Here is a 57,671-nt window from a genome sequence, read left to right on the forward strand (position 1 = left end):
TGCATAGGTCACGGAACTTTCCTTCAGCAGTTGTGACAATTACGACTGCTCTTCCGGCACTTTTTCCAGTAATTGTTACCGTATCACCTTTTGGATACATTGTGATAACATCAGCATTCATATTTGTCCAAATAAGTTCTGTATTCGTTGCTTGCACTGGCAAAACAGAAGCTGATAACTCAGTGCTTTGTCCAGTTCTTACTTTCAACTTATTTTTTTCCATATGAACACCAATGACTGAAATAACAGAAGGAGCAATTGTAATTTTGGGTGGATTAGGTTGTATGTTTAAACAAGACGCAGAAGTATTTGTGATAGGTGAAAATTTTCGTGTTTGTTGTTGCTGGAAAGCTGCTAACATGTTGGAGTCCCCTTTCTGTATAAGTGCTGATAGTACTACTATAAAGGAGTAGTGTTATGTTTAATTTAACGAAACATAAAGAAATTGTTAAATTCGAGCAGAAGATTGTCGAACTTTGATATAAAGAAAGCTCTGCTGTTACGATAGCAGAGCTGTTCCTTTATAGATTATGACTATGTTGTTTTTCGAAATCCTCAAATTGCTCTTCAACTTCTTTTGAAGGTTGTGTTAGTAAACTAACAATTACGATTACTAGTAAACTAATAGTGAAACCAGGAATCATTTCATATAAGAATTCTTTTAAGAATTCGAATTGAGTCCAAATAATTACTGTAGCGGCACCAGAAATCATACCAGCAAGTGCGCCCCACTTCGTCATACGTTTCCAATATAAGCTTAATAAAATAGCAGGTCCGAATGAAGAACCAAATCCAGCCCAAGCGTATCCAACAAGAGCTAAAATCGTATCATTTTGTTTAAACGCTAAAGCGCACCCAACTAATGCAATAACAAGTACAGCCATACGACCGACGAATACAAGTTCTTTATCAGAAGCAGAACGTTTAAAGAATGTACGATATAAATCTTCTGTTATAGCACTAGAAGTAACAAGTAATTGAGATGAAATTGTACTCATAATAGCTGCTAAAATAGCTGCTAATAAAAATCCAGTAATAAGTGGATGGAATAAAATCTTTCCAAGCTCAAGGAAAATTGTTTCTGGGTTAGATAATGTTAACTCTTGTTGTGAGTAGTAAGCAATACCGATCAGGCCAGTAAACATAGCTCCGACAACAGAGAAAATCATCCAGCTCATACCAATTCTTCGTGCGCTTTTAATCTCTTTTACAGAAGAAATCGCCATAAAGCGTACGATAATATGAGGTTGTCCAACATAACCAAGGCCCCATGCAAATAAAGAAATAATCCCTAAGGTAGAGGCACCTTTAAAAATATCTAAACGTGTTGGATCTACAGCTTGAATTGTATCAAATGCAGGTCCAAGTCCGTTCGAATTCATAATTGTTACGATAGGAACAAGAATAAGAGCAACTACCATAATGATTCCTTGCACGAAGTCTGTCCAACTTACTGCTAAGAAACCACCAAATAATGTGTAAGCGACAACAACGCCTGCAACAATGAATAATCCAACGTGGTAGTTCATACCAAATGAATTTTCAAATAATACAGCGCCTGAAACTAATCCTGAAGCTACATAAAAAGTAAAGAAAATCATAATAACAAGTCCGGATACTAAGCGTAGCATGTGAGATTTGTCTTGGAAGCGGTGTTCCAAAAATTCTGGGATAGTAATAGAGTTGTTTGCAATTTCAGAGTAGGTACGTAAGCGAGGAGCGACATAAAGCCAGTTTGCGTATGCGCCTAGTGTTAGGCCGATCGCAATCCAACTACTACTTAATCCAACGCTAAACATTGCACCGGGTAATCCCATTAAAAGCCAACCACTCATATCGGATGCTCCAGCACTTAATGCTGTTACTGCGGGGCCTAGTGTACGCCCGCCAAGCATATAATCTGTTAAGTTGGACGTTCGTTTATAGGCGAAATAGCCAATTACTAACATCCCGAGCATGTAAATAGAGATAGAAGTTAAAGTTAACATCTGCGTACTCATGAAGTTCCCCTTCCTTTTGTCATGTCTATTGATGCGTTATGCATATTTATAATCTATCATGATTATTCTGAAAAATCCATACAGAAATACGAATTTTCAGAAATGTAAGCGTTTTTTTGACATCATTTTACTTTTTTAATATATAATATTCATGCAAAAAACCTTATTTTTAATAGAGTATTTATTATATTTACATAAAAAGAGGTTGTTTTGTCAATATAATATTGAAAGAAGAGAAAAATAAAATTCTTTTAAAAGTATTGACTTATGAAAAAAGTTAGGTCTATAATGAGTGCAACTTAAAAAAATGCAAGCGTTGATGAAGAAGAGTACACATGATGAACATGTCAGAGAGCTGATGGTTGGTGCGAATCAGTATGGGATTGATGTGGAATGGGCTTCGGAGCTTCCAAACCGAAACGAAAGAAGTAGGCTTTGGCGACATGATCTCATCGATACAAGAGACACGTATTGTTTTTGATACGGTAAAGTGCGTTACATTTGTAACGAATTAAGGTGGCACCACGGGAGTACCCGTCCTTTCTATAGGATGAGTACTCCCTTTTTGTGTACAAAAAATTAAATAAATGAAATCGTTGAAGTAAGAAGAGTACGTATATTGGAGACGTTACAGAGAGCCGGGGATAGGTGGGAGCCCGGTGCGGTGCCATATACGGAATGGGCTTACGAGAGGTAGGCTGAACAATTATTTTCAGTAGGCAACCCGGGTTCCGCCGTTACAAGGATAAGGTATATATTTTGTACCTGAACAAAGCGGGATGCTTTTGTGTCCAACATGAGGTGGTACCACGGTAAATTTATCGTCCTCTACATATTTTCGATATGTAGAGGACTTTTTTATTTTTCAGGGTGAGGTGAAGGACATGATGACGAAAGAAGAATTTATGAAACGAAAAAGAGAAGAAAAAACATTTTTAGTAATTACCGAAGAAGAAGGAGATAGCATTACGCCAATTTCTTTATATAGACGTATGAAGGGAAAGAAAAAGTTTTTATTAGAAAGCTCCCAGCTTCATCAAGATAAAGGACGCTATTCTTACTTAGGTTGTAATCCATATGGCGAAGTGAAAAGTGTTGGTACGGAAGTAGAACGAACGATTTACGGCCGGGCAGAAAAGCTGCAAGGTAACGTACTACAAGTTTTAGAAAAAGAAACCCGGTCAGCTCAAGTAGACAGTCCATTCCCGTTTTGCGGAGGAGCAGTTGGTTATATTGGCTATGACGTCATTCGGCAGTATGAAAACATTGGCGCAGATTTACACGATCCATTAAATATTCCAGAGGTACACCTTTTACTGTACCGTGAGTTTATCGTGTATGATCACTTACGCCAAAAATTATCCTTTGTATATGTATGCAGGGAAGACGATTCTCCTTCTTATGAAGAAGTATATGAAAGATTGCAAGTATACAAAGAGGAAGTGCTGAGGGGAGAAGAAGCGGAAGTAACTGAAATAAGATCAACATTATCATTCACTTCTTCTATAACAGAAAAAGAATTTTGCGCGATGGTAGAAACGGCGAAAGAATACATTCGAGCCGGAGACATATTCCAAGTCGTATTATCTCAGCGTTTGCAAAGTGAATGTATTGGTGATCCTTTCGCCTTATACCGAAAACTTCGAATTGCAAATCCGTCACCATATATGTTCTATATCGATTTTCAAGATTATGTTGTACTCGGTTCTTCGCCGGAAAGTTTGTTATCGGTAAGAGAGGATAAAGTGATGACGAACCCAATTGCGGGTACGAGGCCGAGAGGGAAAACGAAGCAGGAAGATGCGGAAATTGAAAAAGAACTGTTAGAAAATGAGAAAGAACGAGCGGAGCATATGATGCTTGTGGATCTTGGAAGAAATGATATAGGAAGAGTGAGTGAAATTGGCTCAGTTACGATAGATAAATATATGAAAGTAGAGAAATACTCCCACGTCATGCACATTGTATCTGAAGTTTACGGAACATTGCGAAAACCGATGAGTGGATTTGATGCATTAGCGTATTGTCTACCAGCAGGAACAGTGTCAGGCGCTCCGAAAATTAGAGCGATGGAAATTATAAATGGGCTAGAGAATGAAAAAAGAAATGTGTACGCGGGTGCAGTTGGATACGTTAGTTTTTCAGGGAATCTTGATATGGCGCTTGCGATTCGAACGATGGTCGTCAAGGATGAGAAAGCATACGTTCAGGCAGGAGCGGGAATTGTTTATGATTCAGACCCAGTAGCTGAATATGAAGAAACGTTAAATAAAGCGAGAGCACTATTGGAGGTAATGAAATGATTGTACTAATTGATAATTATGATTCATTCACATATAACTTGTATCAACTGTTAGGTGAATATGAAGAAGATATTGTTGTCGTAAGGAATGATCAAATAACGATAGAACAGTTAGAAGGGATGAATCCAACAGGAATTGTGCTTTCACCAGGACCAGGAAAACCAGAGGATGCTGGTATTTGTATCGAAGTGATTCGTCATTTTTATAAGAACGTTCCCATATTAGGTATTTGCCTTGGCCATCAGGCGATTATATCAGCATTTGGAGGAGAAATTGTTCGAGCGGATCGCATTAAACACGGAAAAACCTCTCGTGTGAAACATAACGGAACGTCAATTTTTTCATACGTTACCCAGCCGTTAACAGCGATGCGCTACCATTCCCTTGTTGCAGCGCAAACGAATTTGCCACAGTGTTTTGACATACTAGCGACAGCGATGGATGACGGAGAAATTATGGCAGTTCGTCACAATTATTATCCGCTATTTGGATTACAGTTTCATCCGGAATCAATCGCAACAGAAGAAGGCGGAAAGTTAATACGTGCCTTTTTAGGCGAAGTGAAAGAGGAGGAAAGAGTATGAATAACTATCTTCGTAAATTAGTGGAGGGACAACATTTAACAGAAGAGGAAATGTATAGAGCAGGGCTTCTTTTATTAAATGAAAACATATTGGAAAGTGAAATTGCAGCGTTCTTAGTCTTACTGAAAGCGAAAGGCGAAACGGCAGGAGAAATATACGGCCTCGTTCGAGCTCTTCGTGAAAAGGCATTACCGTTTTCGAACCATATACAAGGAGCGATGGACAATTGCGGGACAGGTGGTGACGGTGCCCAAACATTTAATATTAGTACAACATCGGCATTTGTACTAGCAGGAGCTGGCGTAAAAGTTGCAAAACACGGTAACCGAGCTGTTTCTAGTAAAACAGGAAGTGCAGATTTATTAGAAGAACTCGGTGTAAATATTAGCAGTACGCCAAACGAAATTGATTATTTATTAGAGCATGTCGGGATCGCATTTTTATTCGCACCAGCGATGCATCCAGCATTAAGGCGCATTATGAAAATAAGAAAAGAATTAAATGTGCCGACGATTTTTAACTTAATTGGTCCTTTAACAAATCCGGTGAATTTAGAAACACAATTTGTCGGCATTTATAAACGAGATATGTTACTACCAGTTGCGCAAGTATTACAGAAACTAGGAAGAAAACAAGCACTTGTCGTAAATGGAAGTGGATTTTTAGATGAAGCATCATTGCAAGGAGAAAATCATGTTGTCATTTTAAAAGATAATGAAATAGTAGAAACGAGTATTGAACCTGAGAAATATGGTTTCTCAATAGTGAAAAACGAAGAGATTAGAGGCGGAGATTCGAAAGAAAATGCAAAGATTACGCTCGGGGTGTTAAGCGGAGAAAAGAGTGTTTACCGCGATACTGTTTTATTCAATACAGGTCTAGCTCTTTTCGCAAATGGAAAAGCAGAAACGATTGAAGAAGGAATTACACTAGCGGCACATAGTATTGACTCAGGAAAAGCATTAGCCAAACTAAACTTATTAATTGCAGCAAGTCATGAAAAATTAGAAAGGGTGAATTAAAGTGGGGACGATTTTAGACAAAATTGTAGACCAAAAGAAAAAGGAAGTTGCGACATTATATGAAACATATACACCATTAAAAGAAAGTAGAAAGACACATTCACTTGTAGAAGCATTACAGCAGTTTACTGTCATTGCAGAAGTAAAGCGAGCATCACCATCAAAAGGAGATATCAATTTACACGTTGATGTACGAAAACAAGTAAAAACATATGATGACTGCGGCGCAGGAGCAGTTTCTGTTTTAACAGAGGGTCAATTTTTTAAAGGGTCGTTTCATGATTTACAAACGGCAAGAGCAGAAAGTAACATTCCGCTTTTATGCAAAGATTTCATAATCGATACGATTCAAATTGATAGAGCGTATGAAGCTGGTGCAGATATTATTTTACTAATCGTAGCGGCGTTAACGAAAGAGAAGTTAAAAGAGTTGTACAGCTACGTACTAGAAAAAGGATTAGAAGCAATTGTTGAAGTTCATGATGAACAGGAATTAGAAATTGCGATCCAATTAAACCCGCACGTTATCGGTATTAACAACCGTAATTTAAAAACATTCGAAGTCGATTTAAGCCAAACAGAAAAGCTTGGAAAACGATTAAACGAGGAGAAATTACTTTGGATTAGTGAAAGCGGGATTCATTCAAAAGAAGATATTATTCGCGTCAAACGAGCTGGAGCGAAAGGTGTATTAGTTGGAGAAGCACTTATGACATCATCTTCTATTCGTACCTTTTTTGAAGATTGTAAGGTGAATATATGAAAGTGAAAATTTGCGGCATCACTGATGTTGAAACAGCAAAACGTGCTTGTGAATACGGAGCTGATGCACTCGGATTTGTTTTTGCAGAAAGTAAGCGGAAAATTACCCCGGGGCTAGCGAAAGAAATCATTCAGGAGATTCCGGCGGACATATTAAAAATCGGTGTTTTCGTAAATGAATCAGTAGAAGAGATCCAGAAAATTGCAGATGAATGCGGGTTAACGCATGTGCAACTACATGGGGATGAAGAGAATCATCAAATTAGAAGATTGAATATTCCGTCTATAAAGTCGCTCGGAGTAACTTCAGAAGACGATATGAAAAACGCTCAAGCATATGAAACGGATTATATATTGTTTGATAGCCCGAAAGAAAAGTTTCACGGAGGAAATGGAAAGAAATTTTCATGGGCACTACTTGCGCATATGCCAAAAGAGTTGCGGGAGAAAACGATATTAGCTGGTGGATTAAACGCTCTTAATATAGAAGAAGCGATTCGAACTATTCAGCCGTACATGGTCGATGTAAGTAGCGGAGTAGAGACAGAAGGAAAGAAAGATCTAAAGAAAATAAAACAATTTATCATAAAAGCGAAGGAGTGTTCCAAATGAACTACGCATATCCAGATGAAAAAGGTCACTACGGTATATACGGAGGACGATACGTTCCAGAAACGTTAATGCAATCTGTATTAGAACTAGAAGAAGCATATAAAGAAGCGGTGCAAGATGAAGCGTTTCAAAAGGAATTAAATCATTATTTAACAACGTACGTCGGAAGAGAAACACCGCTTTATTTCGCTGAAAATATGACGAAGTATTGCGGCGGTGCAAAGATTTATTTAAAACGTGAAGATTTGAACCATACAGGAGCTCATAAAATTAACAATACAATCGGTCAGGCACTACTTGCAGTACGAATGGGCAAGAAAAAAGTTGTCGCTGAAACAGGGGCTGGACAACACGGAGTGGCGACCGCTACTGTATGTGCCCTACTCGGATTAGAATGCATCATCTTTATGGGAGAAGAAGATGTGAGACGTCAAAAATTAAATGTGTTCCGAATGGAATTACTCGGAGCGAAAGTAGAAAGTGTAGCAGCAGGTAGCGGCACATTAAAAGATGCGGTGAACGAGGCGCTTCGTTACTGGGTTTCACATGTGCATGATACGCACTATATTATGGGATCTGTTCTCGGGCCACATCCATTCCCGCAAATTGTCCGTGATTTCCAAAGCGTAATTGGAAATGAAACGAAAAAACAATATGAAGCGTTAGAAGGGAAATTGCCAGAAGCAGTCGTTGCCTGTATTGGCGGTGGTAGTAATGCGATGGGCATGTTTTATCCGTTCGTACACGATGAAGAAGTCGCTCTTTACGGCGTAGAAGCAGCTGGAAAAGGCGTTCATACAGAAAAGCACGCAGCAACTTTAACGAAAGGAAGCGTTGGTGTTTTACACGGATCGATGATGTACCTTCTGCAAAATGAAGAAGGACAAATTCAAGAAGCGCATTCTATTTCAGCAGGACTTGATTACCCGGGTGTTGGCCCAGAACATAGCTTGCTAAAAGATATTGGCCGTGTTTCTTATCACTCCATTACTGATGATGAAGCGTTAGAAGCATTTCAATTGTTAACGAAAAAAGAAGGGATTATTCCGGCTTTAGAAAGCTCGCACGCTGTCGCATATGCATTAAAATTAGCGCCACAAATGAAGAAAGAAGAAGGACTTGTCATTTGTTTATCTGGCCGCGGTGATAAAGATGTAGAGAGTATAAAACGTTATATGGAAGAGGTGTAAAAAATGGGAGTAGAAAAAATTACAGCAGCGTTTGAAAATGGTAAGAAAGCATTTATTCCGTACGTAATGGGCGGAGATGGTGGCCTTGAAAAATTAAAAGAAAGAATTTGTTTTTTAGACGAAGCAGGAGCAAGCATCGTTGAAATCGGTATTCCGTTTTCAGATCCAGTCGCAGACGGTCCAACGATTCAAAGAGCAGGGAAACGAGCGCTAGATAGCGGTGTAACAGTAAAAGGCATTTTTCAAGCATTAATAGAGGTAAGGAAAGAAGTACAAATTCCATTCGTACTCATGACATATTTAAATCCAGTACTCGCATTCGGAAAAGAACGATTCATCGAAAACTGTATAGAAGCAGGGGTAGACGGTATGATTGTTCCGGATTTACCGTATGAAGAACAAAATATTATTGCCCCGTTACTTAGAGAGGCAAACATTGCGCTAATTCCACTCGTTACAGTAACGAGCCCAATTGAGCGAATCGAAAAAATTACGAGTGAATCAGAAGGATTCGTCTACGCCGTTACAGTAGCGGGCGTAACAGGAGTACGTCAAAACTTTAAAGGTGAGATTCATAGTTACTTAGAAAAAGTAAAATCCCATACACATTTACCGGTCGTGGCAGGGTTCGGTATTTCAACAAAGGAACATGTAGAAGAAATGATTACAATATGTGATGGAGTTGTCGTTGGAAGTAAAGTCATTGAGCTGTTAGAAAATGAAAAGCGAGAAGAAATATGTGAATTAATACAGGCAACAAAACAAAAAGAAGAGGCATAAGTCTCTTCTTTTTGTTTTGCGTAAAAAATGTTAAAATATACAGAAAATACATATAATTTAGAGGGTGAGAAAGCATGCTAAGACGAAAACTACTATATCTTCTTTTAACTGTACCACTATACGCTTGGCTCATTAGCATGACAAAAATAGAGTTGATGGCTCTATTTTTAGGATATGTATTCATCTTTTCCAGCTTAAATCGCATTCAAGAGCAATCTATTTTAGAAATATGTATATTTTCGATTAGTATAGAACTATTTAGTATCGTTTCGATTGTATTATTAAATGAATTATTTCTCTGGATCCATTCATTTGAATTAATGAAATTTGGAAATGTTGTATTGCAAGTAATATGTGTTTATATTGTGTTTGTTGTGTTAGACAAAATAGTCGGACAGCAGAGCGTTTTTCAGGATAAAAGAAAATGGGAGTGAAAGGAGTCATTTGGCTCCTTTTTTAAATCTGTTGTAAAAACAATTGAAAATTATGACATCTGTTATATAATAGTTAAAAATTGTATTTTTAATGAAAAGAGATGATAACATGGCCATATTGTTGGCACTTATCCCAATTATGATGATTTTCATTTGTTTATTTTTATTTAAACAAACGTCATTACGGTCCTCTTTAATTGCTTACGTTGTGTCTGTTGGAATCGTTTTACTCTCGCCAACGTTTCAACTAGGGATAAGTGAAACTGTGCACGCAACGATTAAAGGTTGGTTAATTTGTTTTATTGTCGGGTACGTGTTGTTTTTCGGTATTTTTTTATTTCACCTCATGAACAAAATGGGGTACATCGATCAAGTAGCGCGTTTTTTAGAAGAAGTGACGCGCGATCGTTTATTACAAATGCTTCTTATGTGTTTTGGTATTTGTCCGCTAATCGAATCAGTAAGTGGATTCGGAATTGGTTTCATGGTTGCAGCACCTATCTTTCTATCATTAGGCTATAAACCGTTTCAAGCTGTACTACTTTCATTTATTGGTTTACTAGCTAGTTCATGGGGCGCGATGGCGACTGGTACGATTATCGGTTCGCAGCTTATAAATATGCCGCTTACAACACTTGGCACAAATACGGCACTAATAAGCATCCCGATGTTTGCTTATTTCGTCATTCTTTCTTTACATGTTGTTGGTGGCTGGCAGGCCGTTATGGAAAAGTGGAAAGAAGGATTCGGTTTCTTTCTATTATTCTCTCTCGGAATCTATCTTTCTAACGCATACGTAAGTGTTGAACTAGCAGGTATATTAAGTTCTATCGTTACAATTACATTTGGCTTTCTTATCATTAAATTAAAAGGAAAAAGTGAGCAAAATGTAATGACAGAACATGCTGCGGCAACGGAAAGAGAAGTATCTATCATAAAAATTATTAGCCCTTATCTATTCCTAACAGTTTGTATTTTACTTTCTCGCCTCGTTCCTGCTTTACATGACTTGTTCAGATCATATGCCGTTCTTGATTTGAAATCATACTCTTACAAGCTAGAGCTACTATATTCACCAGGATTTTGGCTCGGTATGACTTGCTTATTTACTATTATTTTCTTCCGCATTCCATCTCATATTATTAAACAATCACTCTCGCAAACGATAAAGCAATGGATTCCATTTGCAATTACGACGACGATGTTTATCGCTATTTCAGAACTAATGGGTGCATCTGGCATGCATTCATTACTGGCAAAAACAGCTGGTGAAACATTCGGTACATTTTTCGTTTTCGTTGCTCCGTTTATCGGTGGAATCGGTGGCTTTTTAACAGGTAGTAACGCAGGATCAAATGCGATGTTTATAAAACTACAAATGCAAACGGCGCAAAACGTAGCACTTCCGTGGCAATACGTCACAACATTGCAAAACACCGCATCATCGGTAGCGACAATCGCTTGCCCGTCAAGGATTACACTTGGCGCTTACTTATGTAACATCCCGTATCGTGAAAATGAACTATTAAAGAAGACGACGTTAATGATCTTTGGTGCGGTGTTGCTTGTAGTGGTGGAGGTTATTGTTTGGTATATGTTGAGAAAATAAGAAATCCTCCTGAGAAAGGAGGATTTTCTTTTTATATGGATAATGCCTTAAGTATGTAAAGCTTCTACTAAATAAATAGGAGATGAAATGTATGCCCTTAAAAAATTACGGCGTGTTAAAAGGCACCGTTATACAATCTAAGATCGGAAAAGGGAAAACTCCTCATTATCAAGTTCATTTACAAGGCGAAGCAGAAGCAAATTACCGTATTGCAATTAACGTAAAGTCGCAAAGTTATCCGTCAGAAGTTTTATATTTTGCGAGTAATGATATTCGGTCAGAGGCGATTCATATTTTACCGACATTACCATTTGGTTTTACAGAAATAAAAAACAATGAACCGAAAGTAGCTTTAGACTACGTAAGAGGTAATGTATTTGATTCCAAGCAAATGATTCCTTTACCTGCTGAAAAAGCAGGTGTTGATAATGACTTAAATGAAAAAATAGAACGGTATATAAAACGAGCGATAGAAGAAAAAGCAATTATATACGCATTCGGTGAAAGATGGGGACCAGAAGAAAATACACCTGATTCTTACTTTCATTTCGAACCAGGAAACGGTATACACGATATTCATATGAATCAAGGAAATGTAGAGAAATGGAAAGGTGATAATGGTATATGGCAAGACGGAGGAATACTCATCCACTTCGAAAAGGAAGAAGAATGGATCGGTATCTTTCTTGCCTTCCAGTCGCAATCATGGTGTACGGATGAAGAGGGACATGCTCGTGTTCCGGTTGAGCATTGTGATTATAAGAGAAATAATTGAGGGGAAGAGCTAGTTCGTAATGAACTAGCTCTTCTGATTAGAATACAATTTGCTGTTAATTTGCATTATTAAATAATAAGGGGAGATAATTTGAATTTTTAATTATTATATTTTAATATAATGTTATATTTATTTAAAAATAAAATGCTAGGAGGAGATTTTTCGTTGGATAAAACTAGGTATTTAGAGATGTTGCAAATGACAAAAGAATTTTTAAAAAAGAATGTTCCTTTTATAACGGTAGGATTTCTTGGTAAGCGTATCATATCTATAATAATCGTTTTAATAACATCAACAGTTGCGTACATTACTGGATATCTGTTCTTATGGGGATATTATTTTGGTGGTGAAAAAGATCAATCGTTATTATCAGTAGCAGTAAATTTTGTCCCAATTGATAATAAGGTAGCTTTCTCGGTAGGGTTTTTTTATATTGTTTTAATTGGAATTATAGTTTTATTCTTAATTTCACTACTTATTGAAAAGCCAACTTTAAATTCGTGGGTTTTAATTATAATAGCAGTGGGATTAGTAAATTTAGCTCTTGTAGGCTTTTTGGCAGATAGTGTAACCTTAGCAAACTATTCTAAAGTGTTATTATTTTGGATACTCCCATTTTTTATGCTGTTTACAATCATATACTATTATGTTTGGGTTAAAGAAGTTAAACTGGCTATTCTAGCTGTTATATATTGTATTTCTTTATATTTTAATTTATTTTTTATTGCACAAAAATACAATTTAATGTGGTTAGAGAAAGTGTTGATTCCTGGTTTTGTTATTTTTATATTTATTATAGGGGTACCACTAGCTATCGTTGTAAAATCCATTGGGAATAAAAAGAAATTACTTTGGTTGAAGATATTTTTATGGTGTATTGCGGGTTTTCCACTAGTGCTAATATTAGCTTGTAAAATGATAGAGAATCTTATTACTACAATAATGATATTAATAGGTTTACTAGTTATATATATATTATTTTTAAAATTTCGAGCTAAATTTAAACAACAGAAGAGTAAAAGAAGTGAAGGGGTTTTATTGATTGAAAAGCCAATTACAGCTTTTTTATATATATTAGCAGTATTTCTTATTTTAGGTGTATTTCTTCCTTATTATTTAATAAAAGGAGGGGATTATATGCATTCCATTATGAAAACAAATGGTTATCAAAAAATAGAATATACATGGGGACAAGAAACAAAACGTATAGAGGGGACTATCATTTCTAACCGAAATGATACATATTACATATCAACAACCGATAGAAAATTAATGATTATAAAAACAAAGGATATCATTATAGGTTCGAATTAATAAGAAGAGGGCGTTCAAAACGAACGCCCTCCTCTTATTTTATAAAACCCAAAACTAACAAGTGTAGAAAGGCAAGAGAACAGCAGTGCAACACTAGAAAACGCAATGAGGTACATATTATACTTCATCACTTTGCCAATGAGCTGGTTACTGTCGAACTGAAACAGTCCTGCGATTATGTTGAATAAAAATAACACGATAAACATGACGATAACGCCGTCTATTGATCCTTTAATATCTGGTTTGCTTAAAGCGATATGTGCAGAAATACAAATGGCGATAAATAAAAATAGCCAAAAGGAAGGATTCAATAAGTTATTCAGTGTAAATAAGCTTTTCAATAATACGAACGTCGACAAGAGCATGTTTTGAATCATTTCTATATTAATAGAAGTAGAAGCAATTGTTTTTTCGAGAGTTGTATTAAATAAGAAATATGAATTTGGTACGAAATAGCGCATTAGAAGGATTAATGCAGTGATACCGGAAATAATAGGACCGATTCCAATGAAGAAGTTCCCAATTCGTTGATATACACTTTTTTGATTGTATTGATGTTGTACGTAGCCTAAAGCACCTTGACTTGTATCTGTTGGGAAAAACTGCGTTGCTACAATTTTATGACGAAATAGTACACACATAATGGCATGTCCAAGTTCGTGAATCGGAACACCAATCCACGCAGTTAAAAGGAATCCTTTTCTTCCGAAAGCTCTCGACCAATACATGCGTGTGAGAGATTCCAAATAGCCTAATAGAAATCCAATTACAATGATAACGCCAATTAAAGAAAATAATTGGATTACGCTTGTAAGGAGTATTTGAAAAATTGAGTTTACCAATTCCATTTCCAGTCATCCAATCTGTTAAGAATGTTATTTGTTCTGTTTCATAATAGCATTATTTTTCAAGATTGCTAGCATATATATTTTCTTTTGAAAGAAGGATTTCATAATCTTTTTCTTGTAGTCATGTTTTATGTCCAAAGTCATATATTGAATTTGTAACACCCTATATGGTATATGCTCAAGGAGGGATGAGAGAATGAAATGTCCGGCGTGTCAGACGGAAAATGCAGCAGAGGCAAAGTTTTGCGGGAATTGTGGACATTCGTTGACGGAGGAAGTAGTAGCGAGTGGTGCACAGGAAGAAGATGAGCAACAAGCACGCGTAGCACAAGTAAAGGAAACTCGACCAAATGAAACGGTAGAGCAAGCGAAGCGGTTTGCGAGTGGCTATTTTCAGTTCTTTAAACATGCTTTCAAAGCACCGACAGCGATTATGAAAAGCGGCAAGGTTGAAGTACGAAATGGAATTGTAAGTCTTGTTCTTATTTGTCTTTTAGGTGCATGTATTTTTTATAGAATGATGAGTGCTGCAGCAACCGTTACGAAAACATTTGCACCAGATATACCTACTCCTACATTCTTTTTGGACTCTGTAACGGTCTTTTTATTTTTATTAATTTTAACTTTATTTGTCGGATTTATTATTTTTGTAAGTGGTAAGATGATGAAATCTTCTTTTTCATTTCTTGAAGTATTCGGCGTATGGGGAACGATAGCAACGCCGGCTATCGCTATATTAGTTCTTACATTTCTTTTTAGTTTTCTATTAATCTTTTTCTTACCGATATTACTATCTGTAGCTACAACTTATATAGGGATTAGTATAACGGTTGCTATATTAAAATTAGACAATGGCGGATTAGATCTTGTGTACACACTTATTATCGCAAATGTTTTAATTGGAATCGCAACATTCATTGTACTTTGGTCTTACATTAGCACGATAATTCAAACCATTACTCAGGGATTAACTGGCCTCTAAAGAAAAGGTGGTTGAATGGATGAATGTATGTACAAAGTGTGGGACTCAGTTTGAAGACGGTGTGCAATTTTGTCAAAACTGTGGTAGGAAGAGGGAGAACCCTGTAATAGAGAAGAAAATGAGCAGCGGTACAAAAGTCGGCATTACGCTTTTAGTACTACTTGTTATAGTGATTGTCGGTTTGTATGTATATGGATCGTCGTATTATACGCAGGTTGCGCAAGTAGACCGGATGATTACTATTGTACAAGAGCGGGACGGGAAGAAGTTAGCTGAAATCGTCACGGCAGATGATCCATCAGTTATTGTAACGAGAGAGAGAGTTTAATGCCACTATTTTCGTATATAAAAGAAAACCCATCTTACGTGAATGAATTGAAAGACTATTTGAGGCAAGGTGAAAAACGAGGGGACGGAACCGAAAGAGCAGATTTTTCGTTAACGAAAGACGGGAAGTATTTCTTTTTATTTGATCGGTATAAATTGAAAGCGAAGACGTACTATAAGACTTTACTTTCAAGTAAAAAAGGTACATCTTTAAAAATGAACGGAAAAGAAATTGATAAAACAGATGATAAAAAGTCTGAGAAGCAATATGGACCGTTTCTTCCAGGGACTCAAGTATTTCAATCAGAATATAAAAATGATTATGTAAAACTATCACGTGAAGAAAAGGTTGTACTTATGAAACAAGGTCAAAATAACGTAACGATAGATTTAACGTTGCAAGGGCAATATATTACAGTGCAAACGAATGCACCTGGTGCAACTTTGTACGTGAATCAAAAACCAGTCACAGCGCTGACCGGAGAAGAAATTACGTGGGGACCGGTAGCAACTGATGGAAGTGCGACGATTTATTTAGAACGAAATGGAGAAAATGGAAGGGAAACGACGAAGGTAGAAACGGTAACGGCACGTCCTTCTTATAATCTTCCATTCCAAAAGAAAAGTACAGAAAAAACAGTTGTTTATAATGTTACTCCTCCGCCCACGACTCGGTATGTATATAATGGTTTCATCTTCCCGGATAGTGATATTCGAAAACTAACGAGTGCAGACTTAACATATTTATCGAAAGAACAGTTGAAAATTGCTAGAAACGAAATATACGCAAGGCATGGACATATGTTTCAAACGAAAGATATACAAGCGTACTTTTCAAAACAGTCTTGGTATAGAGAAAATCCATATTTTACAGGAAAGCTAACAGATATTGAAACTTATAACGTTGAACTCATCAAATCAAGAGAATAAACACGTGAAAAAGGTACAGTGCATAGCTGTACCTTTTTATGGTTATTTATCTGAACCAGGATCCCTTGAGAAAAAGATATGAAAGAGAAATGTGACTTTACTTGATCCTCCTGATGTACTAGCTTGTATATGTGATAAAGGGCCAGACGTTAGAGCTGCCTCGGAATGGGGGGGGACGACTATTTTGAGCGCATGATCTGAATCTGGCGAAGCAGTAACAGTTATTGTATCGTCAGAAAAGTTCAAAATTTTAACGGAACCGACTGGAAAGATGGATTTGCCAGCATGTGATGCTGAAGCGAATTGGGTAGCTTTCCAAATATCTTGCGCAAAAGTATCATCGTTAGATAACCAAGCACGAGCGCTGTATATTGTTGCATTAATGGAAAATTCTTGGTCAAGTGAGAGGGCGGGTTTCGGTTCTTTTGGTTCTTGCGGTTCATCTGGAAGTTGGGCGAGAAGGCCGGCGCACATGTATGTTTCACCTACTTTCAATAGTAACTGTTATAGCATATTAAACATGTTGTTTATAAGACACAACGGCTACCTAGTAAGGTATAGGTTTGTGCACCAAATTTGAAGATGAAATTCTCTTTCTTTACAATGGAAGTAGGTGTTATTTCTATAAAATATGGAAAACGTAAAGAGTATGTAAAACAGAAGGAGTGGTAAAGTGAACTATGTCATTATTGGCGGAGATGCAGCTGGTATGAGTGCAGCGATGCAAATTGTTAGAAACGATGAAAATGCAAATGTTGTAACGTTAGAAAAAGGTGAAATTTATTCGTACGCGCAGTGTGGTTTACCGTATGTCATTAGTGGTGCTATCGCTTCAACGGAAAAATTAGTCGCGCGTAATGTAAAGACGTTTCGTGATAAATACGGAATTGATGCGAAAGTACGACATGAAGTAACGAAAGTAGATACAGAAAAGAAAATGGTATACGCAGAGCATACGAAGACGAAAGATGTTTTTGAATTTCCGTATGATCGATTATTAATTGCGACTGGAGTGCGTCCTGTTATGCCAGAATGGGAAGGTCGAGATATGCAAGGCATTCATCTTTTAAAAACAATTCCGGATGCTGAGCGCATATTAAAAACGTTAGAAACGAATAAAGTTGAGGATGTGACCATTATTGGCGGCGGTGCGATAGGACTGGAGATGGCAGAAACATTCGTCGAACTTGGTAAGAAAGTAAGAATGATTGAGAGAAATGATCATATCGGTACGATTTATGATGCAGATATGGCTGAGTATATACATAAAGAAGCGGATAAACATCATATTGAAATTTTAACGAATGAAAATGTAAAAGCATTTAAAGGAAATGAAAGAGTGGAACAAATTGAAACGGACAAAGGAACGTATAAAGCAGATCTTGTTTTAGTGTCGGTTGGAGTGAAGCCAAATACTCATTTTCTTGAAGGAACAAATATACGTACAAATCATAAAGGGGCAATTGAAGTAAATGCATATATGCAAACGAATGTGCAGGACGTATATGCAGCTGGTGATTGTGCGACGCATTACCACGTTATAAAGGAAATTCATGATCATATCCCGCTCGGAACGACTGCGAATAAACAAGGACGACTTGCTGGACTAAATATGCTGGATAAACGAAGAGCCTTTAAAGGTACGTTAGGTACAGGGATTATTAAATTTATGGATTTGACGCTCGCAAGAACAGGATTAAATGAAAAAGAAGCGAAAGGGCTAAACATCCCGTATAAGACGGTTAATATAGATTCAACAAATATGGCGGGTTATTATCCAAATGCGAAACCACTTTATTTGAAATTACTATATCGCTCTGACACGAAACAATTATTAGGCGGACAAGTAATTGGAGAAGAAGGTGTAGATAAACGAATTGATGTAATCGCAATGGCACTTTTCAATAACATGAACATTCACGATTTAGAAGATGTCGACTTAAGTTACGCACCACCATATAACAGCGTTTGGGATCCAATTCAGCAAGCGGCAAGGAGAGCGGAATAGCACTTTTTAAGTGCTATTTTTTTTGCAAAGGTAGGTAAACTTTTTTAGCGAATAATAAAGAGGGAGAAACAGTTACATATAGGGAAGGGGATCATTAAAAATGTTTGTAACACTTCAAACAGTTCAAGAATCAGAAAAAGAAATATTACGTAATTTGTACGCACTATATCTTCATGACCTCTCTACATTCACTCCTAATATAACGATTGGGACAAATGGATTTTTTGAATACGAAGATTTGCATATGTTTTGGGAAAATGACGGAATCACTCCGTATTTTATTAAAAGTGACAATGATATTGTAGGATTTTTATTACTACTGGAACGCCCGTTTTTGAAGAAGGAAAACGACTTTGGCATAAATGACATTTTCATATTGAATCAGTACAAGGGAAAAGGAATCGGTAAACAAGTTATTGAGAATGTATTAAAAGAGAAAAGAGGACAATATTTCGTTATCGAACTTGTGAAAAATGTACCAGCAGTTTCTTTTTGGAAGAAAGTATATAGGGAGTTAAACATCGAATTTGATGAGGAAAAACAGTTAATCGATGATGAAGAATGTCTCGTTCAAACGTTTAAAATATAATGAAATCGATGCTCCTAGTATATTACTTTGAAATTTAACTTTATCCCGCTTAACGGACAGTAAAACTCCCACCTCAAAATTCAGTTGGAGCAAAGAAGTTAGGTGGGAGTCGGGCTGTCCGCTAACGTCCGATTGGTGAAGGCTAATAATCAGTGGGGGATGAACAAAACCCCCACTGATTAAAGTTTCACTTTATTGCGAATATACCGTTCACCCTTGAAAACATAGTACGTATCGCTTATATTTTCATATAGTATTTATTTTTAAATAAAGCAATGAACGAACCAGGGGGCACAGTATGGCAATTAATATGAAAACAATCGAAGAATGGATTGCTGAATCAAACGCAAGACAAGAAGAAGACTTTGGACATGTTGTGGAAGAGATGAAAGAAGTATGCATCGGACTTGATAATGCGACATTAATTTATACGAAAAACGTATTTTGTTTCGGTAAGAAAGTAGAAGTATTGTTCTTCTTCCAAGACCATGTCGTAATCGGACAAGAAAAAGATGAGTATGTTGAAATTGAAAAATTAAAGTATGATGCGATTACAAATAGCAACTTAAAAACAAATGACAAAAATACAACGTTACAATTAAAGTTTGCTAACGGACAATCTATCAATTTAGATAGTTTAAATGATAACTACGGTACGAAAAATTGGTTATTTGCGCGACAAATTAAGAGTATTTTTAAATTAATCTAGTAAAAAGCAGACCTCAAAGGGTCTGCTTTTTACTTGTTTCCTATTACACAAAGGCATCCTCTTTCTTCGAAACATTTTACGCTTGTAAATCCTGTTTTATAAAATAGGTTTATTAATTCTTCAGTCGTATTACATTTCTCCATATGATATTGAATTTTGAAAGTTTCAGCCACTAATAAAAAGGATCCGTTCGGTTGTAAGACGCGAAATACTTCGTTTATATCTTGTTCCACATCAGGCCAAAAGTAGTGTGTTTGAAAAGCGGTTATGAGATTGAAGAAGTTCGTATGATAGGGAATAGAAGAGACACTGGCTTGTTGAACAATGACTTTTTGGTTTTGAACATCTTTTATATTCGTCTGTATAGAATTTTTTACAGCTTGATCGGAGTAATCAATTCCATATATTTTCCCAAACGGAATTCGTTTTGAAAGAGTATGTATTGTTTTACCTCCGCCACAGCCGATATCTAATACGACTGCATCTGTCTGTATATGTATTTTTTGTAAAGCCCAATTTGTTAGCCTCGTATGTGCACTGTTCATAATACAAAGCATGGAAGAACCAATTGTTCCGCGAGGATTTTTTGCTTGCTGGATTAATCGTTGTAAAATACTCAAGTTAAGCTCTCCTTTTATGTAAGAATATATACTCATTTCGCTTTTTATAAATTAAGTCCTTTAAAAAAGCACGCCGTTCACCGGCGTGCTTCTAATTACGTAAATCCCCTTTTAACCAATTCCGCGCTCGATAGGCCCCGACAGGAATTTGAATGAGAGACGTTTCATTTCCAGTATCTATCCTGTATAATTGATCACATGAATTTGTATCAAAACTTAGTAATGGATGCCCGCCCATCCCCATCGCGGTCGCTGTAAAAACGAGTTTATGAACGAGTATACCAGCTTCCATTTGGTGAATGCGATATCCTCTATAGCCTAATGCATTTGTATAGTAATCTTTCTTTCCGACCACATGTAGGCAAAGCGGTACTTGAAAAAGATTTACGTTATCCATCGTCATACTGGATTGCAGGGGATAACGAAGGTCTCCATATCGAAGTGGCTGTATAGAATGCGATTTACTGTTATAAGAATAAGCGCCGTTTTCTATATCTTTTACGTTATAAAAACATCCATATAAGGAGACTCGTGCATTTTCATTTACATACTGACCGTCAAGGTCGTTGTAATAAGGGAAGGAGAGGCTCGCTTCTTGTAGTAAAGTAGCGAGCCCTGCTGCATCCCATTTCGTTAAAGTAAAGTCAGCATCAGGGGAATATCGTTCTTTACAAAGTTGTAAGAAATCATACGATAATCGATCTACTTTCGGCAACTGTACAGCGTGCGCATGATGTTGATAGTGCTCTTCATGATGTAGTGTTTGGAAGTGTGCTGTCGATTCAATCATAGAAGCTTCATTTATTTTTGTTATCATAGGATGTTTATCTACTTGCTTTGATCGAACGAAATGTTCATATGCTAACGGCGGAATTTGCTGCAGTAATTCATGAGAAGTAATCGTGTTATTATGATGATCACCATTGTGAAACCAATCATTTTGCGGTTCTGTACTTAAAGGAACAACAGCATACACGCTTTCTTCGCCTTCTGACAGTCCGAGTAAATGATTGATTGCACGGTCTAGAAACTGAAAATATACGCCATTTGTGTAACCAAATTGTTTGGCACATGCAAGTAATTGTCCGATGAGAACACCACTATCTAATCCTTGAAGTCGATATGAAAAGTTATTGTATTTAAAGTAGTTTTTCCAAAACATAGTGGATACGAATGCAGCGCCAAAACAAGACTGTATGTTACAACGATTGCCAAGTGCTTCCGAAAGATAAGAATCAAAATTTCCTTCACGAAGTAAAACAAGTCGGTGGTGCGCAGTGTCGTAATGGTAAATACCGTCTGGATAATCGTCAATCTTTAAATATATATATAATTCATTCGGATATAAAGCGCCGCCTGAAGGGATAGATCTTCGGAATAAAATTTTTTCGCTATTTAGCTGACATAACTGTGTTAAACCAAATGAGTACCAAAGGTAATGACCAATCTCCTTCAAAGTAGGTGTAGTAGAAGAGTTAGGTAAAGATAATGGGATTTCTAAAGGGAGAGGGATGACAGGTACATTTCGATATAATTTATAAGGAAGTGGTGCATCTTCCCAGTCCACTTCATGGTTCGGCATAATTTCGTCTATAGCAAAATGGAGATGATGTAAAAAAGTATCCAGCTGCATAGAATCCCCTCCTTTACTATGGAAACGGGTGCGGATGTGGATTTAATTGTTCATTCGTTAAAGGCTCAGCGCTATATCCAAGTGTCATCGGTACTGTATATACTCTATCTAGTCCTGTAACACGAGTGAGATGGTGACCGAACGTCATCGGTAGCATGCCTGGAACAATGACTTTTACACAATGTAATCCGTTTTTTTCTATAAGAGGTACTGTTTGATCTACAACGATTACTTCAAGTCCAGCTTGTTCTAGACGGTTTAAAAGTTGATGAAGATCGGATGTTAAATCTAGATCAAATGATTGTAACCCGTTCATTTCTTGGAACGTTTGCACCGGTGCATCGTCACGTAAAAGGAAGTGAAGACGTTCTTCCGCTTTTTTCAATCCGTACAGCATACTATGGTCTTCCATTTTATTTACTAGATAAGGATCTTGTAAGCAGTTTTCGTAGTGCTCTCTTTTTTGTTCGAGTTCATCGTCTGTAATTAGTAACATGCCTGCTATTTCATGGATGGCACTCTTTAAAGCGCGGACAGGGTCTAAATGAGAGCCTCCTGCACAAACAACGTTCATTCCATTTTCACGCGTATTTTTCGCAATTACCCATAAGCTTGGGATACCGTGTTCCATCGTTGCGTTAAAAGCATGTAACTCATATCCAGTAATCGTGTACAGCCTTTGAATCATTAATTGTAATTCCGTATCATTTGCTGAACTAAGATCAAGGCGGGGGAGAGGTAATTCCGCATACCAAGTGAGCAAAAAGGCGTCACGCTCTACAATTTCTAAAATGCCGTGAAAAATTGCTTCTTCTAAACTACCACCAATAGCACATCCATTTGATGTTTCATATACGTAAGCATCTCGATGACCGAGGCTATAATAAGCGATTGATTCAGGAATTAAAATCGGCCGGTTTTGTAATAAAGAGTAGCCCCATACCCAGTTTTGTTCGTAGTCAGGGTCAAACGGTTTAAACGGAAAACTATTACGATTATAATGTTCATTTGTATGTACACCGAGTGAGAGGGGATTCAGTGCATGATCCTCTAACTCACGAAAACTGCCGTGTACATTTGTCTTTTTTCCTCGAGGTGACATACCACAATATCGTTCTAAACCTTCTAAAATAGCAGTTGCTTCACTTATTGCAAATGAATGAGTTCGGCCTGCGACACCTTCATTTCCAAACATTAATGGCATGTTTATAATAACGTCAGCAAATGGTAATAAAGAATGCTGCATTTTTCCGTTTAACATACCGACTCGGTAATCTAAATAATCTCTCGTTAAAAATGTGTTTAGTTCATGAATGGAACGACAGCGATACGTTGCTTCGCTTGTTTTTAAGCTCGGTTGTAACGAAATCGTTGCTGCATCTGCTGTATCATCAGGCAAATTGCTACATACAGGGCAGAGCGGATCGGGAAGAAAAGAATGCCGCGTACATTGCAGTGTTTGTAAGTTTAGTAAAATGAGTTCATTTTCTAAAGAAGAATGGTGATGAGTTAATATTTTCTCTGTTTCTGCACGAATAAGATGGCACATTTGTAACATACCATTTTGGGTGGCGCGTACATCACGCCTTGTGACATTATCTGCCTTTAACGCATATTTACGCTGTAGTTCCCACATTTCTTGTTGATCAAAGCCAGCGATAAATCGGCGTCCATCAGAGCAGTTGGAACAGCCAGTTGCAAGAGGATGAATGTAAGGGCCGATAATACCTTCACCAAATGAAGTGAATGCACGTAGCCATGGAATATGATTCGACCGAAACATTAACTCGGCATCATGATGAATAGAAGAAGGAGAGCCATCATGTAGTACGAGAGCGAGATGAATATTTTCAGGGAGTTCTTCTGTAAGGCTATGTTGACGAATGATAGAATATTGTTTGCATAGTTGATCATGTACATAGTTTGCAAGTAAGCCATCTCCTATAAGCAATATATTTTGAGTCATAGACTGTCCTCCTTTGCAATTAATACCCCGTACACACCATCTAAGTTTTCTTTCAAAAATGGTTCAATAGCTAAATCAAACACAAATGGATAAAAATTATGTTCTTCTAAATGTTGCAAGGCAAGCTGTACAGATTGCGTGCTTGGAATTTCTTCTTCTGCTTGTATTTCTAACCTAAAAGAATCCGTGTCATATAAAATAATAGAAGATTCCGGTAAGATATTAGCTCTGTATGGAGTCTCTTCATTTTGGATATGAAGAAGGGATAGTTGTAGTGCGTTTCGTAACGCTAACGTTGTATTAATATTAGATGCGCCGTACCATCGATCATTTATACCGACCCAAACGACTGGAAAGCTCAGAATCTCTTCACTTACTGCTATTTTAGGTGTTTCATGAATTGTAGCGAGAGCATCGTAATAAAATCTACAATGTGTATCATGAATTTCGGTTAAGTCAACCGTCGTAATTTCTTCTAGCATATGTGACTGTCGCTCATACAATTTATTATTTAAATGTTGTTGTAGTGCCCGGTATACACCTTCTGTCATCGTTTCTCCAGCGCCAATACCAATATCATTATGTTCAGGAATAAGGCGGTGCATAATTTCCGCGACATAAGTTTCAATTCCTGCTAAACCAGCTTCTCGGCGTGCTTCATTATGAGTCAAACCACCACAAGTCATAAGAGGTAGGAGGGAAGCAGGACCATCTGATAGTGGAGTAGCTACTTGAATATTGCATTGTGATAACGGTAATTGATATAGATCTTGTTCATCCCATACATGGAATAAACCAGCTTCTTTAGAAGTTAATGAGTCGAAAAAGCGGAATAAATCAGTTGAGGTATGTTGGTTGGACCGATGCTCAAGTTGTTCAGAAAGATTTTCTATCGTATCAATTGTAAAACTTTCATCAGTTGCGAGAGGATGTTTTATAAAAGGGTGCCATGCTCCTTCGAGTGTTTCGTAATTTAATAAAAAGAATTGTGGTTCTTTTTCTCGGTAAGAATCATCAGCGACATGCTTAAGTAATTCAAATACGATTACATTTGCTAACATTGCAGATGGAAGTGGTGAAAATGATGCTGATGAATGTTCATTTTGTAAAGTCGTTTCATGTAGCCGGTGCCATGCGGACTCCCAGCATTCTTCATGATTAGCTGTTACGATAGGACCAGCTATACCAAGTGCTGATAAACATACGGCTGGTATGAAGTTCTTTCCTATTTCTTTACAAATCGTGTGAACTGCTCTTAAACCTTCAATATCTCCATTTTGAGAAACGTACAAAATCCAGTCGAAAGGCTCGAACACTTCATGCAGGGGACGATCAATTGTCGTATCAATTTCTTGAACAAGTACAGTATCATCAACTTCATATGCAAGTTCTACTAGCTCATGAATGCGGTCGTAATTTGTTTCCTCATAATCTGTAACAAGGTAATGAAAGGTAGGTAATCCTGATTCTAATAAAGAAGAAACTAAGGAAGTAAGCATATCTCCAGAACCAATTATAAGGACGTTTGCCCCGCGGTACGTTTCGAATTTTAGAGCACCTGAATGAGAATCAGCTTCTAAAAATTCAATTTGTGAAGCGTATCTATCAAGTAATGCGCTATTTAATTCATGAGGTGCATCTTGACTGACATCCCGAACGAAACCATTTTCATATAAAATCTCTCCGATTTCAAATACACGATTTTGATAGGGGAGAGGGAGACCATCGGTTATTTCTGCTAAAGAGTAATTACCGTCAAACATTGGCATTAATTTTTCAATCCAGTTGTAAATTCCATCACCGTCCATACGAAATGAACTGGCGTTATTTCGAAAATAGACACCCCCGTTTGAGTCGGGGAGGAAGAAAGTATCCTTATTAGCTTTAAGCTTTGCATCAATTGGAAGGTTACTCATTTTAATCCTCCTTACGTTTTAAGCATACATTATTAGCTTATGTTATGAAATTTGTCCCGTATGAACGCAATAAAAAAAGGCTGTAGAATGATTCATTCTACAGCCTGTAATAGATTATTAATCTATCAACCTTCTAATAATAATGATTTTGGATCTTCAAGCATATCTTTAACAGCAACAAGGAAGCTAACTGCTTCTTTACCATCAACAATACGGTGATCGTAAGATAAAGCGATGTACATCATTGGACGGTTTTCCATACGTTCTGCATCAATTGCAACTGGACGTACTTGGATTTTGTGCATTCCTAAAATACCAACTTGTGGGCTGTTTAGGATCGGTGTTGACATTAGAGAACCGAACACACCACCGTTTGTAATTGTGAATGTACCACCTTGTAGTTCTTTTAACGAAAGTTTGTTGTCACGTGCTTTCATACCTAAATTACGAATTTCGCTTTCGATTTCAGCGAAATTTAATTGGTTAGCATCACGTACAACTGGAACAACTAATCCATCTGGAGCTGCTACTGCAATACCGATATCATAGAATTTTTTAATGATAAGCTCGTCGCCTTGAATTTCAGCATTTAATAATGGGAATTGTTTTAATGCTGCAACAACAGCTTTTGTGAAGAATGACATGAAACCAAGACGTACATCATGTTTTTTCTCGAAAGCGTCTTTACGCTCTTTACGTAATTCCATGATTGCAGTCATATCAACTTCGTTAAATGTTGTTAACATTGCAGATGTTTGTTGAACTTCTACAAGGCGTTTTGCAATTGTTTGACGGCGGCGGGACATTTTCACGCGCTCAACTGGTTTTTCAAATTCCGTTTTTGCAACTGGAGCAGGAGCTGGACTTTTTGGAGCAGCTGGTGCTTCTTTTGGTGCTGCAGCATGAGCTTGTACATCGTGTGGTCTCACACGTCCAAGTGGATCTGTGCTACGTACGTCATTTAAGTCGATTCCTAATTCACGAGCCATTTTTCTAGCAGCTGGTGATGCGATAGGACGGTTCGTATTTGGTAAACCTTGTAAAGTTGCAGCTTGCTCAGCATTTGGAGCCGCAGCTTTCGGTGCTTCAGTTGTTTCTTGTTTTGGTTGCTCAGCCACTGGTGCAGGTGTACTTACTGCAACTGGTGCTCCGTTTGCATCTAAAATTGCGATAGTTGCGCCAACTTCAACTGTATCCCCAGGTTCGCCTAGTAACTTCGATACAATACCTGAATCTTCTGCAATGATTTCTACATTGACTTTATCAGTTTCAAGCTCAACAACGCTGCCACCTTTCTCAACTTTGTCGCCTACGTTGATAAGCCATTGTGAGATAGTTCCTTCAGTAATAGATTCTGCAAGCTCAGGTACTTTAATTTCGATCATTTTAAATGTCCTCCCCTTATTTGCCTAACGGTGTGTTTTTTCTTCTTTTGTTTTCGGTAATCTCCATTTGTTAGCCTGCCCCTGGGCAGATATTCTGCCCGGGGAACAAGCTAGAAACCTTCGTTGTTACTGTTTAGTTGCTGTAAACTTCAATTTCTTGTTTATCTTGACGGAAGTTATACTTCACATCTAAAGCGTGTGCAACAATTAATTCTTGCTCAGCTTTGTGAGCGAATGGATCGCCACCAGATGGGCTAGAGCGATCTGGACGTCCAATGTAACCTGTTTTCACTTTATCTCCAGCAAGTTCGAACAGAATCGGAGCCATGTAATGCCATGCGCCCATATTACGAGGCTCTTCTTGAACCCAAATAATTTCTTCTAAGTTTTTAAAGCGTTTAATAATAGATTGAACTTTCTCAGCAGGGAATGGGTACAGCTGTTCAATACGAACGACATGAACTTCATCTAAGTTGTATTCATGTTTACCAGACTCAATTTCTGCAGCTAAGTCAATCGCCATTTTACCTGTGCTTAAAACAAGACGTTTTACTTTGTTTGGTTTCGTACCAAGGTTTTCTTGTTCTAGAGCAGGTTGGAAACGTCCTTCGCTTAACTGACTAGCAGTTGAAAGCGTAAGTGGGTGACGTAATAAACTCTTCGGCGTCATCAATACTAATGGTCGAACAGCTTCTGTTCCTAAGATAGATGCTTGACGACGTAAAATATGGAAGTATTGTGCTGCGCTCGTTAAGTTTGCAACTGTCCAGTTATTCTCAGCAGCTAACTGTAAGAATCGCTCTGGACGTGCACTAGAGTGCTCTGGTCCTTGACCTTCATAACCGTGTGGTAATAGAAGAACTAAACCAGATTTTTGACCCCATTTTGCTCTTCCAGCTGAAACATATTGATCAAATAATGCTTGCGCAGTATTTGAGAAGTCACCATATTGCGCTTCCCACATAACAAGAGTTTCTGGAGCGAATACGTTATAACCATACTCGTAACCAACAACAGCAGCTTCTGATAACGGACTGTTATGAACAGAGAAGGATGCATTAATGTTTGGTAAGCGATGCAATGGTGAATATGTTTCATTTGTATCAGTATCGTGTAATACGATATGACGGTGTGCGAATGTACCGCGCTGTGAATCTTGACCAGTTAAACGAATTGGCGTACCTTCTTGTAAAATAGAAGCGAATGCTAATGACTCAGCAAGTGCCCATTCAATTTTACCGTTCTCTTCAAGAGCATCTTTACGACGTTCAAGAATTTTCTTCACCTTCGGATATACGTTAAATCCTTCAGGCCAAGATAATAATCCTTCATTAATTGCACGAAGTGAGTCGAGCTCAATACCAGTATCAATTGGTTGAATGCCTTTTGCAACAACATCTGGCACTTTAACATGAATTGTTGCAGCGCTCGTATCAGCTGGTGGTACTTGTGCATAGTCAGATTTTAATTGCTCTTGTATAAACTGTGTAATTGTTTCAACCTCATCTGCATTTAGAACACCAGCAGCTTGTAATTGACCTGCATAAATCGCTCTTACAGTTGGGTGATTTTTAATCTTTTTGTACACTTGTGGTTGCGTAACTGCTGGGTCATCCATTTCGTTATGACCGTAGCGGCGGTAACCAATTAAATCGATTAAGAAGTCTTTTTTGAACAATGTACGATATTGAATCGCAAGGTTAGCAGCAGCAAGACAAGCTTCTGGATCATCAGCGTTCACGTGAACAATCGGAATATCGAAACCTTTTGCAAGGTCACTTGAATATTTCGTAGAACGAGAATCATAGCTATCAGTTGTAAAACCAACTGCATTGTTTGCGATAACATGGATTGTTCCGCCTGTTTGATACGCGTTCAATCTGCTTAAGTTCAATGTTTCAGATACAATACCTTGACCAGGGAATGCAGCATCACCATGAACTAAAATTACGAATGATTTTGAAGTGTCTTGTTCTGGAAGACCAGATTTTTTACGATTCTCTTGAGCCGCACGTGCGAAACCTTCCACAACAGGGTTAACGAACTCAAGGTGACTCGGGTTATTTGCTAATGTAACGCGAGTGCTAACTTCTTCGTTACTAACGACTTGTTCTCTACCTAAATGGTATTTCACGTCGCCAGTCCAGCCAGAGTTAGCCACTGCGCCTTCTATTTTTGCATGTTTGAACTCAGCAAACATGTGACTATATGGTTTTTCTAATACGTGTGCAAGTACGCTTAGACGACCGCGGTGAGCCATACCAATCATGACATCTTCTACGCCGCTTTTAGCACCTTCTAGAACAATTTCATCTAGAACAGGTACAAGCATATCAACGCCCTCGATAGAGAAACGCTTTTGCCCAACGAATGTTTTATGCAAGAATTGCTCGAAACCTTCAACAGCTGTTAAACGTTTTAAAAGAGCAGTTCGTTTTTTATTTGATAGTGGTTGACGCAATGAATTTGATTCCACCATTTGATGCAACCACGCGCGTTCTTCACTATCTTGTATATGAGAAAATTCATAAGCTAAAGATTTTGTATAAACGTCTTTTAATCTATGAATTACATCAAGTGCAGTGTGAATACCTTCTGGTGCATCTTGCCATACTGTTTTCGCTGGAATCGCTTTCAATTCAGCATCGCTCAGTTCGTTCATTGCTTTTTCAAGAAGAGATTGTCCATTTGCAGCATCTTCCATCGGATTGATGTGAGCCAACGTATGCCCGAAAGAACGAATCTGTTCAACAAGCTGAACGACTTTAAGAATTTTTTCAATGTTCCCTGTGTTTTGAGGAGAAAAATGTGTTGCTGTGTTGTCCCCTGTTACGACATCATCTTGAAACGAAGGAGCTCCAAAAATTTCAAAAAGCTCTTGTAATTCCGGATCAACAGAACCTGCTCCAGTTACGTAAAGATCATACTGCTCAATCACATAACCAAGGTTCGGACCGTGGAACTTGGCCCAAGGGTTTGTCGTTGTATTCTTCCTCGTCATTTGTTTAAACCTCCCAATGCATATAATCCTTTTTCCATACAAAAAGGTGCATTTTGCTCTTTTCAATAATTGATGAACCAATAATCAATGTAAATGTTTTCTTTACTCTTATGTTATTACAATAATTTACATAATACCAAACACTATTACTTATCTGTTTTGTAAAAAAACATTCACAATAACTTATCACCCAAGTTAATCTTTCATGTTATAAAGTAATTTTACAGAAAAATGGGGTGGATATATTTGGTATACCTATACAAATAACTAAAATTGTTGCATGTAAATATAAGTATAATAGTTAGAATGTTTTGATAAAAATGAGTTCGAATTATGTATATTGAAATAATAAGCGCTTTCATTGATATTATACAACAATATAACGGAATATAGTATAAAAAATAAAAAATTATGAATTTATCGTAAACTTTATTTAGATAGTGTTAAATATCGAAAGGAAAGTGAAGGATTTCTACAAAAAAAGTTGCTAAACATAAAAAATGCTTCATAAACAGTTAGTTTCTATAAATATGACGAAAAACACCGTAAAACGGGTAACGCATTTCGTGGAATAAAGAGATAAATAAAATATTTTGAAAGGATAAAACAAATAGGGAGATATTAAATTTTAAAAAAAGAGAGGAGGAGATATAGTAACGGTTATTTACAGTGTTCCGCGTTTCATTTCAAAATAGACGTGCTGAAAATGAAAAAGTTTCTTCTATATAAATAGAACGAAAAATAAACGAAATAAATGTAAAGGAAGCTTGACGTAAAGTTTGCTTTACATTTATACTCGGTATAAGGGAGGAGGGAGAAATTTCCTTGGAAAATAAAATGGTCGAATACCGCAAGAAATTTGGACTATCTCAAGAAAAATTGGCTGAGAAACTTGGAGTTTCCAGACAAACCATCATTTCAATTGAAAAGGGAAAATATGATCCATCACTTCCGTTAGCATTTGAAATCGCGAAAACATTTCAGACAACGATAGAACATGTATTTATTTATGGAGGAAAAGAAGGGGAGGAATAGGAATGAATTATTCACAAAAGTACTTCGTAATTATGGGGATTATTTTTCTATTTATGAGTGGATTTATGATACTAACAGGTATAATGACGCATTCTGCACCACCTGAAATAACTTATCCATTGCTTGGGATGATGATTATGAGCTTCTGTCTAAGTTACTTACACCCGCAATTTAAAGAAAAAGATGAACGGATGAAACTCATTCGTTATAAAGGAATGTTCTTCAGCTTTTTTGCGCTAACGGCATATTACCTTCTTTTCTCTATCGGTTTAAATCTACATGTAATTACACTATCTGCGGTTGAACTATTAAACATACTAATGGCACTTACGATGAGTACAGTTTTTATCTCATTTGTTGTTTTATCGAAAAGATATTAAGATGGAAGAGAGAAGGGAAGATTAACATATGCAAATGATGTATGCTTTTGGCATTGGAATTGTATTATTTTTAGCCGTATTCTTATTTATTCGTAAAGACGTTCAAGGTGGGACGTTAACGAAAAGAGGCTTTTATAAAATGATCGGCTGTTTAGTCGTTATGTTTATAGCGATCATTGTAATGATCGTTTTAATAAATCAGTCACTATAGAATGAACCTTACTTGAGTAAGGTTTTTCTTTTTGGTATAAAATCCGAAAATTCCCACAATATCCATTTACTACATATAACGGATATTATATAATTTAATAAAATGATAGTTAGGGAGCATACTATATGAACAAAAAAACTATCTTCTTTTTATTAACATGTCTACTACTTATAGCTAGTATTACTTATATAATATGTAACAAACGCGAACCAGTGCCACCTATGTTAGTATGGGAGGGTCAGGAATACTACGTTACGAATGAACCTGCCGAAGCTGAAAAAGTTGGACAAAGGCTCGGAGAAGTAACTAAGAAAATCGAAACAAGTAAAAAACCTACTAAAAACAGTGAATCAAACATATTGCAAGAAAAAACAGAAGTATTCACAATGGTAGAAGAAGAAAAAGATCCTCACTCACCTTTAATCATAAAGGAACCTTATAGTGACGAATATAGAGTAGCAAGACCGATGTTACAAGTACTATAAAGTGAAAAGGAGACTCGTATGCAACCAGTGACCTCATATCCATGGTCGTTAAGAAAAATGTTTGTTTTTTTCCTTTGCTTCATCCTTCCGCCAATCGGTGCGATATATATTTTGATGAATAGAGAAGCACTACAAAAGAGAGACTTCATTCTATATGTATTATTTGCTGCTATTAATATATCGCTTTGGCTATCGCTTATGATCTTTGATCGGAGTATGTGGATGGTAGCGGGGCATTATGTGCTTGGAGCAGTTGTTATTGTTTTATCGAATATGAATAATAGATAGGCCAGCAATCTTAAAGTTGCTGGTTTTTATTTTGCTATTTATCCCGCTTTAATGGGCAGTAAGACCCCCACCTCAAAATGCAGCGAAAGCAAAGAATTTAGGTGGGGGATCAACTGCCCATAAAAGTCCGATTGGTGAAGGCTAATAATCAGTGGGGGATGAAGAAAACCCCCACTGATTAAAGTTTCACTTTATAATGAAGAAACAAATTTTTAATAGAGAGTAGTGGGCGTTATGAGATGGAAAGAGGGAACATTTGAAAAAATAGAAACGAATGACTCATCTGTTGAGCAACTTATAAACACGTTTAAGGAACAAAACGTAATTGGTGGTGCAATAATAAGCTGTTTTAAAGTGCATAACGAAAATTTTTTCAAAGAAATACCGCATTCGAAAGAGGGACACGAGCACTTCTTTAGAAGAATCTTCAACTCTTTAGATATAATGCATAACTTAGAAGAGTTAAAAATACATACATCAGACAAATATAAGTTTCGTTTTAAAGAGCAGCTGGCAGTCATGCTTGATGGTAGCATTGCCGCTCAAATTTTGTGGGGCGGAGCATATGAAGGCTTTAAGGAACGACCAGTTATCGCAAAGCAACTAGCAGTCAATGTATGCCAATATATGTTCCAAGATCGATACGAAGATATTAAAGTGTTCGAAAGCTATCGCCCTTGGACAGATTGGTTTTACGATGTTGCGTGGGATGCTACTTGGATGGTGTTAGATAGTAAGGAGCGTAAAATGTGGCTCATTTGTGCTACGGATACGGATTGATTGAAGGGGCCTTGCAGGAATGCTGCAAGGTCCCTCTTCTTTTGGGAATGAATAGAAAATGAATCATATAAATGCTATACTAAAAAATGTTTGTAATGTCAGTTTCATACTATTGTATAATGCTGACTGACTAGAAAAGATAAGAGGAGAATGAACGTGAAAAAGATACAAAAATTATTGCTGTTAATGATGGTAATAGGATTAACAGTAGGTGTTTTAGCAGGATGTGCAAATCCGAAAGATACGACAGAAGAATTTTTAACTGCGATACAAAAAGGTGATGTTGAAAAAGCTCGTACATTTGTTGAGAGTGACAAAGAATTTAATAAACTAAATGAAAAAACAGATGATGCTGAAGCAAAAGCAATGCTGAGTGCAATTACGAAAAACTTTAAATTTGAAAAGCCAGAAGAAGTGTCGAAAAAGGATGAGAAAGCAGAAGTGAAAGTGAAAATTACATCTGCTGATCTATCCGTTGCTGTAACAAAAGCAGTGGGAGAAGTTATGCCAATGGCCTTCGCTAGCGCTTTTAGCGAAGACAAAGAGCAATCTGAAAAAGCAATCGAAAAAACGATGACATCAGCAATCGTCAAACACTTATCAGATAAAGATGCAATCATGGCAACTCGCGAAGTTACATTGAACTTAAAGAAAAACAAAGATGGCGACTATAAAATCGTTGCAGATGATAACTTGAAAGAAGTATTGTTTGCTAATGCGAAGTCTTTGGAGAAGATGTTTGGTGGGAAGTAACTAGCTTAGATAAAAAAGAGAAACCATATCACGTAGAAGGTTGATAGGGTTTCTCTTTTTTTATGTTCCCGGAGAGGATTGAACTCACGACCTCCATCTTATCAAGATAAGAAACATATATTTTATGTTTGGAGAAGATCGAGTGGAAAGTTTGTCATATCAAGGATTTATAGGGCATTCTATATTTTTTATGCAAATCCTGTAACGTAGAAAAATGAAATTTCTTGACCAGAATCTTGACAAAATTCTAATTATCTTTATGAACGTAAAGCGATTTCATGTGAAAAGAGAGAATATACAGATTTTAAGCTAAGTATATAAAGGGCTGAAATCTCTAAAATACTTATTAGTATTTTAGAGATTAAGAATTTAGTACAAAATCTTTATATTGGATTAACTATAAAAAACTTAATATAAAAATATTATATTAAACGGTTATTGAGGTTATATGTTAAAATATTCCTAAGAATATAAGTTTGAATGAAAGCAACAGTTTTTTATACGGAAGAGGATATCTTCATAAGGAGGACATAGAAATGAATATTGATTCAAGAGATGTAGAAAAAATGATTAAGTTAGCTAGAGAAGGAAAACAAATTTCGAAAATATGGGAAGAGGATTTTCCACAATATGATTACTGGGATATTTATATGGAGATACACGAGGCTGGGGAAAAAAGTGCACTTGGTACGAGAAAAAAGATTACTTATCGATTAAATAAATTACAAACTGCTACTAAAAGAGAACGAGAAGATATAATTCTAGAGATTCAAGATTTGGTCGAGCATTTATATGTAAGGTATAAAGAAAGTCAGAAAAAGTTACAAGAAATAAGAACTGTAATTGAAAAATAAAAAGAGGATGTAAACCATCCGTATTATAAATATTAGGTTGTTTTATACTTTTAATACATAAAGAGAATAGATATTAATTGAATGAATCTTAAAAAGTTCTGGAGTGAGTTTATATGGGGTTATCGGATGGTAGATGTGATATTTGTGGGAGAGAATTTACAAGTTATTTTCAGGATGAAAAAGGAAAGTGTTATTGTTCTGAAAGGTGTTACGAGAATGCATTACCTAAATGTCTAACATGTAATAATTCGATGGAACAATGGATAGAAACAGAGGGCGGTAAGAAGTACTGCTCGGAGGAATGCTATCAGAAAACATGGAACAAGTGTTCAATATGCAACAAATCAATGAATCAATGGACAGAAGCGGAAGATGGAAAGAAGTATTGTTCTGAAGAATGCTACAAAAAAACATGGAATAGATGTTCAATGTGTAATACACCCATGAAACAATGGACAGAAACAAAGGATGGAAAAAAGTATTGCTCTGAAGTGTGTTATAAAAAAAGTTGGCATAGATGCGTGGTGTGTAGTACACCCATGAAACAATGGACAGAAACAGAGGATGGTAAGAAATACTGTTCCGAGGTGTGTTATGAAACAAGGCTTGATAAATGTAAGACATGTAATAGGCCAATGAAGGAATGGATTATAAGTGAGAATGAAAAGTATTGCTCGGATAAATGTTTCTTAGAATCGTGCCCTATATGTAATGTTTGTGCGAAGCATACAGATAGTTGGATTGAAAGTGAGAAAGGAGAAATATTTTGTTCAGATAAGTGTAGAAACACAACGTTACCCCCTTGTAATATTTGTGGACAACGGATGGAAAAATGGTTAGTTAGCAAAGATAACAAAACATACTGTTCAGAAGAGTGCTACAGTCATACCTTACCCAGATGTATGTATTGTGCTAAACAAATGAAGGAATGGTTAGTCACAAAGGATGGAAGAATTTATTGCTCTGATAATTGTATTTCCGAGAGTAATATTATTATGGAGAAGGTAAATAGATTCTGTAATATGACAGGACTAACAACTAGTGAAGTAGAGAGATTACTTGTTGAGAATAGATGGAATTTAGATGAAGCAATAATAAAGGTGGATAATTATATGGAGTCTTTAAATGGGAAAGTAACCACATCCAAAGTTGTTGTAGATGGTATTAAAAATGCAGGGATTTATGATAAGTTAGCACAAAACCTATCAAGCTATAATACAATGCGTGGTGGTAAAGCCGGATTTAAAGGTTTTGTATTTGAAGATATGCATGCAGCAAGTGCATCACTTAAAGGTAAAACTACAGAGGTTATAGCTAATAATGGTTTAGCTGATTTTAGAATATTAAATACAGATGGTACATATTCACTTGGGCAAGCAAAACTTGGATATAATTCAGGGAACATAGATTGGTCACCTTATAAGGGACAAGAAATAGTGATTGACAAGGGGAACACTAAGTTAATTGAAAGTGCAAGAAAATCTGGGATGAATGTAGTTGAGTCGGATATTAGTAAAGTGGATGCAGAAAGATTAGCACAGACAATGCAGTTTGAAAGTAAGATAACAGGAAAGCCGAATGCACCACTAACAGCTAATTTACATTCATACCATCAAGCTGGAATTAATAGTGTTAAGAATGGAGCGGCATTTGGTGCAGGTTTTAGCATAGGTTCAAATATTGTAGATGTAGCAACAGGTGATAAAAGTATTGGAGAGGCGTCAGTTACAATAGCTAAGGATACAGTCACAGCAGGAGTTGGAAGTTATGTAATAGGGGCAGGAACAGCGGCAGTAGCCAATACTGCAGTTGGTGGAACAGTAATAAGTGGAGCCACAGCAGCAGGAGCTGCGATAGCTGGGACAAGTGTAGGATCAGCAGCAATTGCAGCAGGAACAGCGGTTACAGCCGCAACAAGTGGAGCCGCCGCGGCAGTTGGTGGTGCAATAGCAAGTACAACAGTAGGAGCTACAGTAGTAGGTGGAGCCACAGCAGCGGCAACAGCTTTAGGTGCAACTGCAGTAGGAGCTACTATTGTTGCTGCAGCACCATTAGTAGCAGCAGGAGCTGCAATAGGGGGCGTGTTTAAAATAGGTAAAAAATTGTTTGGGGGGAGATAATTTATTGGGAGAATTAAGTGTATAAGTTGCTAGTATTTAAGGGTATCCAAACGGTTAATTACAGGGGAATATTGTAAAATTTAATTAAGAGGTGAATGCTATTGATAGTAGTTAAAGAAATGAAATACGAAAATATGTTAAGAATGACTAAATATCTTTGTTCAAAGGATTACTATCTAAAGGATAGTGAGGATTTAAGAATTACATTTGAACATTTAGAGTTTATAGAACCAGCAGGAGCATTATTATTTTTGACTACTATGGATAAAATAAGAGGATTGAAGGTTCCTTACGGAATTGAACCAATTAATCATTTAAAAAGGTCAGCGATTTCATATGGTGAAACCATGGGTATATTTCAACAATTAGGTATTTCAGATGCCCCATCGTATACTTCTGGAGCAACTTACATAGCTCCAACAAAAATTAAAATACAAGAGGTTTTTAGGAAATTAGATGATGTAGGCGAATCTATAGAGTCATATTACGAAACAATTTCTGACAAAATTGTTGGTAAAGCTTTGAGGCTAGTAGATTCAGAAGTAGATGAAGGTGTGAGAGATTTATTTATATTTGTAGTAAGAGAAATGATTAGAAATATCTTTGATCACTCCCAATCTCCACATTATTACTACGCTTCACAAGCATATAGAGCAAATAATTCTGTTGAAGTTGTAATTGCAGATGTCGGTGTTGGGTTATTAGCTACTATTCCCTTTGATGTTGAGGAGAGATGGTTTGGAAAAGATACAGACGAAGAGGCGATCAGAAAGGCATTAACTCCGGGAATATCTGCACTATCAAATCACTCATATGCTCCGGAAGATTATAAAAATTCAGGCTATGGTTTAGCGTTAGTAAAAAGAATAATCCAACGTACGGATGGATTATTTAGTATTGCTTCGGGAACTAAATCAATAACATTTACAGCAGAAGAAGAAATAATAAACAATTGTGATATCAATGGAACTATAGTTAGAATGAGATTGCAGTTAGATAAGTTAGAGAGTGTAAGTTTTCAAGAAATATTAGATGAAGCAGAAAATGAGGCTAAGATTAAAGGATTCAAACAAATTCCATCAACTGCTTCAAAAACAATTAAGAGCAAAAAAATATAAACCTTCTTTAGATAAGATATGGTGAACTGTACCATAAATAATCACATAATTATTGTTCTTTGAAGCGTCAAAGAACAACTTAATGTCTTTGACGCTTCTTTATTTAGGTATTCATAAGTTATAATGAGTGTCTTTTTCAATGAGAAAGTCTTGATGTTTCAAGGTTTTCTCGAAATTGTATCAAGTCATCATTCCGTCGCCACTGTGTCAATAAAAATTAGCCCTCTAAAGCTATTGTCAATATCCATAGAATTTATTTGTTTTGCTAAATCAATTTATTGTTGCTTAATAGATAACAAATTAACTTTGCAAATTCATTGTAATCCCTATTAAAAGTATTAAAAGTATTATTTCCACCGATACTACTTATTTCAAAAGCCATATAAACCCTATTATCTTGAAAATTTATTTGATTAAAACTTTCCTTAAAGGTAATAACAATAGATCCAAATTCATTAGTTCTAAGTTTCTCATTGTAATATTCGTTATCTAAAAATATGATCTGTATATAGTTTTCTTCAACTTCCCAATTATCATTTAAGTCTTCAAATATTTCCAATTTTATTTTTTCCATTGAATAGCCATATTTCTTCTGCACTTTTTCTAATTCTAAAATGCGATAAATATTCGTACTTATTTCTTCATAATAGCCGTCTGCTGGAACTACAAAATAATTGATATTTTCAGGTTTTTCAATAGAATTTGAAAGTGTATTTTTGTTCTCAATACGTTCAGATATCTTAGTTGCACTTGCTTTAATTGTATTACCTATTAACGGGATATCTGCACTTCCTTCTATAGCTAATTTAATTGCTGTTGAAAACTCTATTTTTTTCTTTTTCATTTTTACATAGTCTTCATAGGACATCTGCATATTAACAATCGCCTCACTAATCTTAGGTATAAATATTATAAAAATATGTACAAAGTAATAATACAGTAAAAGCCTCCAGTGTAGTCAATTGAAAACGGCTTTAACATTATAGGGCTTGTGTTGTATTAAGCGTTCATATTGCAAAATGAAATAAAGTTACGGGAAGCCCTGATTAATAAGATTTCCCATAGCTTGTTTAACTAACGATACTCGATATTTCTTTAAAATAACGATTTTTGATTAGGTTCTCTTACAAATCTAACACAAGCCTATTTACTTTTATCTAGAATTGTATAATTTTGGTGAAATGAGAGAAAAGCTAAAAGTGGGAACTGACTATGTAGACCATGACTTAGTAATATGTGCATGTCGGGGGAATGTTCTAAGCCCTAGAAACTTGTTGAGAACATTTAAAGGTTTAATTCAAAAAAACGACTTGTCTAATATTCGTTTTCACGGCTTAAGACATACACATGCTACCTCACTTTTACTTGAAGGAATAAATCCAAAGATTGTAGCGGAACGGTTAGGTCATATAAAGTAAGTGTGATACTAGACGCATACTCACACGTGTTACCTAATATGTAAAAAGAAGCAGTAGATGAGTTGAATAAAATATTATTCGGCTAATTCTAAACCTAACAATAGTAACTGCTGTCGCCACTTATCCTGCTGTATCAACTTTTAACAAACTTTAAATCAAAGTAAAAAAAACGCAAATCCTTATATCCACAGGCTTTACGGTCTCTTAAAAACTATGACCCCGGAGAGGCTCGAACTCACGACCTCCACCCTGTCAAGGTGGCGCTCTCCCTGCTGAGCTACGGGATCTTCAAAAATGCGTATGTAACAGCATCTTTAATCTGTATGCTAAAGTAATTATATAAAATTAACTGAAATTTTACAATATTTTATATTAAATTTGAAGGGAAAGTAGTTGGAATGGCGCTAGTCGTGTATTAAGGAATATATAAGTAGAGAATGTAATGAAATGTGAGTTCGAATAAAGTGGTTATATTATTTTTTTCGATACCAATCTAAAGGACCCTCATCACTTAAATCGACAAGAAAAGGGAATAAGAAGTGTAAAGGTAAGCTTATAAGTTCTGGCATAGCGTTTACTGTTTTCTTGGACAGATATTGTCTCCCAAAACAATACGGACAATCTTTTTCAAATGTCACGAGTATTGACCATACATCTTTTATTGTCCACTTCGTTTTACAATACGTACAACGCGCCATAGAGTTCCTCCTCATGTTAAGCTTTCTTCTATTATATTCCATTCCATTCTATTGTACGAAAGTCGTTTGTATTTGGTGTGATGCAATGGAAGTTGTTTTGTTTTTATATGGATCTATTCAGTCATTTATGAGCAATTACATATCGTTTCATATTTTTGCATGGTGATAGATTTTCAGTTTCGATATGCAAACTGGCCAATATATCCTTTTTACAATTTACTTAAAATCATGTATAACAGAGATACAAGATTATTTTACCCCGCATTAACGGGCAGTAAGATCCCACCTCAAAACTCAGCGAAAGCAAAGAAGTTAGGTGTGGGATCAACTGCCCGTAAAAGCCCGATTGGTTCAACTAATAATCCGTGTGGGATGAAGAACCCCCCACGGATTAAAGTTTCACTTTATAAATATTCAGAAGTAGAGGGAGAATTATTGTAATGGTAAGGAAAACGTTCAAGATGCGTGTATCTAAAAATAGAACGATTTCGATTAATGGCTCGATTCTTGATGTGGATGTTACACATGATGAGTTTTTACAAGAGTTTGTTGAGTGGGTCGATTCTAAAGGTTGGTCATTTATGGGGATGACAGATGAGATTACACCTGAGGAAGCTAGTCAAAATTTAATAGATTCATTGATTGATGAGAAGGATAAGAAAGAATAATTCCTTCTTATTTTTTGTTGTATATTTATGTTCTTTATCGTAAAAGTATGATATAGTAAAAAACAGTGAATATTCTTCCAATTTAATACAAATTACATATAGATTGGTAGATTCAGTTTTTAAGCTATGAGAGTATAGTGAAAAGGGAGATTCATATGGTAAATTTTAAGAAAATTTTGGCTTTTATTACCGTTATTTGTTTATTTTTTTTGACACCTATGACGTTACGTGCTGAGACGAATGTTGGAGTGAATCCAGAACAAGTGGCACCACCACCTGCGGAAGGACCGAATGTTTTTAGTCAGTTTGCAACTACGATTGATGCGAAAACAGGAGATGTTTTGTATGACAAAAATGCACATCATCGCGCATTTCCAGCGAGTATGACGAAAGTGTTAACAGCGATTTTACTTATGGAGCATACGAAGCCAGAGGATCAATTTACGTTTTCACAATTAGCATTAGATCAAGAGAAGAGTAATTATCAAATTGAGTTTCAACCTGGTGAGACGATTAATCGTAATACTGCGCTTATGATTTTAATGGTACTGAGTGCGAATGATGTGTCGTATGCGATTGCAGAGCGGATTGGCGGAAGTGTTGAGAATTTCGCTCATATGATGAATGAGAAAGCGAAGCAATTAGGGGCTACAGATAGTCACTTTGTCACACCAAATGGATTGCATGATCCGAATCATTATACAACACCATTTGATATGGCTATGATTACGAGAGGTGTGCAAAAGTATCCTGAAATTTTGCAAGCGATGAATACGAAAAGAACGACAGTTACGACATCTAGACAGACGGTGTCTATTTTTAACAAGTCTACTTATTTTGAAAATCCATATAGCATTGGCGGGAAGACAGGTTTTACAAATGAAGCGCGTAATACACTCGTTTTATTAAATGAGAAGGATGGCAATCGTATTATAAATGTAGTAATGGCTTCTCAAAGACCTGAAATTTATGAAGATTTGAAGCAGATGGCGGACTATTCTTTCGGTCAATTTGTGAAGCAAACTGTACTAGATAAACATAGCTGGCATCAAAAGGCGACGTATTTAAATAAAGATATCGATAGCGAGCTTGAAAAAAGTGCAGAGCTTATGCTTAAGAAAGATGAAGGAAAAAATGTGAGGACGATTTTCCGTGCGGCCTCATTAGATAAAGATTCTTTATATCATAAAGGAATTCATCGTGGTGAAGTAGTTGGGGCAGTTGATATTACGAAAAATAATCAAACAATTGCGACGGTAAATGTTCTTTCTAAAGAAGATGTTACTTTTGCGATGCCTAAAAAAGATACGGTTGAACCTGAAGTAAATGAATCAAATGTGAAAATAATAAGCATTGGGATAGGTGCAGCTGTACTATTTGGAGCCATTTTATTTGTAGTGCTACGCCGCAATACAAAAGAAATGAAATCAGAAGAAAAATAAATTACTAGTTAAAAGGCTGTGATGAGACTTTGTCACAGTCTTTTTTATATATTTAAAATAACTAATAATTGTAAATTTTCTTATTGCATTTATGCATTGTTCGTTATATTATTTAGTTGTGTTCTTGTTAAAGAACGAAAATAGGTATTATATACTTCAAATAATATAAAACAACGGAGAGGGAGAGAAATGATGAAATTCGTTTGGAAGATTATTAGCAACGTTATCTCATTTGTTTTATTTGCATTGATGATTTGCTTAGCTTTTGTAGTTATTTCTTCAAAAGCGAGCGGTGGGGATCCAACGGTGATGGGATATCAATTTAAATCAGTGTTATCAGGATCGATGGAACCGACATTTTTAACAGGATCAATCATTGCGATTGAGCCGACGAAAGATGGTTCTAAATATCAAAAAGGCGATGTTATTACCTTTAAAGAGAAAGATGAAAAAATTATCACTCACCGTATTATCGGTGTGAAAGATACAAATGGAAAAGTAATGTATGAAACAAAAGGGGATAACAACAACGGTGCTGATTTAGAACCAGTACTTGCGGAGAATGTCATTGGGAAATATGCGGATATTACAGTTCCTTATGCAGGGTATGCATTAAATTATGCGAATTCAAAAGCTGGAGCTGCTTTACTTCTTATTATTCCAGGAATCTTTTTGCTAGGCTATTCAGCGATTTCTATTTTTAGTGCGATTCGTAGCATTGACGGAGAAAAGAAAGAGAAAAAAGTAGAACAATCCGTCTAGTTCATTTGGTTATACTTTCCGTTTAGGAAGTTGACAAATATATAAATCAAGGGGATATGGACATGACTTTAAAGAAAAAATTAGGGATGGGTATCGCATCAGCAGTATTAGGAGCAGCATTAGTTGGCGGAGGAACATTTGCATACTTTAGCGATAAAGAAGTGTCAAATAATACATTTGCGTCTGGAACACTTGATTTAGCGCTGAACCCGTCAACAATTGTGAAAGTGGATAATTTAAAACCAGGTGATACAATTGAAAAAGAATTTAAATTAGAGAATAAAGGTACATTAGATATTAAAAAAGTACTATTAACTACAGAGTATGATGTAGAAGATGTGAAGAATGATAATAAGAAAGACTTTGGCGAAGATATTGAAGTAGTTTTCTTGAAAAATATTGATAAAAAAGATGAAGTAATTAAGAGAACGACATTGAAAGATTTGAAGAGTAAAACAGTGACTGCTGCAGAAAATGATTTAGTAAGTTGGTTATGGCCTGAGAAAGGTATTAAAGCAGGAACTAATGATTCATTTAAAGTGAAATTCCACTTTATTAATAAAAATGAGCCTCAAAATGAATTCCAAGGCGACAAGCTTCAATTAAAATGGACGTTTGAAGCACAACAAGGCGATGGAGTGGAGAAAAAATAAGCAGAAAAAGAGACTATCAAAAATGATAGTCTCCTTTTCTGCTAAAAGGGAAATGTAAAAAGAAAGATAATTTCTTATATCATTTTATATTTCACTTTATTATAATAAAGGTATAGTTCTTGATAAAGAACAAGTTGTTCGATAGGAGAGATTAAAATGCTGAAGCCACCTCGCAAATTCAAAAAGATGCTTATATTGCCATGTTTGTGTTCTATTACTTTTTATTTAGGCTCTCAAATGATGACTTATACAGAAGCGGCTTTCGTTCATGAAACGAAAGTAACGGCTACAATTTCGACAGCAAGTATTTTTCCCAAAACAGTTGATCAATTAACAGAACAAGCTAAGCAGCATAAGGAAGTTATTTTGCATGAGTATGAAGAGATGAAATCAAAAGTAACTGTCACCTCCACTCAAGAGTTAGAACAGGTGCTTGTTACGTGGAAGCAAGGGCGTGAGAAAATCGTTGCTGAGAGAGAATTGTTACAAAAAGTATATGTATCAATAGAAGGTCCTTACAATCAAGTGCAAGAAGCGTTAAAAGGAAATAAAAGTGAATCGAATAAGCAAGTATTCTCGTATGTGAATGCTGGTTTTCATATAGTGAAAGAAAACTGTGAGTATGTTGATAAAGAAGCTAATTTACAAGTGATTGATAAACAAATTCAAGATTTTGAGAAGTTACTAGTAGATGAAACAGCAAAACTAGAAGAGAGTAAGAAACAAGAAGAGGCGAAAAAGCTAGAAGAGAAGAAAAAAGAAGAAGCAAAAAAACTAGAAGAGAGTAAGAAGCAAGAAGAAGCGAAAAAGCTAGAGGAGAGTAAGAAGCAAGAAGAAGCGAAAAAACTAGAAGAGAGCAAGAAGCAAGAAGAAGCGAAAAAACTAGAAGAGAGCAAGAAACAAGAGGAAGCGAAAAAGCTAGAAGAGAAGAAACAAGAGGAAGCGAGAAAGCTGGAAGAGAAGAAGAAACAAGAAGAACACAATAATAAAGATAGCAAGTAAAATACAGCAACATTACAGAGCGAATAGAGGATATGCCGAATAGTTGAGAGAGAATTGCGACTCACCTATTCGGCGTGTCCTCTTTATTGTAACAATACACGCCAAAATCTAGCAGATACGAGAAAACTGGTTGGTAGCATGATAGTGAAAATCAATTCATGTTTTTATTTGTTTCTCAACTTTTTTCAGAAAATTTAAAATGATATTGAGAAATAAAAATAACTGAAAATACTAATAAAAAAATGTTGTATTTATATAGTCTTGTTCGTTATAATGAACTTAAGGTTTTTAAAAGAGAACGAATATTAGCTAAGCTAGTATAGTTTTCTTTCTGTCCCTTATTGAAAAATAAAGGGGTAAAAATATAAAAAACAGCTAGGGGGAATTGATTGTGAGTCTGAAAAAGAAATTAGGTATGGGAGTTGCATCAGCGGCACTGGGGTTATCTTTAATTGGTGGAGGTACGTTTGCATACTTTAGCGATAAAGAAGTATCGAATAATACATTTGCAGCTGGGACTTTAGATCTTACATTAGACCCTAAAACGCTTGTAGATATTAAAGATTTAAAACCAGGGGATAAAGTAAAGAAAGAGTTCTTATTAAAGAACAGTGGTTCGTTAGCAATTAAAGATGTACAATTAGCGACAAAGTATACTGTGAATGACTTGAAAAAAGATAACGCCGGTGAAGACTTTGGTCAGCACATTAAGGTGAACTTCATTTGGAATTGGGATAAACAAAGTGAGCCTGTATACTCAACAACATTAGCTGAGTTACAAAAAGAAAATCCAGATGTTTTAGCTAAAGCAATCTTTGCTCCTGAATGGGGAGAAAGTGGTGGTTTAGCAGCTGGTACTGACGATTACTTATGGGTAGAATTTGAATTCGAAGATAATAATGGCGATCAAAATAAATTCCAAGGTGATTCATTGAGCTTAGAATGGACATTCAATGCTCACCAAGGAGAAGGCGAATCAAGAGAATAAATCAAAAAGCGGGGATTCCCCGCTTTTTTTTATAAAGAAAAAAGAAGTGCCGGTTGTAAGCACTTCTTTCTATTTATTATTTATTATCGTGCTTCCATTTTGTAAATTCAAGAAATTCACGAAATTGTTCTTTGGAGACACCTGAGCTCATCGCATCTTTAACGAGTTGTGTCCATTCGGAGTCTAAGTGATTTTCCTTTGTTGTTTCATCATGAAGTAGAGTATCAACTGGAATTTGTAGAACTGCTGCGATTTTTTCAAGAAACTGAATGGAAGGGTTTTTTTGTAAATTTCGTTCTATAGAACTAATGTAAGATTTAGCAACACCAGCTTTTTCGGCAAGTTCAGTTAATGAAATACCTTTTTGTAAGCGAAGGCGTTTTATACGTTCTCCAATCATATTTGCGCACCTTTCTATCAATATGTAGTCGTCTTATGATGTCATTATTATAACATAAACTTCGTTAAAAAGAACAAGCCTATTGAGCCTGACTGGATGGCTTCATACGTTGGAAAAAATGTTCGATATCTTGCAGGGCGATACCAGCGTCTAGAGCTTCAAGTATTAAATCAATCCATTCTTGGTCCAGTGCGTCAGTCTTATCTTTGTACAAATGTAATTCCTCCCTAATTATCGGTCATAACTGCTGCTACAGAATATGTGATAATACAATCGCATTTTGTGTTTTATATAGTGAATTATCAAATATTTTGTAGATAAAACAAAGATAAAATCCCCATTAAATTCCCTCTATGGCGATTATAAAGTTTCTGACAAATATTTTCAATATTTTCAGAAAACATTGTTGAATTGTGATATATTCGTATACTAACTATGAAATTTTTACAAATATATTAAAAAAATTACATAATATAACTAAATATTGAAAAAATATTGAATTTTTAATAAAATTCAATATGTAATACATATTATTTATTAGGGGAGGAAATAAGGGATGAACAAGAAACCGTTCAAAGTTTTGTCATCAATCGCTTTGACAGCTGTATTAGGTCTTTCATTCGGAGCGGGTGGCCAGTCTGTATATGCTGAAACACCTGTGAATAAGACAGCTACGAGCCCAGTTGATGATCATTTAATTCCAGAAGAACGTTTAGCAAATGCGCTAAAAAACCGTGGGGTAATTGATTCGAAGGCTTCAGAGACAGAAACAAAGAAAGCTGTCGAAAAATACGTAGAGAACAAAAAGGGTGAAAATCCTGGGAAAGAAGTATCAAATGGGGACCCACTTACGAAAGAAGCATCTGACTTTATAAAGAAAGTGAAAGATGCGAAAGCAGATACGAAAGAAAAGTTAGACAAACCAGCAACAGGAACACCTGCTGCGACAGGACCGGTCAGAGGTGGTCTAAATGGTAAAGTACCAACTTCTCCAGCAAAGGGAAAAGAATATAACGGTGAAGTTCGTAAAGATAAAGTACTCGTTTTACTTGTAGAGTACGCTGACTTTAAACATAACAATATTGATAAAGAACCTGGTTATATGTATACTGACGATTTTAACAAAGAACATTATGAAAAAATGTTATTCGGTGATGAGCCATTCGCATTAGAGGATGGAAGTAAAATCGAGACGTTTAAACAATATTACGAAGAGCAATCTGGCGGTAGTTATACAGTAGACGGAACAGTTACAAAATGGTTAACAGTTCCTGGTAAAGCTGCTGATTACGGTGCAGATGGTGCGACAGGTCATGATAATAAAGGACCAAAAGGACCACGTGATTTAGTAAAAGATGCATTAAAAGCAGCTGTAGATAGTGGTATTGATTTATCAGAGTTTGACCAGTTCGATCAGTACGATGTAAATGGTGATGGAAATCAAAAACAACCAGACGGCTTAATTGACCACTTAATGATTATTCATGCGGGTGTTGGACAAGAAGCAGGCGGTGGTAAATTAGGTGACGATGCAATTTGGTCACATCGCTGGACTGTTGGACCAAAACCATTCCCAATTGAAGGGACACAAGCGAAAGTTCCATATTGGGGCGGAAAGATCGCAGCATTCGACTACACAATTGAACCAGAAGATGGCGCAGTTGGTGTATTCGCACATGAATATGGTCATGATTTAGGTCTTCCAGATGAGTATGATACAGACTATACTGGTGACGGTGAACCAATTCAAGCTTGGTCTGTTATGAGTGGCGGAAGCTGGGCTGGTAACATTGCAGGAACAACACCAACAAGTTTCTCACCGCAAAATAAAGAGTTTTTCCAAAAAACAATCGGTGGTAACTGGGCAAATATCGTAGAAGTAGATTACGAGAAATTAAATAAAGGTATCGGTCTAGCAACATATTTAGACCAAAGTGTTACGAAATCAGCAAGACCAGGTATGATTCGTGTTAACTTACCAGATAAAGATATAAAAACAATTGCGCCAGCATTTGGTAAGCAGTATTACTACAGCACAAAAGGTGACAATCTTCATACAAAAATGGAGACGCCACTATTCGATTTGACAAATGCAACGACTGCGAAGTTTGATTTCAAGTCATTGTATGAAATTGAAGCAGAGTATGATTTCCTTGAAGTGCATGCTGTAACAGAAGATGGCCAAAAAACATTAATCGAAAAACTTGGCGAGAAAGCAAATAGTGGAAATGCCGATTCAACAAATGGCAAATGGATTGATAAATCATACGATTTAAGCCAATTCAAAGGCAAGAAAGTAAAGTTAACATTTGAGTACATTACAGATGGTGGGTTAGCATTAAACGGCTTCCTACTTGATAATGCATCACTAAATGTAGATGGTAAAGTAGTATTCTCTGATGATGCAGAAGGTACACCGCAGTTCAAGTTAGATGGATTCGCTGTATCTAATGGAACAGAGAAGAAAAAACATAACTACTATGTAGAGTGGAGAAACTATGCTGGTTCAGATAACGCATTGAAATATGCTCGCGGTCCAGAATACAACACTGGTATGGTTGTATGGTATGCGGATTCAGCTTACACAGATAACTGGGTTGGTTTACATCCAGGACACGGTTTCCTTGGCGTAGTTGATTCTCATCCAGAAGCGATTGTTGGAACTTTAAATGGTAAACCAACAGTGGCAAGTAGTACGCGATTCCAAATCGCTGATGCGGCGTTTTCATTCGATAAAACGCCAGCTTGGAAAGTTGTATCTCCAACGCGTGGAACATATACGTATAATGGCTTAGCAGGCGTACCGAAGTTTGATGATTCGAAAACGTATATTAATAAACAAATTCCAGATGCAGGACGTATTTTACCGAATCTTGGCCTGAAGTTTGAAGTAGTAGGACAAGCTGATGATAATTCTGCAGGTGCTGTTCGTTTATATCGTTAATACAGTAAAACTACCGAAAGATTTTCTTTCGGTAGTTTTTTTGTGAGCAATGAATTTTATATACAAGAAGAAATTATATATAATGTAACTTTACGAATAGAAATTTACTATATATGAAGTCTATATAAATAATGAAAGAATTGGATAAAAATAGTGGGAGAAGGTGAATGGATGAGTGTTTCTTCTATTGTAAATAAACAAAAGGCATATTTTTATAATGGCCATACGAGAAGTGTAGAAGTGAGAAAGAATAATTTGAAGAAGCTTTATGAAGGCATTCAGCGTTTTGAAGAAGAAATATTTCAGGCATTGAAATTAGATTTAAATAAGTCGGTTCATGAGTCGTTTACAACGGAAGTTGGATATGTATTAAAAGAAATTTCCTTTCAATTGAAGCATATTTCATCATGGAGTAAACCGAAGCGAGTTCGAACAGCACTCACTCATTTTGGATCAAAGGGGAAAGTAGTGCCTGAACCGTACGGTGTGACACTTATTATTGCACCGTGGAACTATCCATTTCAATTAGCAGTTGCACCTCTTGTAGGAGCGTTGGCGGCTGGAAATACAATCGTTTTAAAGCCGTCAGAGCTAACGCCAAACGTTTCGAAAGTGCTTACGAGAATGTTAGAAGAATTATTCCAAGAAGAGCTTGTAGCGGTAGTAGAAGGCGGTGTAGAAGAGAGTACCGAATTGTTAACGGAACCGTTTGATTATATGTTCTTTACAGGTAGTGTCGGCGTTGGGAAAGTTGTGATGGAAGCAGCTGCGAAACGGTTGACCCCACTCACGTTAGAACTTGGCGGAAAAAGCCCATGTATTGTACATAAAGATGCAAAAATAGATGTAACAGCAAGAAGAATTGTGTGGGGGAAATTTTTAAATGCAGGGCAAACGTGTGTAGCGCCTGATTATATGTATGTGCATACTTCGGTGAAAGAACAGTTAATCGAGGCATTACGACACGAAATTGCGGAGCAGTATGGAAAAAATCCACTGAACAACGACAATTATGTACGAATTGTGACTGAACGTCATTTTGAACGTTTATGTACATTTTTGAAAGATGGTAAAACGGTAATCGGCGGGAACTATAAAAAAGAAACGTTACATATAGAACCAACAGTGTTAACGAATGTTACATGGCAAAGTACTGTTATGGAAGATGAAATTTTTGGTCCGATTTTACCAATTATAGAATACGACAACATAGAAGAGGTAATTGGCACAATTCAGCAACATCCGAAGCCGTTAGCGTTATATGTATTTTCTGAAGATAAAGAAGTACAAAAGAAGGTGACGAGTAATATTTCATATGGCGGAGGCTGTATTAATGATGTTGTCTATCATCTTGCAACGCCATATTTACCTTTTGGAGGCGTCGGAAGTAGTGGATTAGGTAGTTATCATGGGGAAGAAAGTTTTCGGACTTTTTCACATTATAAAAGCATTTTAGCCCAATCTACGGCATTCGATATGAAAATTCGTTACTCTTCTACAAAAAGTGCTTTAAAATTCATACGAAAGTTGTTAAAATGATGATGGTGTTTATCAGTAGGCGTAGCCGTATGATAATAGCCCCTTCGCAATGGAAGGGGTTTTTCTGTTCGACACATGTATCGTGCGAAAATGAATCAAACATACTACATAAAGAATAGAAGAGAACGCTGCTAAACAATCATTTTTGTTTGGATCGAAGCAAAAAATAGTCTATAGAACATAAATATTTATTCATGAATATAAAAATTTAAATTTAAGGTAGATAGGACGGGAAAATGAAAAAGATTATTAAAGTTGAAGCAGTAGAAAAACATTTTGGAAATCAAGTGATTATCCCACCTCTTTCTTTAGACATTAAAGAAGGGGAATTTTTAACGATTTTAGGGCCGAGTGGTTGCGGGAAAACAACGTTACTTCGTATGATCGCAGGTTTTGAAACGCCAACTAAAGGGAATCTTTTATTAGATGATGAAAAGATTAACGATTTGCCGCCATATAAGCGTCATATGAACTTAGTGTTCCAACATTATGCGCTATTCCCACATATGAATGTGGAGAAAAATATTTGTTTCGGTATGAAAATGCAGAAAGTACCGGCAGCAGAGCAGAAAGAGCGTGCTGAAGAGGCAATGCGTTTAACGCAGTTACTTGAGTTCCGTAATCGTAAACCTGCAAAGCTTTCTGGTGGACAGCAACAGCGTGTAGCAATTGCGAGAGCGATTGTAAATAACCCGCGTGTATTATTACTAGATGAGCCACTTGGGGCGTTAGACTTTAAGTTAAGAAAAGATTTGCAACGTGAATTGAAAAACTTACAACGTAATTTAGGAATTACGTTCATATACGTAACGCACGATCAAGAAGAAGCGATGAGCATGAGTGATCGTATTGTCGTTATGAATAAAGGACATATTGAACAAATTGGAACGCCGAAAGAAATTTACAATAAGCCGAAAACGATGTTCGTTGCGACATTTATCGGTGAAAATAATATTGTGAAAAACGGGGAAGGCTATGTAGCAATTCGCCCTGAAAACGTAAAGGTGCGTTCGGTTGAAGAACCGATTTTAAAAGAATACCATCTTGGACATATTGAAGACGTTGAGTTTGTTGGAAATATGGAAAAGCTGTATGTACGTGACGAGAAAACATCAGAATTACTAATGGCATATCAAACTGCTGAAGAAGCAGCGCAGTGGAGCATTGGAGATAATGTATACGTAGGCTGGGAGCAAGAGGACGAGGTGACCTTAAATTGAAAAAAGGGAAATTACTCGCACTACCGACAGTCGCTTGGCTGTTAATCTTCTTCCTAATTCCCCTTCTGTTTGTATTGGCATTTGCCTTTATGCAGCGCGGGGCATATGGGACAGTGGAAATGCAATTTACATTAGAGAACATAGCGCGTGTGTTTGACCCATTATATATGGGGACGTTATGGGAAACAGTGAAAATTGCGGTTATTACGACAGTACTATGTTTACTGATTGGTTATCCATTTGCATATACAATTACAATTGTTGATCGTAAATATCGTTCCATTCTTTTATTATTGGCAACGATCCCGTTTTGGATTAACTTCCTTGTTCGTTCATACGCATGGATTGTTATTTTACGTTCACAAGGTCTTGTAAACACATTGCTATTGAAACTAGGTATTATTAGTGAACCTTTAAATTTACTATATAATACACCTTCTGTAGTACTCGGAATGGTCTATTCTTTATTACCATTTATGATTTTACCGGTGTATGCAGCGATTGAGCAGCTTGATAAGCGTAAGCTAGAAGCAGCTTATGATTTAGGTGCAACACCAGCAAAGGCATTTTGGAATGTAACAGTACCAATGACGATGTCAGGGATTGCTACTGGTTCTATTTTAGTGTTTGTTTCTTCTATCGGAATGTTTGTTGTATCAGACGTTATGGGTGGATCGAAGGTAGCATTAATCGGAAACGTAATTCAAAATCAATTCTTAGGAGCGCGTGACTGGCCGTTTGGATCTGCGTTATCTATGATTGTTGTTCTATTCTCTGTTCTGTTAATTTACTTATATTATCGTGCAACGAAAGTATATAAATATGATGGGAACGGAGGGGAATAGGCAAAGATGAAGAAGTTTTTAGTTTCTTATTCTTGGTTAATTTTATTGTTCTTGTATTTTCCAATGATGGTTTTAATGGTATATTCCTTCAATGATTCTCGCATTAATGCGGAATGGGAAGGCTTTACACTTCATTGGTATACAGATTTATTTCAAAAGCAAGATGTTATTGATGCGTTTGTAAATAGTATGACGATTGCGATCGTAACGACGATTGTAACGACAGTTCTTGGTGTGATTTTTGCAATTGCATTACATCGTTATAAATATCGTTATGAAGGGGCTATTAACGGTCTTGTGTATTTACCAATTTTAATTCCTGATATTTTAATGGGATTATCTTTACTTATCTTATTTAGTCAATTAGGTATGGAACTTGGCAAAACAACAATTATTATTGCGCACATTACATTTAGTATTTCATTTGTTGTCGTTATTTTAGCAGCACGCCTTTCTGGTATGGGACGTGATTTAGAAGAGGCTGCAAATGATTTAGGAGCAACGCCGTGGCAAACGTTCCGTTATGTAACGTTCCCAGCAATTGCACCAGGAGTTATTTCAGCTGCATTATTAACATTCACATTATCAATTGATGATTTTGTAATTAGTTTCTTCGTATCAGGACCAGGATCAACAACATTGCCATTATACATTTACAGTATGGTTAAGCGCGGAGTATCACCAGAAATTAATGCACTTTCTACAATTTTAATTGTAGCTATCGTAGGATTAATGGTTTTATCTGAAATCTTCCGTAACAAAGGTGCAGATGGTGAAGAAAACTCTGGAGGACACCTTCCTTTATAATACGAACGATATAGAAAGTACGAGGGGGTAATAAACCGATGAAATTAATGAAAAGATTAGCCGGCGCAGCAATTAGCTTTAGCCTTGTTGCCGGTGTACTTGCTGGTTGTGGTGAAAAGAAAGAAGAATTAAACATTTATAGCTGGGCTGACAATTTTGATGAGCAAGTGCTAAGAGATTTTGAAAAGAAATATAACGTGAAAGTTAACTATGATAAGTATGCAAGTAACGAAGAAATGCTTGCGAAATTACAAGCTGGTGGCGCGAAGTATGATTTAATTCAGCCATCTGATTACATGGTTAAAACAATGGCAAAAATGGACTTATTAGCGCCGTTAGATAAAAAGAATATCCCAAATATCGAAAATATGATTTCTAATTTCAAAACACCTGCGTTTGATCCAGAGAATAAATATTCTTTAGTATATACTTGGGGTGTAACAGGGATTGCATACAATAAAAAGTATGTGAAAGAAGCTCCTACAAGCTGGGCTGACCTATGGAATGAGAAATATAAAGGGCATGTAACTTTATTAAATGATTCTCGTGAAGTGTTAGGGATGGGTCTTAAAAAGCATGGATTCTCAAACAGTACGAAAGATGATGCACAGTTAAAGACAGCAGCAGATGATTTAAAGAAGCTACTTCCAAACTTATTAGCATTTGATACAGATAATATTAAACAAAAATTCATTACAGAAGATGCTTGGATCGGAACAGTTTGGTCTGGAGATGCAGCATTTATCGCAAAAGATAATAAAGATGTAGAGTACGTTGTACCAAAAGAAGGTGGCACAATTTGGGCTGATACGTTAGCGATTCCAAAAGGTGCGAAAAACAAAGAGCTTGCAGAGAAGTTTATGAACTACTTATTAGATGAAAAAGTAAGTGTGAAAAACTACGAGTCAATTGGATACAGTAATCCTAATGAAAAAGCTCATCCTCTACATAGTAAAGAATATCGTGAAAACCATATGATTTTCTTAACGAAAGAGGAATTAGATCGTACAGAATGGCTTGTTGATGTAGACGATAAGCTAAAAGACTATGATCGTTACTGGACAGAGTTAAAAACAAAAGGTAAATAAGTAAGAAAATGCGGTTTCTAAAGTAGAAATCGCATTTTTTCATAGTAGGAGGAAATCGTTTGAACAAGAAGTTACATCAATATGAGGTAGTATGTATCGTTTTATTACTTGCTGTATTTAGCATTGTTGCTTGGCGTGTACATGTGGGTGGCGTTACAGTGATGGATACATATGTCCGAGGATTCGTAAAAGGATTACAAACAGAAGATTCGCTTACATTTTTCTCATACTATACAAAAGTAGGGTCTGCAATTGGGATCGTAACTACGCTCGTTATAAGTCTACTTGTTTTTTGGAGAAAACGTTATTATGCTGCGATGATTGTGTATCCAGTTGGTATTTTAATAACACATCTTGTGAATAAAGGGATAAAAGAAATTGTGAAAAGAGAACGTCCGTCGTTAAATGAAGCATTGGATGCACTTGGATATAGTTTCCCTAGTGGGCATGCAATGTTATCTATTATGACATTCGGGTTTCTGGCTTATATCATTGCGGCAAATCTGAAGAGTGTAACAGGGAAATATGCTGTAACGATCTTGATGGGAATAGTCATTGTATCGATTGGTTTAAGCAGAGTTATTTTAAATGTACATTATCCAACTGATATTTTAGCTGGTTATTGCGTAGGTGGTATTTTGTTAATTATAGCGATTTACTGTCATCGTTTACTTACCGAGAGATGGGGGCTTAATAAAGAGAGATAAAGTGAAACTTTAATCAGTGGGGGTCTTACTGCCCATTAAAGCGGGATAAAAAACGTCTAGAAAAACTATCATTATAGTGTTTCTAGACGTTTTTTGTTTGTCCGAAGATGTGATACAGTATAAATGACAATTGAATTATTTAAAGTAGGTGAAAATGTGTGAAGACAAATGTACATAAAGTAGATAAGTGGGGGAAGTTAGGAGCTTTTTTGTATCAGTTTCGTTATACAGTAATTGTAGCATTACTATTGCTTGCGATCGCACTTGGTATTTTTGCCCCAAAGCTACCAGGAGTATTAGGTGGTGACGGTTTCCAAACAGAAGGGGACTATCAAAAAACGAAAGAAATTTTAGATAAAGATTTTAAGCGGTCTCAAGATACACTTTTACTCGTTTTTGAAAAAAATAAAGGTGTTTCACATGAAGAATTTCAAAAGCAAGTAGAGGGAATTGTAAAGAATATACAAGAGAAAGAGACTTATGAATCTTTCCATCACCCAGTGCAAAATAAAGAAATGTTACAAGATGATATCGGTTATGCGACAATTTTATTTTCCGGGAAAACAAATAAGGAACGAATGGAAAAGACATTACAATTTGCTGATAAAATCGAAAAGGAAGGTAATGCAGCGTTAAAAGTAACGCCTACAGGGTTTCCAAAAATTAATAAAGAGATTAATGAAAGAACGCAAAATGATTTAAAAGTAGCAGAAATGATTGGGTTACCGATTGCATTTCTCGTATTACTATTTTCATTTGGTAGCCTTTTGGCATCTATTTTACCAATTGTAAATGGGGCACTTAGTGTTATTAGTACGATGGGCATATCATACTTTATAGGTGTCGATAAGGAACTATCTATCTTTGTGTTAAATGTTGCACCGATGATTGGACTTGCGCTATCTATTGATTTTGCGCTATTATTTGTAAATCGTTTTCGAGAGGAAGTTGCAAAGCGAACGGTAAAAGAAGCGATAGCAATTACATATCAGACAGCAGGGCGTGCAATCGTATTTTCAGGATTATGTGTATTTGTTGGATTATCCGGTTTGTTTTTCTTTAAGATCGATTATATTCAGTCTGTCGCAATTAGCGGAATGATTGTTGTGATTATGAGTATTTTATTTTCACTCACACTTCTTCCAGCGCTATTATCATTAATTGGGAAACGAATATTAAAAAAGAATCAAGTAGCACATACACCGGCAAAGGCGTGGCGTAAATTTGCACAATTTGTAATGAAACATCCAATTGCGATGATTATTGTCGTTACAACATTTATTGTTATTTGCTTATTACCATTACGGACAGCTAATTTGCAGTTCCCTGACGTGGAAGCTCTACCTAAACAAAGCGATACAAGAATTGCATATGAGAAGTATGAAGAAGCATTTAATAAAACGGCAAAAACACATGCTGATGTTACGTTAGTGGTAGAGACGAAAAAAGATATGAAAGAAAAAGAAAGTTTACAAAAGGTTGAAGAAGTCGTTCAAAAGTTAAAAGATGATAAGAAAGTGCATGAAGTAAGAAGTTTATATGACGGGTTAACAGGTATGAAAGCAGATCAAGTTGCTGGAATGTTAGAGTCACCAGAAGCAGCGAAACTAGCTCCTGTATTTGAAGCATATACGAAAGGGAATAAGACGACGATAGAAGTCTTTCTAAAAACAAAACCACGTACTGAAACTGCTAAACAATGGGTTCGTGATTTTAAACAAAATTATAAAGAAACAGATGTTACGTATTATTTAGGTGGGATGACGACGTTCCAACAAGAGTTAGAAGATGAAATTAAAGATAAAGTTGCAATTGGTATGTCTGTTATATTTGGATCGACCTTTGTTATATTATTATTTGCATTCCGATCTATACTCATTCCGATTAAGGCAATTATTATGAATATACTTAGTTTAAGTGCAACAATCGGAATTGTTGTTTGGTTATTTGAAGGTGGGCATTTTGGTTTAGAAGCGAGTCCGGTTCTATTTGTCTTACCAATCTTCATTTTCGGTCTCGTATTTGGGCTTAGCATGGATTATGAAGTCTTTCTTATTTCACGTATTCATGAATTGTATGAAGAAACAGGAGATAACGATCAAGCAACGTTAGAAGGACTTGTGTCAACAAGTAGGATCATTACATCAGCTGCGTTAATTATGATTGT

54 protein-coding genes, 1 tRNA gene, 1 pseudogene and 2 other annotated features (1 of these 58 running past the window's edge) are annotated in these 57,671 nt (G+C 36.3%); of the genes and pseudogenes, 41 read left to right on the forward strand and 15 right to left on the reverse strand.

Annotation, left to right across the window (positions count from 1 at the left end):
- Window positions 1–361, reverse strand: a 361-nt coding sequence (locus BAQ44_RS15000; RefSeq protein WP_071722153.1) for an Ig-like domain-containing protein, incomplete at its 3' end; no start/stop codon positions are given.
- Window positions 362–521: 160 nt separating this feature from the next.
- On the reverse strand, window positions 522–2,000 hold the full coding sequence (gene putP, locus BAQ44_RS15005) for a sodium/proline symporter PutP (RefSeq protein WP_071722155.1): 1,479 nt from the start codon (window positions 1,998–2,000) through the stop codon (window positions 522–524).
- A gap of 307 nt (window positions 2,001–2,307) precedes the next feature.
- Window positions 2,308–2,545, forward strand: a binding site (T-box leader).
- A 42-nt stretch (window positions 2,546–2,587) separates the two neighbouring features.
- Window positions 2,588–2,832: a binding site (T-box leader), on the forward strand.
- Between the two features lie 52 nt (window positions 2,833–2,884).
- Between putP and trpE the strand changes: the two genes are divergently transcribed.
- From trpE to BAQ44_RS15065, 11 genes are all read left to right on the forward strand, one after another.
- Window positions 2,885–4,303, forward strand: coding sequence for an anthranilate synthase component I (gene trpE, locus BAQ44_RS15015; protein WP_071722158.1), 1,419 nt, complete (start codon window positions 2,885–2,887; stop codon window positions 4,301–4,303).
- Entirely contained in the window at window positions 4,300–4,887 is a 588-nt protein-coding gene (locus tag BAQ44_RS15020; protein ID WP_071722160.1) for an aminodeoxychorismate/anthranilate synthase component II, read from the forward strand. The genes trpE and BAQ44_RS15020 overlap by 4 nt, the downstream gene beginning before the upstream one ends.
- On the forward strand, window positions 4,884–5,909 hold the full coding sequence (gene trpD / locus BAQ44_RS15025; RefSeq protein WP_071722162.1) for an anthranilate phosphoribosyltransferase: 1,026 nt from the start codon (window positions 4,884–4,886) through the stop codon (window positions 5,907–5,909). Before BAQ44_RS15020 ends, trpD begins: the two co-directional genes overlap by 4 nt.
- A gap of 1 nt (window position 5,910) precedes the next feature.
- A complete protein-coding gene (trpC, locus tag BAQ44_RS15030) occupies window positions 5,911–6,672 on the forward strand; it encodes an indole-3-glycerol phosphate synthase TrpC (protein ID WP_071722163.1) in 762 nt (253 codons plus the stop codon).
- Window positions 6,669–7,283 (forward strand): phosphoribosylanthranilate isomerase, encoded by a 615-nt coding sequence (locus tag BAQ44_RS15035; RefSeq protein WP_071722165.1) that lies wholly within the window; start codon window positions 6,669–6,671, stop codon window positions 7,281–7,283. The genes trpC and BAQ44_RS15035 overlap by 4 nt, the downstream gene beginning before the upstream one ends.
- The gene (gene trpB, locus BAQ44_RS15040; protein ID WP_071722166.1) at window positions 7,280–8,473 is read left to right on the forward strand and encodes a tryptophan synthase subunit beta; all 1,194 of its coding nucleotides are present in this window, start codon (window positions 7,280–7,282) and stop codon (window positions 8,471–8,473) included. Before BAQ44_RS15035 ends, trpB begins: the two co-directional genes overlap by 4 nt.
- 3 nt (window positions 8,474–8,476) lie before the next feature.
- Window positions 8,477–9,253 carry a tryptophan synthase subunit alpha gene (trpA, locus tag BAQ44_RS15045; RefSeq protein WP_071722167.1) on the forward strand — a complete coding sequence of 259 codons (777 nt, stop codon included), beginning with the start codon at window positions 8,477–8,479 and terminating at the stop codon, window positions 9,251–9,253.
- 74 nt (window positions 9,254–9,327) lie between these two features.
- The gene (locus BAQ44_RS15050) at window positions 9,328–9,687 is read left to right on the forward strand and encodes a DUF4029 domain-containing protein (protein ID WP_063260273.1); all 360 of its coding nucleotides are present in this window, start codon (window positions 9,328–9,330) and stop codon (window positions 9,685–9,687) included.
- 109 nt (window positions 9,688–9,796) lie between these two features.
- Window positions 9,797–11,296 (forward strand): L-lactate permease, encoded by a 1,500-nt coding sequence (locus BAQ44_RS15055; protein ID WP_071722170.1) that lies wholly within the window; start codon window positions 9,797–9,799, stop codon window positions 11,294–11,296.
- Between the two features lie 91 nt (window positions 11,297–11,387).
- Complete coding sequence (locus tag BAQ44_RS15060) at window positions 11,388–12,071, forward strand: DUF2278 family protein (RefSeq protein ID WP_071722172.1); 684 nt, start codon at window positions 11,388–11,390, stop codon at window positions 12,069–12,071.
- Between the two features lie 120 nt (window positions 12,072–12,191).
- Entirely contained in the window at window positions 12,192–13,385 is a 1,194-nt protein-coding gene (locus BAQ44_RS15065) for a hypothetical protein (RefSeq protein ID WP_145925750.1), read from the forward strand.
- Window positions 13,386–13,399: 14 nt separating this feature from the next.
- On the opposite strand, the gene BAQ44_RS15070 is transcribed toward BAQ44_RS15065, so the two are convergent.
- On the reverse strand, window positions 13,400–14,233 hold the full coding sequence (locus BAQ44_RS15070) for a hypothetical protein (RefSeq protein WP_071722176.1): 834 nt from the start codon (window positions 14,231–14,233) through the stop codon (window positions 13,400–13,402).
- A gap of 196 nt (window positions 14,234–14,429) precedes the next feature.
- Between BAQ44_RS15070 and BAQ44_RS15075 the strand changes: the two genes are divergently transcribed.
- The gene (locus tag BAQ44_RS15075) at window positions 14,430–15,215 is read left to right on the forward strand and encodes a zinc ribbon domain-containing protein (protein WP_071722178.1); all 786 of its coding nucleotides are present in this window, start codon (window positions 14,430–14,432) and stop codon (window positions 15,213–15,215) included.
- 19 nt (window positions 15,216–15,234) lie between these two features.
- A pseudogene (locus BAQ44_RS15080) lies at window positions 15,235–16,472 on the forward strand (TcaA 3rd/4th domain-containing protein).
- Between the two features lie 42 nt (window positions 16,473–16,514).
- On the opposite strand, the gene BAQ44_RS15085 reads toward BAQ44_RS15080, so the two are convergent.
- Window positions 16,515–16,946 carry a hypothetical protein gene (locus tag BAQ44_RS15085; RefSeq protein WP_048526746.1) on the reverse strand — a complete coding sequence of 144 codons (432 nt, stop codon included), beginning with the start codon at window positions 16,944–16,946 and terminating at the stop codon, window positions 16,515–16,517.
- Between the two features lie 199 nt (window positions 16,947–17,145).
- On the opposite strand from BAQ44_RS15085, the gene BAQ44_RS15090 reads away from it, so the two are divergent.
- From BAQ44_RS15090 to BAQ44_RS15100, 3 genes are all read left to right on the forward strand, one after another.
- On the forward strand, window positions 17,146–18,480 hold the full coding sequence (locus BAQ44_RS15090) for an FAD-dependent oxidoreductase (protein ID WP_071722180.1): 1,335 nt from the start codon (window positions 17,146–17,148) through the stop codon (window positions 18,478–18,480).
- A 100-nt stretch (window positions 18,481–18,580) separates the two neighbouring features.
- Window positions 18,581–19,069 carry a GNAT family N-acetyltransferase gene (locus tag BAQ44_RS15095; RefSeq protein ID WP_071722182.1) on the forward strand — a complete coding sequence of 163 codons (489 nt, stop codon included), beginning with the start codon at window positions 18,581–18,583 and terminating at the stop codon, window positions 19,067–19,069.
- Between the two features lie 298 nt (window positions 19,070–19,367).
- Window positions 19,368–19,778: a DUF3908 family protein gene (locus BAQ44_RS15100; protein WP_063260283.1), complete on the forward strand. Its 411-nt coding sequence runs from the start codon at window positions 19,368–19,370 to the stop codon at window positions 19,776–19,778.
- A 29-nt stretch (window positions 19,779–19,807) separates the two neighbouring features.
- On the opposite strand, the gene BAQ44_RS15105 is transcribed toward BAQ44_RS15100, so the two are convergent.
- From BAQ44_RS15105 to odhA, 6 genes are all read right to left on the reverse strand, one after another.
- Window positions 19,808–20,398 carry a class I SAM-dependent methyltransferase gene (locus tag BAQ44_RS15105; protein ID WP_063260284.1) on the reverse strand — a complete coding sequence of 197 codons (591 nt, stop codon included), beginning with the start codon at window positions 20,396–20,398 and terminating at the stop codon, window positions 19,808–19,810.
- Window positions 20,399–20,489: 91 nt separating this feature from the next.
- Window positions 20,490–22,031, reverse strand: coding sequence for a SagB family peptide dehydrogenase (locus tag BAQ44_RS15110; RefSeq protein ID WP_071722184.1), 1,542 nt, complete (start codon window positions 22,029–22,031; stop codon window positions 20,490–20,492).
- Between the two features lie 16 nt (window positions 22,032–22,047).
- Window positions 22,048–23,997: a TOMM precursor leader peptide-binding protein gene (locus BAQ44_RS15115; protein ID WP_071722186.1), complete on the reverse strand. Its 1,950-nt coding sequence runs from the start codon at window positions 23,995–23,997 to the stop codon at window positions 22,048–22,050.
- Window positions 23,994–25,913 (reverse strand): putative thiazole-containing bacteriocin maturation protein, encoded by a 1,920-nt coding sequence (locus tag BAQ44_RS15120; protein WP_071722188.1) that lies wholly within the window; start codon window positions 25,911–25,913, stop codon window positions 23,994–23,996. Before BAQ44_RS15120 ends, BAQ44_RS15115 begins: the two co-directional genes overlap by 4 nt.
- Before the next feature lie 125 nt (window positions 25,914–26,038).
- Complete coding sequence (gene odhB / locus BAQ44_RS15125) at window positions 26,039–27,298, reverse strand: 2-oxoglutarate dehydrogenase complex dihydrolipoyllysine-residue succinyltransferase (protein ID WP_000569925.1); 1,260 nt, start codon at window positions 27,296–27,298, stop codon at window positions 26,039–26,041.
- Between the two features lie 133 nt (window positions 27,299–27,431).
- Window positions 27,432–30,299, reverse strand: a complete 2,868-nt coding sequence (gene odhA, locus BAQ44_RS15130) for a 2-oxoglutarate dehydrogenase E1 component (RefSeq protein ID WP_071722190.1) — start codon at window positions 30,297–30,299, stop codon at window positions 27,432–27,434.
- An 825-nt stretch (window positions 30,300–31,124) separates the two neighbouring features.
- Between odhA and BAQ44_RS15135 the strand changes: the two genes are divergently transcribed.
- The 10 genes from BAQ44_RS15135 (at window position 31,125) to BAQ44_RS15180 (ending at window position 38,323) form a co-directional block, all read left to right on the forward strand.
- Entirely contained in the window at window positions 31,125–31,334 is a 210-nt protein-coding gene (locus tag BAQ44_RS15135; protein WP_071722192.1) for a helix-turn-helix transcriptional regulator, read from the forward strand.
- A 2-nt stretch (window positions 31,335–31,336) separates the two neighbouring features.
- Window positions 31,337–31,714, forward strand: coding sequence for a permease (locus tag BAQ44_RS15140; RefSeq protein ID WP_071722194.1), 378 nt, complete (start codon window positions 31,337–31,339; stop codon window positions 31,712–31,714).
- Between the two features lie 28 nt (window positions 31,715–31,742).
- Complete coding sequence (locus BAQ44_RS15145) at window positions 31,743–31,925, forward strand: DUF3976 domain-containing protein (RefSeq protein ID WP_064476764.1); 183 nt, start codon at window positions 31,743–31,745, stop codon at window positions 31,923–31,925.
- A gap of 125 nt (window positions 31,926–32,050) precedes the next feature.
- A complete protein-coding gene (locus tag BAQ44_RS15150) occupies window positions 32,051–32,410 on the forward strand; it encodes a hypothetical protein (protein ID WP_071722196.1) in 360 nt (119 codons plus the stop codon).
- 18 nt (window positions 32,411–32,428) lie between these two features.
- Window positions 32,429–32,698 carry a hypothetical protein gene (locus tag BAQ44_RS15155; RefSeq protein WP_071722197.1) on the forward strand — a complete coding sequence of 90 codons (270 nt, stop codon included), beginning with the start codon at window positions 32,429–32,431 and terminating at the stop codon, window positions 32,696–32,698.
- A gap of 234 nt (window positions 32,699–32,932) precedes the next feature.
- Window positions 32,933–33,478, forward strand: a complete 546-nt coding sequence (locus BAQ44_RS15160) for a hypothetical protein (protein ID WP_071722198.1) — start codon at window positions 32,933–32,935, stop codon at window positions 33,476–33,478.
- A 156-nt stretch (window positions 33,479–33,634) separates the two neighbouring features.
- The gene (locus BAQ44_RS15165; RefSeq protein ID WP_071722200.1) at window positions 33,635–34,231 is read left to right on the forward strand and encodes a hypothetical protein; all 597 of its coding nucleotides are present in this window, start codon (window positions 33,635–33,637) and stop codon (window positions 34,229–34,231) included.
- A 536-nt stretch (window positions 34,232–34,767) separates the two neighbouring features.
- On the forward strand, window positions 34,768–35,085 hold the full coding sequence (locus BAQ44_RS15170; RefSeq protein ID WP_249024731.1) for a hypothetical protein: 318 nt from the start codon (window positions 34,768–34,770) through the stop codon (window positions 35,083–35,085).
- Between the two features lie 995 nt (window positions 35,086–36,080).
- Entirely contained in the window at window positions 36,081–37,205 is a 1,125-nt protein-coding gene (locus BAQ44_RS30855) for a ubiquitin-associated-like domain-containing protein (protein WP_161491758.1), read from the forward strand.
- A gap of 101 nt (window positions 37,206–37,306) precedes the next feature.
- Window positions 37,307–38,323, forward strand: coding sequence for an ATP-binding protein (locus BAQ44_RS15180; protein WP_071722204.1), 1,017 nt, complete (start codon window positions 37,307–37,309; stop codon window positions 38,321–38,323).
- 265 nt (window positions 38,324–38,588) lie between these two features.
- Here BAQ44_RS15180 and BAQ44_RS15185 read toward each other — a convergent pair whose 3' ends face one another.
- Window positions 38,589–39,167, reverse strand: coding sequence for a hypothetical protein (locus BAQ44_RS15185; protein WP_131801862.1), 579 nt, complete (start codon window positions 39,165–39,167; stop codon window positions 38,589–38,591).
- Between the two features lie 337 nt (window positions 39,168–39,504).
- Here BAQ44_RS15185 and BAQ44_RS31675 point away from each other — a divergent pair, with 337 nt between their 5' ends.
- A complete protein-coding gene (locus BAQ44_RS31675; RefSeq protein WP_071722207.1) occupies window positions 39,505–39,741 on the forward strand; it encodes a tyrosine-type recombinase/integrase in 237 nt (78 codons plus the stop codon).
- 214 nt (window positions 39,742–39,955) lie between these two features.
- Here the strand turns inward: BAQ44_RS31675 and BAQ44_RS15195 are convergent.
- Both BAQ44_RS15195 and BAQ44_RS15200 read right to left on the reverse strand, forming a co-directional pair.
- A tRNA-Val gene (locus BAQ44_RS15195) sits at window positions 39,956–40,028 on the reverse strand.
- Between the two features lie 186 nt (window positions 40,029–40,214).
- Window positions 40,215–40,439, reverse strand: coding sequence for a hypothetical protein (locus tag BAQ44_RS15200; protein ID WP_071722208.1), 225 nt, complete (start codon window positions 40,437–40,439; stop codon window positions 40,215–40,217).
- Between the two features lie 440 nt (window positions 40,440–40,879).
- Between BAQ44_RS15200 and BAQ44_RS15210 the strand changes: the two genes are divergently transcribed.
- The 6 genes from BAQ44_RS15210 (at window position 40,880) to calY (ending at window position 45,954) form a co-directional block, all read left to right on the forward strand.
- A complete protein-coding gene (locus BAQ44_RS15210) occupies window positions 40,880–41,107 on the forward strand; it encodes a hypothetical protein (RefSeq protein ID WP_000251858.1) in 228 nt (75 codons plus the stop codon).
- A gap of 155 nt (window positions 41,108–41,262) precedes the next feature.
- Window positions 41,263–42,549 carry a D-alanyl-D-alanine carboxypeptidase family protein gene (locus BAQ44_RS15215; protein WP_071722210.1) on the forward strand — a complete coding sequence of 429 codons (1,287 nt, stop codon included), beginning with the start codon at window positions 41,263–41,265 and terminating at the stop codon, window positions 42,547–42,549.
- Window positions 42,550–42,741: 192 nt separating this feature from the next.
- Window positions 42,742–43,311 (forward strand): signal peptidase I SipW, encoded by a 570-nt coding sequence (sipW, locus tag BAQ44_RS15220; protein WP_071722212.1) that lies wholly within the window; start codon window positions 42,742–42,744, stop codon window positions 43,309–43,311.
- A gap of 62 nt (window positions 43,312–43,373) precedes the next feature.
- Window positions 43,374–43,964, forward strand: coding sequence for a TasA family protein (locus BAQ44_RS15225; protein ID WP_000172848.1), 591 nt, complete (start codon window positions 43,374–43,376; stop codon window positions 43,962–43,964).
- A 156-nt stretch (window positions 43,965–44,120) separates the two neighbouring features.
- Window positions 44,121–44,966 carry a DUF4047 domain-containing protein gene (locus BAQ44_RS15230; RefSeq protein WP_071722214.1) on the forward strand — a complete coding sequence of 282 codons (846 nt, stop codon included), beginning with the start codon at window positions 44,121–44,123 and terminating at the stop codon, window positions 44,964–44,966.
- 391 nt (window positions 44,967–45,357) lie between these two features.
- Entirely contained in the window at window positions 45,358–45,954 is a 597-nt protein-coding gene (gene calY / locus BAQ44_RS15235) for a biofilm matrix protein CalY (RefSeq protein ID WP_071722216.1), read from the forward strand.
- 76 nt (window positions 45,955–46,030) lie between these two features.
- Here calY and BAQ44_RS15240 read toward each other — a convergent pair whose 3' ends face one another.
- The gene (locus BAQ44_RS15240) at window positions 46,031–46,354 is read right to left on the reverse strand and encodes a helix-turn-helix domain-containing protein (protein WP_071722219.1); all 324 of its coding nucleotides are present in this window, start codon (window positions 46,352–46,354) and stop codon (window positions 46,031–46,033) included.
- A gap of 79 nt (window positions 46,355–46,433) precedes the next feature.
- On the reverse strand, window positions 46,434–46,568 hold the full coding sequence (locus BAQ44_RS15245; protein WP_000276217.1) for an anti-repressor SinI family protein: 135 nt from the start codon (window positions 46,566–46,568) through the stop codon (window positions 46,434–46,436).
- 342 nt (window positions 46,569–46,910) lie between these two features.
- On the opposite strand from BAQ44_RS15245, the gene inhA1 reads away from it, so the two are divergent.
- The 8 genes from inhA1 to BAQ44_RS15285 form a co-directional block, all read left to right on the forward strand.
- Complete coding sequence (gene inhA1, locus BAQ44_RS15250; RefSeq protein ID WP_071722221.1) at window positions 46,911–49,298, forward strand: M6 family metalloprotease immune inhibitor InhA1; 2,388 nt, start codon at window positions 46,911–46,913, stop codon at window positions 49,296–49,298.
- Between the two features lie 171 nt (window positions 49,299–49,469).
- Window positions 49,470–50,837, forward strand: a complete 1,368-nt coding sequence (locus BAQ44_RS15255) for an aldehyde dehydrogenase (RefSeq protein WP_071722222.1) — start codon at window positions 49,470–49,472, stop codon at window positions 50,835–50,837.
- Window positions 50,838–51,073: 236 nt separating this feature from the next.
- Complete coding sequence (gene potA, locus BAQ44_RS15260; protein WP_000720323.1) at window positions 51,074–52,057, forward strand: spermidine/putrescine ABC transporter ATP-binding protein PotA; 984 nt, start codon at window positions 51,074–51,076, stop codon at window positions 52,055–52,057.
- On the forward strand, window positions 52,054–52,902 hold the full coding sequence (gene potB, locus BAQ44_RS15265) for a spermidine/putrescine ABC transporter permease PotB (RefSeq protein WP_061678818.1): 849 nt from the start codon (window positions 52,054–52,056) through the stop codon (window positions 52,900–52,902). The genes potA and potB overlap by 4 nt, the downstream gene beginning before the upstream one ends.
- 6 nt (window positions 52,903–52,908) lie before the next feature.
- Window positions 52,909–53,709, forward strand: coding sequence for a spermidine/putrescine ABC transporter permease PotC (potC, locus tag BAQ44_RS15270; RefSeq protein ID WP_061678819.1), 801 nt, complete (start codon window positions 52,909–52,911; stop codon window positions 53,707–53,709).
- 38 nt (window positions 53,710–53,747) lie between these two features.
- Complete coding sequence (gene potD, locus BAQ44_RS15275) at window positions 53,748–54,797, forward strand: spermidine/putrescine ABC transporter substrate-binding protein PotD (RefSeq protein WP_061678820.1); 1,050 nt, start codon at window positions 53,748–53,750, stop codon at window positions 54,795–54,797.
- Window positions 54,798–54,856: 59 nt separating this feature from the next.
- Entirely contained in the window at window positions 54,857–55,504 is a 648-nt protein-coding gene (locus BAQ44_RS15280; protein WP_071722223.1) for a phosphatase PAP2 family protein, read from the forward strand.
- Between the two features lie 158 nt (window positions 55,505–55,662).
- Window positions 55,663–57,671, forward strand: the 5' portion of a protein-coding gene (locus tag BAQ44_RS15285) for an MMPL family transporter (RefSeq protein ID WP_071722225.1). Its footprint extends 184 nt past the window's final position; the window shows 2,009 of its 2,193 coding nt (coding positions 1–2,009); its start codon is at window positions 55,663–55,665; the stop codon falls past the right edge of the window.

Origin of the sequence: Bacillus mobilis, from assembly GCF_001884045.1 — a bacterium.
GTDB lineage: Bacteria > Bacillota > Bacilli > Bacillales > Bacillaceae_G > Bacillus_A > Bacillus_A mobilis.

Excerpts from the sequence above, each read along its gene's own strand:
- BAQ44_RS15065 (WP_145925750.1), top strand. The coding sequence starts at position 12,192 with ATGTTATATTTATTTAAAAATAAAATGCTAGGAGGAGATTTTTCGTTG.
- BAQ44_RS15115 (WP_071722186.1), bottom strand. The coding sequence starts at position 23,997 with ATGACTCAAAATATATTGCTTATAGGAGATGGCTTACTTGCAAACTAT.
- BAQ44_RS15075 (WP_071722178.1), top strand. The coding sequence starts at position 14,430 with ATGAAATGTCCGGCGTGTCAGACGGAAAATGCAGCAGAGGCAAAGTTT.
- BAQ44_RS15225 (WP_000172848.1), top strand. The coding sequence starts at position 43,374 with ATGACTTTAAAGAAAAAATTAGGGATGGGTATCGCATCAGCAGTATTA.
- BAQ44_RS15060 (WP_071722172.1), top strand. The coding sequence starts at position 11,388 with ATGCCCTTAAAAAATTACGGCGTGTTAAAAGGCACCGTTATACAATCT.
- putP (WP_071722155.1), bottom strand. The coding sequence starts at position 2,000 with ATGAGTACGCAGATGTTAACTTTAACTTCTATCTCTATTTACATGCTC.
- BAQ44_RS15155 (WP_071722197.1), top strand. The coding sequence starts at position 32,429 with ATGCAACCAGTGACCTCATATCCATGGTCGTTAAGAAAAATGTTTGTT.
- BAQ44_RS15150 (WP_071722196.1), top strand. The coding sequence starts at position 32,051 with ATGAACAAAAAAACTATCTTCTTTTTATTAACATGTCTACTACTTATA.
- BAQ44_RS15145 (WP_064476764.1), top strand. The coding sequence starts at position 31,743 with ATGCAAATGATGTATGCTTTTGGCATTGGAATTGTATTATTTTTAGCC.
- BAQ44_RS15200 (WP_071722208.1), bottom strand. The coding sequence starts at position 40,439 with ATGGCGCGTTGTACGTATTGTAAAACGAAGTGGACAATAAAAGATGTA.
- BAQ44_RS30855 (WP_161491758.1), top strand. The coding sequence starts at position 36,081 with ATGGAGAAGGTAAATAGATTCTGTAATATGACAGGACTAACAACTAGT.
- BAQ44_RS15055 (WP_071722170.1), top strand. The coding sequence starts at position 9,797 with ATGGCCATATTGTTGGCACTTATCCCAATTATGATGATTTTCATTTGT.
- BAQ44_RS15070 (WP_071722176.1), bottom strand. The coding sequence starts at position 14,233 with ATGGAATTGGTAAACTCAATTTTTCAAATACTCCTTACAAGCGTAATC.
- BAQ44_RS15230 (WP_071722214.1), top strand. The coding sequence starts at position 44,121 with ATGCTGAAGCCACCTCGCAAATTCAAAAAGATGCTTATATTGCCATGT.
- BAQ44_RS15035 (WP_071722165.1), top strand. The coding sequence starts at position 6,669 with ATGAAAGTGAAAATTTGCGGCATCACTGATGTTGAAACAGCAAAACGT.
- sipW (WP_071722212.1), top strand. The coding sequence starts at position 42,742 with ATGAAATTCGTTTGGAAGATTATTAGCAACGTTATCTCATTTGTTTTA.
- BAQ44_RS15160 (WP_071722198.1), top strand. The coding sequence starts at position 32,933 with ATGAGATGGAAAGAGGGAACATTTGAAAAAATAGAAACGAATGACTCA.
- BAQ44_RS15020 (WP_071722160.1), top strand. The coding sequence starts at position 4,300 with ATGATTGTACTAATTGATAATTATGATTCATTCACATATAACTTGTAT.
- BAQ44_RS15110 (WP_071722184.1), bottom strand. The coding sequence starts at position 22,031 with ATGCAGCTGGATACTTTTTTACATCATCTCCATTTTGCTATAGACGAA.
- potD (WP_061678820.1), top strand. The coding sequence starts at position 53,748 with ATGAAATTAATGAAAAGATTAGCCGGCGCAGCAATTAGCTTTAGCCTT.
- potC (WP_061678819.1), top strand. The coding sequence starts at position 52,909 with ATGAAGAAGTTTTTAGTTTCTTATTCTTGGTTAATTTTATTGTTCTTG.
- BAQ44_RS15255 (WP_071722222.1), top strand. The coding sequence starts at position 49,470 with ATGAGTGTTTCTTCTATTGTAAATAAACAAAAGGCATATTTTTATAAT.
- trpA (WP_071722167.1), top strand. The coding sequence starts at position 8,477 with ATGGGAGTAGAAAAAATTACAGCAGCGTTTGAAAATGGTAAGAAAGCA.
- BAQ44_RS15050 (WP_063260273.1), top strand. The coding sequence starts at position 9,328 with ATGCTAAGACGAAAACTACTATATCTTCTTTTAACTGTACCACTATAC.
- potA (WP_000720323.1), top strand. The coding sequence starts at position 51,074 with ATGAAAAAGATTATTAAAGTTGAAGCAGTAGAAAAACATTTTGGAAAT.
- BAQ44_RS15085 (WP_048526746.1), bottom strand. The coding sequence starts at position 16,946 with ATGTGCGCCGGCCTTCTCGCCCAACTTCCAGATGAACCGCAAGAACCA.
- BAQ44_RS31675 (WP_071722207.1), top strand. The coding sequence starts at position 39,505 with ATGAGAGAAAAGCTAAAAGTGGGAACTGACTATGTAGACCATGACTTA.
- trpB (WP_071722166.1), top strand. The coding sequence starts at position 7,280 with ATGAACTACGCATATCCAGATGAAAAAGGTCACTACGGTATATACGGA.
- odhB (WP_000569925.1), bottom strand. The coding sequence starts at position 27,298 with ATGATCGAAATTAAAGTACCTGAGCTTGCAGAATCTATTACTGAAGGA.
- BAQ44_RS15210 (WP_000251858.1), top strand. The coding sequence starts at position 40,880 with ATGGTAAGGAAAACGTTCAAGATGCGTGTATCTAAAAATAGAACGATT.
- BAQ44_RS15185 (WP_131801862.1), bottom strand. The coding sequence starts at position 39,167 with ATGAAAAAGAAAAAAATAGAGTTTTCAACAGCAATTAAATTAGCTATA.
- BAQ44_RS15215 (WP_071722210.1), top strand. The coding sequence starts at position 41,263 with ATGGTAAATTTTAAGAAAATTTTGGCTTTTATTACCGTTATTTGTTTA.
- BAQ44_RS15170 (WP_249024731.1), top strand. The coding sequence starts at position 34,768 with ATGAATATTGATTCAAGAGATGTAGAAAAAATGATTAAGTTAGCTAGA.
- trpE (WP_071722158.1), top strand. The coding sequence starts at position 2,885 with ATGATGACGAAAGAAGAATTTATGAAACGAAAAAGAGAAGAAAAAACA.
- inhA1 (WP_071722221.1), top strand. The coding sequence starts at position 46,911 with ATGAACAAGAAACCGTTCAAAGTTTTGTCATCAATCGCTTTGACAGCT.
- trpD (WP_071722162.1), top strand. The coding sequence starts at position 4,884 with ATGAATAACTATCTTCGTAAATTAGTGGAGGGACAACATTTAACAGAA.
- BAQ44_RS15140 (WP_071722194.1), top strand. The coding sequence starts at position 31,337 with ATGAATTATTCACAAAAGTACTTCGTAATTATGGGGATTATTTTTCTA.
- odhA (WP_071722190.1), bottom strand. The coding sequence starts at position 30,299 with ATGACGAGGAAGAATACAACGACAAACCCTTGGGCCAAGTTCCACGGT.
- BAQ44_RS15100 (WP_063260283.1), top strand. The coding sequence starts at position 19,368 with ATGGCAATTAATATGAAAACAATCGAAGAATGGATTGCTGAATCAAAC.
- BAQ44_RS15240 (WP_071722219.1), bottom strand. The coding sequence starts at position 46,354 with ATGATTGGAGAACGTATAAAACGCCTTCGCTTACAAAAAGGTATTTCA.
- BAQ44_RS15095 (WP_071722182.1), top strand. The coding sequence starts at position 18,581 with ATGTTTGTAACACTTCAAACAGTTCAAGAATCAGAAAAAGAAATATTA.
- BAQ44_RS15120 (WP_071722188.1), bottom strand. The coding sequence starts at position 25,913 with ATGAGTAACCTTCCAATTGATGCAAAGCTTAAAGCTAATAAGGATACT.